Genomic DNA, 56,622 nt, shown 5'->3' on the forward strand with positions numbered 1-56,622 from the left:
CCGATCGCTCGCGCGGCCTCGGCCTGGCCGACCGGCACCGTGTTGATGCCCGCCCGCAGCACCTCCGCCACGTAGGTCGCGGTGTAGATGCCGATGGCGAGGATCCCGAGCAGCAGCGTGCTCAGCTTGGGGAGCCCCAGTGCGGGGTATCCGAGCACGAAGAAGAAGAACACGAGGGTCAGCGGTGTGTTGCGGATGATGTTCACATAGGCCGTGCCCACGCCCCGCGCGATCGGCACGGGCGAGACCCGCATGGCCCCGACGATGATGCCGAGCACCAGAGCGATCGCACCGCCCCCGAGGAACACCAGCAGGGTGTTCTTGATGGCGGTTCCCCAGAGATCGAGGTTGCCGAAGATGACGTCCATGCGTCTTCCTCTCGTGTGCGAGAAACCCCGGGGCGGGCGGGTCCGGCGGGATCGCCGCCCGCCCCGGGCGACTCATCGGTTAGTAGGCATCCACCTCGGGCTGCTCGACCTTGATGCCGGAGCTGCCGAGGTTGTTGTCGAAGATCTCCTGCCACACGGTGCCGCCGTCGGTGAAGAGATCGTTGATGTGGGCGCGCAGCACGTCGTCGCCCTTGGGCAGGCCGACGCCGTAGAGCTCCTCGGTCATCAGCGGGCCGGTGGTGACCATCAGGTTGTCGGGATCCTGCGCGGCGTAGCCGATGAGGATCGCCTGATCGGTGGTGACCGCGTCCACCTGGCCGTTGATGAGACTCTCGACGCAGGCCGAGTAGAGGTCGAACTCCTCGGTCTTGATCTCGGGGTAGTTGTCCTTAATGTTCTGGATCGGCGTGGAGCCGGTCGCCGAGCACACCGTCTTGCCCGCGAGCTCATCGAGCGACTGGTAGTCCTCGCCGCCATTCTTCACGAGCAGGCCCTGGCCGGTCACGAAGTAGGGGCCGGCGAAGTCGATGTCCTGCTTGCGCTTGTCGTTGATGGAGTAGGTGCCGACGTAGTAGTCGATATCGCCGTTCACGATCGCCTGCTCGCGGTTGGCCGAGGCGATCGCCTTGTACTCGATGTCCTCCTCGTCGAAGCCGAGCGAGGCCGCGATCCAGCGCGCGATGTCGATGTCGAAGCCGCTGCGCTCGTTGGTCACGTTGTCGAGATAGCCGAGACCGGGCTGATCCTCCTTGACGCCGATGACGACCTTGCCGCGCTCCTCCATCTTGTCGAAGGTCGGGCTGCCCTCGAGGGTCACACCGTCGGCGACCTCCCACGGGGTCGTCTCGCTGGTCTCCGCGGGCGCGTCGTCGCCGCCCGCCGGCGCCGAGGGGCTGCCGCTGTTGCAGCCCGTCAGGGTCAGTGCCGCTGCGGCGAGGAAGCCGAGCGTCGCTAGGGACTTCTTGAAACGCATGAGCGTGTTCCTTTCGATCTTGCGGATGTTCGGTTTGTCGGATCGCCCGACGCCGACCGGGTGGACCGGTGCGGGCGGATCAGCTGGTGATGAGCTTGGAGAGGAAATCCTTGGCGCGCTCGCTCTTCGGGTTGGTGAAGAACTCGTCGGGGGTCGCCTGCTCCACGATCCGCCCGTCGGCCATGAACACGACACGATCGGCGGCCTTGCGCGCGAACCCCATCTCGTGAGTGACGACGATCATCGTCATCCCCTCCTTCGCGAGACCGACCATGACGTCGAGCACCTCGTTGATCATCTCGGGATCCAGCGCGCTGGTCGGCTCGTCGAAGAGCATGACCTTCGGGTGCATGGCGAGCGACCGAGCGATCGCGACCCGCTGCTGCTGCCCGCCCGACAGCTGCGCCGGCAGCTTCGACGCCTGCTGCTCCACCCCCACACGGGTGAGCAGTTCCATCGCCTCGCGCTCGGCATCGGCCTTGCTGAGGCCGCGCACCTTGATCGGGCCCAGCGTGACGTTCTCGAGAATCGTCAGGTGCGCGAAGAGGTTGAACGACTGGAACACCATGCCGACCTCGGCCCGCAGCTTCGCGAGCGCCTTCCCCTCGGCGGGCAGCTCCTTGCCGTCGACCCGGATCGACCCGCTGGTGATCGTCTCCAGCCTGTTGATCGAACGGCACAGCGTCGACTTGCCCGAGCCCGAAGGCCCGATGATGACGACCACCTCGCCCCTGTCGACCGTGAGATCGATATCGGTCAGGGCCTGGAACTCCCCGTAGTGCTTCTGCACGTTCTCCACGACGACAAGCGGTTCGCTCGCACTCATCATGTCTCCACCTCTGGTCGTGACCCGCGACGCGGGTCGCGCGACGCGGGCGTCTAGCCTGGCTCCGGCGGTTCAGCGTGCACCGCCGTCCTGCCGAAGCGGGAGGTGAGGGTCATCGTTGAACCGATCGGCCCAACGATAAGGTCACGCACGGCGTCCCGTCACCCGTCTTGAGGTTTTCTTGAGCGTCGCCTTGAGCGTTTCTTGAGGTTCGCGATCCTGCGCCTACCGCCGGGCCTCGATGTAGTATCGCGCGGCACCCGGGTGCAGCTCGACCGGGCTCGTGAAGATCGCCTGCCTGCGGTCGAGGATCTCCGCCGCTACGACCTTGCCCGCGATCGTGTTGCGCGAGTCGAAGAGCACGCGCACGGTGTCGTGGATCAGGCCGTCCGGAGCGTCCTCGGCGGTGACCAGGTAGTTCGGCACGGTCATGGTGACGGTCGGCGTCTCGATCCCGTATATCCCGATCGGGAACTCCGCGAGCCGGTAGACGCCCGCGTGACCCGAGTTCACACGCTCGACGGCCGCGGCCTCGATCGAGAGCAGGCGGATCGGCATCGCCTGCGCCAACCGCTCGATTCCGGGAGTCGGAAGGCCCCCGACCCAGAAGAAGGCGTCGATCTCGCCCCGCTGCAGCGCCTCGATCGACGCGTCGGGGCCGAGCGCGGGGTTCTCGATCGTCTCCGGGTCGACCCCTGTCGCCCCCAGCACCCGTGTCGCGATGACCTGTACACCCGAATTCGGCGCGCCGAGCGAGACGCGGCGCCCCGCGAGGTCGCCGATCCGATCCACTTCCGACTCGGCCGGCACGACGACGTGCACGTACTCGTCGTACACCCGGGCCACCGCCTCCACCGGCAGCGGTTCTTCGAAGGCGCCCGCCCCGTTCACGGCGTCCGCCGCGGTGTCGCCCTGCGCGAACCCGAGCAGAGCCTCACCCGATGCGACCCGCAGCAGGTTGTCGACCGAGCCGTGCGTCTCGGCGACCGAGATATCGACCCCGAGCTCCCGGTGCAGGGCATCGGCGAGCTGACCGCCGTAGGCGTAGTACACGCCGGTCGTGCCTCCGCCGGCAATCTGCAACGGCTCGTCGATGGCATACGTCTGCGGCGAGCAGCCACCAAGCGACGCTACGACGGTCAGGCCCAGGGCGACCGCCGCCACCGCCCGTCGGCGGAACAGTCCCCGCAACCCCCGAACGGATCCGCGCCGCATCACAGCTCACCCCCCGGCAGCCGAAGCGCGACGCAGAGCCCGCCGCCCTCGGGCATGGAGACCTCGACCGAGCCCCGCAGCCCCGAGAGCAGATCGGTGGCGATCGCGAGGCCGAGCCCCGATCCCGGCACGTTCTGATCGCGAGCGCTGCGCCAGAACCGGCTCGTCACCATCTCGAGCTCCTCGGGCTCGAGCCCGGGGCCCCGATCCCTCACCGAGATGGTGCTGCGCTCCGCGTCGCTCTCCACCGCCACGTCGACCCGCGAACCCGTCGGGGCGAACTTCAGCGCGTTGTCGATGACGGCGTCGAGGGCGCTCTCGACCGAGGTGCGATCCGTCACGCTCATCACGGGCGCCGGCGCGTCCACGACGAGGGAGAGCCCCCGCTCGGCTGCGACCTCGCGCCACGCGGCCACACGACCCCTGACCAGTTCCACGAGATCGACGACGGCGAACGACGAGTCCTGCTGCCCGGCCCGCGCCATGTTCAGCAGCGTGTCGAGGATCCGCGACATGCGCCGCCCCTCCTCCCGGGTCTTCTCGACGTCGGCCTCCCACCGCTCGTCGAGCCCCGTCGCCAGATACTCGACCCGCATCAGCAGCGCGCCCAGCGGGTTGCGCAGCTCGTGAGACGCGTTCATCGCGAACTCCCGCTGCCGCGACACCACCCGCTCGATCTCCTCCGCCATCTGATTGAAGAGCCGGATCATGCGGCGCATCTCGGGCGGCCCTGTATCGTCGGCGATCCGCGCGTCCATCTCGCCGTGCTCGATCGCGGCCATCGCGTGATCCACCCGCATCATCGGCTGCAGCACCCAACGGGCGAGCCTGAACACCGCGAACACGAGCAGACCGATGACGACCGCGCACACCGCGACCAGCAGCGCCCAGTGAGCGAGGATCTCCCCGCGGGGCGCATCCGAACTCTCCGCGATCATGACCGCGCCGATCACGTTGCCGTCGTCGAACACCGGCTCGACCATCACGGTCTCGCCGAGGGACCAGGGCAGCACCGCCAGCGACGGGTCGCTGCGGCGCCCGGAGAGCGCGAGGCCGATCCGCGTCGTCATCTCCTCGTTCACGGACTCCGGACGCATCCCGCCCGCCGCCCAGAGCGTCCCGGAACGGTCGAATACCGCCACCCGCGTTCCGTAGAGCTCGCTGTACCGCTCCAGCTCGCCCTCCACGACGGCGGGGTTCGCCGCCCGCAGCGACTGCCGCGCACCCGTGAGGAAGTAGCCGAGATCCGCCAGCTGCTGGTTCGAGACCTCCTGCTGAATGCTGCGCGCGACGCTCAGCGCGTAGGCGCCTCCCAGAGCCAGCAGGATCACCGTCATCGGCACCAGGAACACGATGATGAGTCGAGTGCGCAAGTCTCACACCCCGGTCAATCGATACCCCACGCCGCGCAGCGTCGCGATGAGCGAGGGCCGGTCGAGTTTGCGGCGGATCGAGCCGACGTGCACCTCGAGCGAGCGGTTGAAGCCGCTCCAGTCGGTGCCCCACACCTCGCGGATGATGCGATCCCGCGGCACCACGACCCCCGGGTAGCGCGCCAGCACGGCGATGATGTCGAACTCCTTGGGTGTGAGCTCGACGGGCGCTCCGTCGACGAGCACCAGCCGGCTCATGAAGTCGATGTGAACACCGTCGACCGTGATCCCCGCCGCCTCTCCCGACTCGACCTGCAGCGGACGGGTGCGTCGGGTCACCGCTTCGATGCGCGCCACCAGTTCGCGCACGTCGTACGGCTTCACCACGAAGTCGTCGGCGCCGGCGTGAAGACCCTTGATCCTCTCCTCGACGTGGCTGCGCGCCGTCGCGACGATGATCGGCACGCCCGAAAGACCGCGGATCCGGCGGCACACGTCGATGCCATCCATGTCTGGTAGCCCCAGGTCGAGCAGCACGACCTCCGTGTCGGCGCCGAGGGCCTCCAGCGCCGCAGCGCCCTCCGCCACGCAGACGGTCGTGTACCCCGCCTGGTGCAGGAACGCGCTGAGCGCGTCGGAGACGCGGTCGTCGTCTTCAACGATAAGGATCTTCATGTCGGCTTCTCCGCCCGGTCCGAGAGCGTGTCTTCAGACTAGCGGTTGGAGCAGAGCCCCACGCCGGACGGTGAGGGACGAGGGCGGGTCGCCCCCGTCCCTACTCGTACATCGAGATGTTGATCGGCCCCGTGAGGTCCGGCGCCGGGGCCCGGAACCCGCGCGTCTTCACGAGCAGGTAGACGAAGCCGAGCACCACCCAGCCCGCGCCGATCAGCATCGAGGTCGGGTCGAGGCTCGACCACAGCCACAGGTTGATCGCCACGCCCACCGCGGGCACGACGACGTAGCCGATCCACATCAGCGGCCCCCTGCGGCGCATGAACTTGAAGAAGGTGAAGATCACCGACAGGTTCACGAAGATGAACGCGATGAAGGCGCCGAAGTTGATCATCGAGGAGGCCTGATCCAGGTCGACGAACATGGCGGTGAGCGCGACCAGGCCGACGAGCAGCACGTTGCCCACCGGCACGCCGACGCGGTTGACCATGCTGAACAGGCGCTTCGGCAACGCGCCGTCGCGGCCCATCGCGTAGAGCAGGCGCGCGGCGCTCATCTGCTGGGTGATGCCGCACCCGAGCACGGCCATCATGTAGCCGCCGACGAAGATCGCCTGGAACGCGGCGCCGCCGACGTACTTGGCCATCTCGGGCGAGGCGCCGACGATGTCGCCGAGCTGGGAGACATCGGGGAAGAGCGTCTGCATGAGGTAGGTCACGGTCATGAAGAAGGCGCCGGCCACGAGCACGATCATGAAGATGGCGCGCGGGATGTCCTTCGTCGGCCGCTCCGCCTCCTCCGCGAGCGTCGAGACCGCGTCGAACCCGAGGAACGACAGCGCCAGCAGTGCCGCGCCGGCCGCGATCGACGCCGTGTGCATCCCCGGTTCGAGGAACGGCCGGATCGTGTACTCGGCGCCGTTCGCCCCGCTGTTGATGTTGATCACGGTGAAGATCACGAAGAGCACCGCGACGACCAGCTGGATGAGCACGAGGAGCACGTTCATGCTCGCGGCCAGCTTCACGCCGACCAGGTTGAGCACGGTGCAGATCCCGACCGTCAGCAGCACCCACACCCAGAACGGCACGTCCGGGAACACCGCTCCCATGTAGATGGCCGACAGGATCGCGTTGATCATCGGCAGCAGCAGGTAGTCGAGCGTCGCGGCCCACCCCACCATGAAGCCGAGGTGGGCGTTGATCGCCTCCTTGACGTAGGTGTACGCCGAGCCGGCGATCGGGAAGATCCGCACCATCCGGGAGTAGCTGAACGCGGTGAACAGCACCGCGATCATCACCACGAGGTAGGCGAGCGGCACGTGGCCGTCCGTCTCGTCGGAGACGATGCCGAACATGTCGAACACGGCCATCGGCGCCATGTAGGCGAGGCCGATGAAGACCAGGTGCCGCAGCTTCAGCGTGCGCTTGAGCTGACCAGGCTGGTGGGTGATCGCGTGCGCGATCTGGTCATCACCGCTGGCGACCCCGGTACGGGTGGGGAGAGTGGACATGGGTTCCTTCACTTCTTCGTGGGGTTATCCGTCATCCCACGCCGGTGCCACCGCGTCGGAATCGCAGGATCTCGACCGGTGCGGATCGTGCGATCCGCGGCCGCGGGATGGCGGGGTTGGATCAGTGGCTGTGGCAGTGGTGGCTGTCGTCGGGCTCGGTGCAGCTCTGCCCGGCCCCGGCCGGATCCTGCACGTTCGCCGCGGCCTCCGCACCGCCGAGCTCGCCCCGGACGTCGTGGATCGCGGCTCCGCCGACGACCGTGAGGTCGGCGCGCTGCTCGAGGATCTCGGCGGGCTCCATGCCGTAGAGGTCGCCCGACCACACCACCACGTCGGCCAGGTAGCCCTCGCGCAGCATGCCGAGCGCGTTCTCGTGGTGGAACGCCTCCGCGCCGCCCCTCGTGTACGCCTCGAGCGTGGCGTCGAGCCCGACGCGCTCGCCCTGCGTCCATGCCTGCGACCCGTCGAGGCCCGCGCGGGTCATCGCGCTGTAGACGCCCACGAGCGGATCCATCTCGCCGACCTGCCAGTCGCTCGAGAAGGTGACGCGCGCACCCGACTCGATCATGGAGCGGAAGCGCCAGGCGCGATCCCAGCGGGCCTCCCCCACGTTCTCCATCCAGGTCCCGGCGACGAGATCGGGGGACGCATGGCGCGGCTGCATCGCGGCGACGACGCCGAGAGCGCGGAAGCGCGGGAGATCCTCGGGGGCGAGGCACTCGACGTGCACGATGCCGTGGCGGGTGTCGACTCGTCCGTTGGCGCGCTGCGCGGCCTCGATCGAGTCGAGGGTGAGCTGGATCCCCCAGTCGCCGGTCGCGTGCGTGTGCACCTGGTAGCCGAGACGGTCGAGCTCGATGAAGAGCTTGGTGAACTCGGTCGGCTCGAGGCTCGTGTGGCCGCGGTGCCCGGGGCGGTTGGCGTAGTCCTGCAGCATGGCGGCGGTGTGGGGCTCGATCACGTCGTCGGCGTAGAGCTTGACGGGGCCGAGTTTGAAGCGCTCGTGCTGCGGCGTCTCGCGGATCGCCTCGGTGATGCGGGCGCGGAAGTCGCCGTCGGCGCCCACCGGATGGTAGATCGCCGCGATGGTGCGGCTCGTGAGGCGTCCCTCGCGCTCGGCGCGGGCGAAGAGGTCGAGCTCGGCGAGCGGCACCTGCGGCTCGACGACGGTCGTGATGCCGAAGCGCGCCGCCATGTCGAGGCTGTTCGCGATCTTCGCGTAGCGGCGATCGGGCGAGTACATGGGGATGTCTCGCTGCAGCTCCGCCAGGCCGTCGATCGTCATGGCGCTCGTGTAGAAGTCGGTGACCCAGCCGGTGGGCTCGCCCGTGGTCGCGTCGATCTCGGGGTTGCCCCAGGCGATGTCTCCGCCGTTCAGGATGCCGAGCTTCGCGAGCGCGGGCCGGTTGAGCCAGACGGAATGCTGATCGTACGTGGTGATGAAGACGGGCTTGTCGGTGACGCCCACGAGATCGTCGGCGTTGGGGCGGCGGCCCTCGACGACCGAGTAGAGCGCGTTCTCGGCGCAGATCCATTCGAGTTCGGGGTGGGTCTCGGCGAACTCGGCGATACGGGCGCGCACGACGTCGAGGCTCGTCACCTGGTCGAGGCTGACCGCGAGGTCGTCGAAGCCCAGCAGCAGGTGGTTGTGGGTGTCCGCGACGCCGGGCGTGAGCAGGCGACCCTCGAGCTGCACGGTGCGGCGGGCGGCGGGAGCGTCTGCGGCGGATCCCACGTAGCTGATCCGGTCCCCGGTGATCCCGAGGGCCTCGGCCCAGGGCTGCTCGGGGTCGAAGGTGCGGATCCTGCCACCGGTGAAGAGGGTGTCGACGGCCATGTCATCTCCTGCCTGTTCGGCTCGGCCGGTGTCGCCACGGCCTCACTGACGAGTTCTTTCACTCCAGAGTAAATTAATTTACTCAAATGTCAAGAAACCTGGTTTCAGGCCGGGCCCCGGGCCGGGGCACCTCGCCCGGGCCTGGCATACTGGCAGGCATGGCACGCCCCAGCACCCAGAAGCAGCGCCGACGCGAAGTGGTCGACGCCGCGCTCGCCGCGGCCGCCGAGCACGGCCTGCGCAACCTCTCGCTGACCGACGTCGCCAACCAGGCCGGGGTCACCCGCGGCGCACTGCTCTACTACTACGACGATCTCGAGGCGATCCTCGTCGAGGCCCACGCCGCGGGCATGGAGCGCGTCGGCTCGGAGCGCGCACAACTCGTGGCGCAGCAGGAGGGCGCCGCGGCGAAGCTCGCGACGGCCATCGAGGCCGGGTTGCCCGAGGGGCCGGACGATGCCCTCATGCGACTGCTCTACGAGTTCGACGTGCTCGCCGGCAAGTCGCCGCTGCACGACGAGCTCGTGCAGCAGCTCTACCGCGAGCAGCTCGACCTCTATCGTGGCATCCTCGCCGAGGGCGTCGCAGCCGGCGAGTTCACGCTCGCGGGTCCGCTGGAGGACATCGCGATGAACTTCGTCGCCCTCGAGGACGCGTACGGTCTGCACATCGTCGCCGGCGGCAGCATCACCCTCGACGACGCGCGGCGTGCGATACGCCTCTACGCGGCGCAGTCCTGCGCCGTCGACCTCCCGGTCGCGTAGCCCTCAGGAGGCAGCCACCCGCTCTCGCAGCTCGCGGCGCAGGATCTTGCCCGCGCTCGACTTCGGGATCGCGTCGACGAACTCGACGCGCCGCACCTTCTTATACGGTGCGACGCGGTCCGCCACGAACTCCATGACCTCCTCGGCGGTCAGCCCCGAGCCGGAGGCCGCCACGACGAACGCCTGGGGGATCTCCTGCCGATCCTCGTCGAGTACGCCGATGCACGCGGCGTCCATCACGGCGGGGTGCGACAGCAGCAGCGCCTCGAGCTCGGCCGGGGCGATCTGGTAGCCCTTGTACTTGATGAGCTCCTTCACCCGGTCGACGACGGAGAAATGGCCGGCCCCGTGGTGGACGGCGACGTCGCCCGTATGCAGGAAGCCGTCGGAGTCGAGGATCTCGGCCGTGGCATCGGGCCGGTTCAGATAGCCGGCCATGACGTTGGGGCCCCGCACCCAGAGTTCGCCGGGCCGGCTCTGCCCCGCTTCCGCGGCCGGGATCTCCTCGCCAGTCTCCACGTCGACGAGCTTCGCCTGCTGATTCGGCAGCAGCACCCCGATCGAGCTGACCGGGATGTCGTGCCGGTCGGGCGGGATCACGTGCGAGACCGGGCTCATCTCCGTCATGCCGTAGCCCTGGAGCATGCGGGCGTTGAGCCGTCGTGCCGCGGCCTCCCCGGTCTCGCCGTCGAGCGGCGCCGCCCCCGAGAGCAGCACGCGCACGCTCGAGATGTCGAACTGATCGACCATGGGGTGCTTCGCGAGCGCCACCGCGATGGGCGGCGCGATGAACACGTAGGTGCACCTGCGGTCCTGGACGACCCGGAGGAAGTCCGCCAGGTCGAACTTCGGCAAGGTGACGAGAGCCGCGCGCTGACGGAGCGCGAGGTTGAGCAGCACGGTCATGCCGTAGATGTGGAAGAACGGCAGCACGGCCAGCACGCGATCGCTGCTGCGGACGTCGATGAGTGCGCGGCACTGCGAGACGTTGGCCACGAGGTTGCGGTGCGTGAGCATGACCCCCTTCGGCGCCCCGGTGGTACCCGAGGAGTAGGGCAGCACGGCGACGTGCTGCGTCGGATCGAAGGCGACCTCGGGCGCCGATCGCGCTTCGGCGAGCAATTCCCGCAGGCCCGGGTGACCCTCCGCGCCGTCGATCACGATGAGGCGCTCCTCGGGGACCCCCGCGGCGGCGGCCGCGGCGCGGGCCTGCGGCAGCAGTGGCGAGACGGTGACGAGCCACGACGCGCCCGCGTCGAGCAGCTGCTTCTCGATCTCGCCCGCGGTGTAGAGGGAGTTGACGGTCGTGACCGTGGCGCCCAGCCTGAGCACTCCGTGGAACACGGTCGCGAAGGCCGGGATGTTGGGGCAGAGGAGCCCCACGACCGTTCCGACGCCGGCGCCGCGTGCGGCGAGCGCGCCGGCGAAGGCCTCGACCTGCGCGGCGAGCTCGCCGTAGCTGGTCTCGGCGCCGGTGGCGGGATCAATGAGGGCGACGAGAGCGCGCTCGTCGTCGCTCAGCGATCCGAGCAGGAGCTGATGGATGGGAACGTCGGGGATCTCGACGTCGGCGTACGAGCTGTCGAACACGGGTGGATCCTTCGGTTCAGGGGCGGACGGCGTCGTCCGCCGGGATGGAGTGGTCGAGGGAGTGGAGCGGGCCCGCCGGGGCGCCGGCCACGGCGTCAGGACGGTCGATCCCGGGACCGGGCGGCGGCCGGCGGAAGCCCCGGGTGAGCACCGCGAGGTACCCGATCCCGAGCAGCTGGTCCGATGCGGGCATGCCGGCCTCCCGCTCAGAGAGCGGGCCACCAATCCGCGCCGGACCACAGGGACAGCTCGGCCTCTGCCGCGGCGCCGATGCGGAACACCGCCCGGTCGTCGTAGGGCCGGCCCACGATCTGCACCCCCGTGGGCACGCCGTTGGGAGCCGTGCCCGAAGGCACGGCCAGCACCGGGACCCGGCCGACGGCGTTGAACGGCGTCGTCATGATCGCGTCGAGCATCGCGATGGTGTCCGTGCACGGGTCGTCGGCCGTGAAACCGGTGTTCGCCGTGGTGGGGCACACGAGCGCGTCGTAGCGCTCGAAGAGCTCGCCCAGCGGGCGGAAGAACTCGTTCTCGCCGACGATGCCCTCGACGTAGCCGAGACGGGGCCGGGAGGCGTGCCCGATGAAGGCCCGGGTGTAGGGCATGAGCTGCGCCTCGCGGGCCGGATCCCCCTGCAGCAGCCCCTCGATCGACGCGCCCATGATCGCGTGGAAGTGCGCCCACAGGAGGTCGTAGAGCCCCTCCCGCGTCCAGGGCAGCTCCACCTCGTCGACGGTCGCGCCCGCTGCGCGCAGCGCATCCCCGAAGCGGAGGGTGTTCGTCACGACGGCGGGATCGGGATCGAAGTCGCCGAGCGCGAGGCACAGCGCGACGCGCACGCCCTCCAGCCGGCCGGGCTTCGCGTCGAGCGCGGGGGCGTCGCCCAGCGCCGCCTGGTCGCCGCTCCAGCGGCCGGCGATCACATTCTGCAGCGCGGCGACGTCGGCGACGGAGCGCCCCATCGGCCCGTCGGCGCAGTAGGTGTCGGCGTTGAACGGCGCGATGGCCGGCACTCGCGCGTAGGGAGGTTTGAACCCGACGGTGCCGCAGTAGGCCGATGGGATGCGGATCGAGCCGGCGATGTCGGATCCCGTGGCGAGCACCGTGGTGCCGGCGGCGAGCGCGGCCCCCGAGCCCCCCGAGGAGCCGCCCGGCGACATCTCCCGGTTGAAGGGATTGCGCGTGACACCCCACAGCTCGGTGTGGGTGACCACGGCGGCGCAGAACTCCGGGGTCGTGGTGCGCGCGTGCACCACCGCGCCCGCCGCCCGGACGCGGTCGACGACCGGGTGGGTGAGCTCCGCGACGTGGCCGCGCCCGAGCAGGGAGCCGTCCTGCTGCAGCAGGCCGCGCACGGGCTGCTCGTCCTTGAGCGCGAGCGGGATGCCCTCGAGCGGGCGCTGGGTGCCTGCCGAGAAGCGTTGCTCGGATTCTCGAGCGGCTGCGTAGGCCTCGTCCCTGAGCTCCTCGGTGAAGGCGTTGATCTGCGGCTCGACGGCCTCGATCCGCGCCACGATGCCGTCGAGCAACTCGACGGGAGAGAGCTCGCGCGCGGTGAAGAGGCGTGTCGCCTCGGCTGCGGTCAGGTATTCCTGCATGACTCGGTGTCCCTTCCGACGGGCTCCATTGCCGCGTCGTACAGTGTACGAAACTACACTACGAGCATGACCTCATGTCAAGACCTCTCCCCCGCGGCGGCCCCGGAAGCGATCCCGGAGGCGACCGCGAAGCCCCGGCAGCTCACACGCGCCTCAATCACCGACACCGCGATCGACTTCATCGAGCGGGAGGGCATCGAGCGCCTCTCGATGCGCAACCTCGCCTCCGCCGTGGGCTGCGGCACCATGAGCCTCTACTCGTACGTCAACGGGCGCGAAGATCTCATCGAGGCCATCATCGAGTCGCTCATCGTCAAGAGCCGCCTCCCGGCTCTCGCGTCCCAGCGTTTCGACTCCTGGCAGCAGCTCGCCCGCGAGCTGTGCGCCACCTACCGCGACCTCGCGTTCCAGTACCCGCGCTCGCACGAGCTGCTCGGCCTCGCCCCCTACGAGATGGAGCCGGTCGCGGCGCACCTCGAATCCCTCCTCGCCGCGTTCCACGCCACAGGGCTCAGCGAGGAGCGGGCCGCAGAGGTGTTCGGCGCGCTCGACGCATACCTCACCGGCTATCTCGCGGTGAGCGTGCGCTCGGTCGTGCAGAACCATCGTCCGAGCTCGGAGCGGGCCCGCGCCCTGCAGCGCCTGCGGGCGCCCGAGAACTTCGAGCGCGGGCTCGAGGTGTTCATCCTCGGATTCGAGCAGGAGTTCGCGCGGCGCGACGCGGCCTGACCGACGCGCCTCAGCGCCACTACCGCAGCGGGCCGAGCCAGGTCGCGGGATCGGTGCTCGGATCCCCGGTCCGACCGCGCACCCCCGCCTCGCGCATGTCCGCGGCCACGGCCCTCGCCTCGCCGACCGGGCAGCGATCCAGGTGCGCCTCCACCGCGTCGACGTCCTCCCGCAGCTTGTCCTGGCTGAGCTTCCGGCCGCCCTCCAGCTCATCGATCCGGATGCGGAACGAGACCGCGCCCCGGGCGAGCGAGGCGAGATCCCGAACCGATATACTGCCGGTCGACCATCCCGATCCCATCTCGCCGCGCTCGTTGTGCTGCACCGTCCGTTCGAGCACCCCAGGGTTCGCCTCCGCGGGCAGCCGATGGTAGATGCCACGCACGTGCACCGCCGTGTAGTTCCAGGTCGGCACGTCGGGTTCCGCCCGGTAGACGCCGGGGGTGATGTAGGCGGACGGGCCGTGGAACACCGCGAGCACAGGCGCCCCGTCCTCGATCCCGGTGAGGAACGCGTTCCGGATCGCACCGTGCCCCTCAAGCACCTGCTCGCCGTCCTGTTCGATCACCTGGAACGGGAGGTGCGCCGCATCCAGGCGACCGTCGGCGCTTCCGAAGAGGATGCCGAAGGGGTGGCGGGCGATGAGCTCGAGCGCCCACTCCCGGTCGTCGGATCGGAACTCCAGGGGCTGATACATGTCTTCCTCGACTCTCTCGCAACCGTGTCGTACACTGTACCAAACGACGGGACGATGGCGAGCCGGACGGAGGAGCGCGTGCCGCAGGAAATACGGATCGCACTCCGCGGCTGGGATTGGCTGGTGCCCTGGGTGCTCGGCGAGGTCGACGACACGCCGCTCCGCGAGCAGGACTGCGAACTGCGGATCGATCGTCTCCCGGCCGTGCTCGATCTGCTCGCCCCGGGCGGCTACGCCGGCGGCGAGGTATCGCTGAGCCAGTACGCCAGGTGGATCGCCGCGGGCGAGCGCGGCTTCGTCGCACTCCCGCACCTGCTCATGCAGGGCTTCCGTCACCGCTGCACCATCGTCGCCGCGGACTCGAGCGCCACCGCTCCCGGGCAGCTGGTCGGCGGTCGGATCGGCGTTACGGGCTGGGCCGACTCGGGCAGCATCTGGACCCGCGCGGCGCGTGCCGACGGCGGGCTCGGGATCGAGGACGCCCGGTGGTACGCCGGTCGCCTCACCGGGAACCATCCCGAGACCGACCGGCTGGAGGGGCACGGGATCCCGGACCGGATCGAGGCGATCAGCGGCAAGCCGATGCTCGACCGGCTCGCCGACGGCGAGCTCGACGCGATCCTGACGCCCTTCATGCCGCCGGACTTCTACGGAGCCGCACCCCGCTTCCGGCCGCTCTTCCCCGACGCCCGCGCCGCGGAACGGACGTGGGCGGCCGCGCGCGGCTACGTTCCGGGCCACCACGTGCTCGCCTTCGAGGAGAGGGGCCGGCCCGAGATCCGCCTCGCGATCTCCCGCGCGCTGCGGGAGTCGCGGCGGCGGTGGATCGAGCGTCGGCGCAAGTACGCCGAGACCACGGCCTGGGCGGCCGTCGACTTCTGGGACGAGGCGCGCTTCCTCCCGGAGGACTGGCACCGGCCAGGCCTACGGCATCAGGGACCCATGCTCGAGGACTTCGTGGGAGAGGCAGTCCGTCAGCGCATCCTCGAAGACCCCGTCCCGATCGCCGAGCTCTTCCCGGTCGACGTCCCGGACGACCCGCCCATCGCCCGCGAACCGCTCCCGCCGTCCGAATCCTGCTCCCCACTCACAGAAAGCGTCCCCGCCGCATGAAGATCCTCATCCACCAGTTCGAGGTCGCCGTCGACCCCGCCGAGAACCTGCGCGTCGTCGAAGCGGCCGTCGCGGAGGCCGTCGCGGAGGGCGCTCGGCTGCTCCTCCTCCCCGAGGGGATCATCTCCCGCGACCCGCTCGATCCCGCGGCCACCGCCGCCGGTGCGCAGCGTCTCGACGGCCCCTTCGTGACCCGGTTGCGCGCGCTGTCCGAGCACGGCGTCGCCATCGCCGCGACCGTGCACATCCTGACCGAGGACGGGCGCGTCTCGAATCTCGGGATCGTCTGCGACGCCGGGCGGATCATCCACAGCTACGACAAGCTCCACCTCTACGACGCGTTTAGCGAGCGGGAGTCGGACACGGTCGCCCCCGGCGCCCGTGCGCCGGAGACCTTCGTGCTCGACGGCATCATCCTCGGTCTCCTCACGTGCTACGACGTCCGTTTTCCCGAGGCGGCCCGCGCGCTCGCGGTCGCGGGCGCCGACGCGATCCTCCTGCCGGCCGCGTGGGTGCGCGGCCCCTTGAAGGAGCACCACTGGCGCATCATGGTGACCGCGCGAGCGCTCGAGAACACCGTCTACATGCTCGCCGCGGGAGAGGCGGGGTCCGGCAACTGCGGGTCGAGCATGGCGGTCGACCCGCTCGGCATCGTGGAGGCGGCCGCGGCCGATCGCCGGCAGTCGATCGTCGCGCGAGTGGATCCCGAGCGGATCCGGCAGGCCCGGGCCGCGCTGCCGGTGCTGCTCAACCGGCGGTTCGCCGATCCCGTGCTCGCCGTCTGACGGCACGGACGGATCGCTTCACCTCCCGGACGGCTCCGCGAGCACCCGGAACCGGTCCACGTCCGGGGTCAGCGAGCCTCGCACGTACCCGATCGGGGAAGCCGCGACCGCGCGCAGGAACGCGATCGTCTCCGACGTGATCTCCTCTCCCGGCACGACGTTCGGGATGCCCGGCGGATAGGCCGCGAGGCTGTCGGCCGACACCCGCCCCGCAGCCCGCTCGTGCGGCACGATCTCCGTGCGCGCGAAGTAGGCGGTGCGGGGATCGGTGCGGCGGGCGCCCGGCGCCGGCAGGGGCGGCATGCCGTCGGCGGTGCCGGATCCGCGTCCGCTCCCCCCCCCCGCGCGCCACGAGTTCGAGCGCCCGCTCCAGCCTGCCGATCTCCAGCGGCTTGCCCGGCCCGAAGAACGCGACGACCGCGGTCGATGTCGCGATCTCGAGGAGGATCCGGTGCTCGGCCGCCAGGCGCGAGCGCACCTCGTATCCGGTTGCGCCGGTGCGGCTGACGTCGATCGAGACACGGAGCGGGTCCACATCGATGATGTCGGGCCAAGCCTCGAAGCCATCGCTCACCACGGCGAGCCCGTCCCGATCCCGCACCCACTCCCTGAGTGCACCCGCGAGCGCGATGCTCTCGCCGAGCAGACCCTGCCCGGTCACGAGGGCGCGACGGGCGACGTCGAGCGACCCGAGCAGCAGCGAGCTCGCGCTCGTCGTCTGCGTGAGCCGGTAGGCCCGGTCGATCGCGGGCTCGAGCGCAGCCGCGAAGGGTCCGTCGGCCAGGTGGATCATCGCGGACTGGCTGAGGCTGCCGCCCATCTTGTGCGTGCTCGTGACAACGATGTCGGCACCCCGCGTCGTGGGGAACTCCGGGAGGTCACGGTGGAAGCCGAAGTGCGCACCCCAGGCCGCATCGACGATCAGCGGAACGCCGTGCCGGTGCGCCACCGCGGAGAGACCGTCGATGTCGCTCACGGCGCCGAAGTAGCTGGGCGAGACCACGCACGCGGCGCAGGCAGGGATCTCCACCTGCTCCAGCGCGGTGAGCTCCCCGTCGAGCTCAGCCGGCGTGATCCCGTGGTGGATGCCTCGGGCCGGATCGATGCTCGGCTGGACGAACGACGGGCTGAGGCCGGCCGCGACCAGACCGTCGGTGAGACTCGAGTGCGCGCTCCGTTGCGCGACGATGCGAGAGCCCCGCCCCAGGCTCGCCGCGGCGACCACCGCCATGCGGTTGCCCTGGGATGAGCCTCCCGCGAGGAACCAGCTGCGCCGGGCTCCCCACGCGTCGGCGGCGAGCGCCTCGGCTCGGGCGAAGGGGCTGTGCGGACCGACATCGATGCCGTCCACCAGCTGCGGGATGTCCAGGGCGAGGGATCGCTCGCCGCAGAACGCCGCGAGATCAGCCGACAGCCCCTGCGGGGTCGCGGCGTGGCCGGGCACCATGAACATCAGCGGCGCGTCGGCGGCGAAGCGCTCGAGCGCCTCTGCGTAGGGAGCCGATCAATGCTCCTCATCGCTGAAGCGGCGGCGTGTCATGGGGCTCCTTCGGGGGTGGCGTCGATCGCGCGGGATCGGGTTCGATGTGCGGGGACGACCGGCGCGCGGCGAGCGTGCGGGCGAGTCGGCGAAGGGCGAGTGCCGATAGCCGGGGCACCGACCCCTCAACCGTAGCGGCGGCGGCCTCCGTTGCGGGAGTCGATCAGCCGCCGGGTCTCGTTGAGCAGGCGCGAGGACTCCGTGGCCCGCTCGCGGTCGCGCGCTCCGAGGCCGAGCAGCATGGCGTCGATGACCACGAGCGAGGAGAACAGCTCCCCCGTCAGTCCGCCCGGCGAGCTCGCGACATCGGCGATCACGTCCATCCGCTCACGCACCTCGGGTGGAAGGCCCGAGGTGACGAGCACCGTGCGCACGCCGAGCAGCTCCGAGCGGTCGAGGATCACCTCGATCTCGCGGAACAGCCGGCCGGGGCAGAAGATCACGACGCAGTCGCCCTCCCGGAGCTGCATAAGCTCGTCGGCGATGTCGAACCCCATTCCGGCGATGTGGCGCGTGTGGAGACCCAGTCGGGAGAACTTCTTGGCGGCGTACTCCGCGGCAGCGCTCGAGACGCCCGTGCCGAAGGTGAAGGTGCAGCCGGCGGTGAAGACGACGTCGACCGCGGCGTCGAGCGTGGCGGCATCCACGGATCCGAGGGTCTGCTCGATCCGCTCGACCGCGTCCCGGCTCACCTGCCGGAGCAGGTCGTGCTCGCTGTCCTGCTGCGCCGCCTGCAGCCGGGTGTCGAGCCGGGTCGCCGGGTGCGTGCGCCCGGAGACCTCCTTCCCGACGCGCTGCTTCAGCTCGCTCAGGCCCGAGTAACCGAGGGTCTTCGCGGTGCGCACGACGGTGGCATCGCTCGTCCTCGTCCGCTCCGCGATGCGCTGCGCGCTGAGGAAGATCATGTGCTCGGGGTTGTCGCGGAGAAACCGCGCTACGCGATGCTCGGTCGGGCTGAGGCTCCGCTCGAGGGCCTCGACCCGCTCCGAGAGCGATGTCGCGTCGTCGAAGCGGGCGGCATCCTCGGAATCAGGCATGGGATCCTTTCTGCTCGCGGCGGCGGCGGAGTGCACGAGCAAAGAAGTCGGTCACGGCCGGCACCATCTCATAGGCATTATGACCGACGCCGGGCACGATCGCCTGCTCGCTGGCGATGCCGTGCTCCGCGAAGTTGTCGATCAGCGCGCGCATCTTCTGCTGCCGGTTCGTCGTCTCGTCGTTGACCCCGGGGATATGGGCCGGCGACGCCAGCGGCACCGCGATCTCCCAGGTCTCGGTGTCGAGTCCGCCGATGAGCATCTGCACCATCACCTCGCGCATCGGCTCGAGGCGGATGCCTCGGCCGAGCGCATCCTCCATACCCCGGGTGCCCGCCGGCCAGGGCAGCTCGTCATCGAGCACGGTGACCACGCCCGGCGCCCCGATCGAGATGGCGTGCAGGCGCTCCGGGTGGCGGTAGTAGAAGCGGTGCGTGAAGTGGCCGCCTCCGGAGAAGCCCCCGAGCATGAAGCGCTCCGTGTCCACCCTGTAGAGCTCGCCGACCTCGTCCACCATGCTCAGCAGGATCTCGTCGAAGCGGATGCTGTGGAACTCGAGGAACTTGTAGTTGTTGAGCTCGCCCGGCTCGATGATCCCGACCGGGAAGAGCGGCGCCATGACGATGCAGCGGTGCTCGTTGGCGAACCGGGTGAAGAGGTCGCGGTACGCGACGGGATCCCGTTCGGTTCCGTGCACCAGCACGAGGAGGTCGACCTCGTCGCTCCCGTCCTCCTCGTACCCCTCCGGGATCGCCAGGCAGTAGGAGAACCGCTGATCCAGCTGCGAGGCGAAGAACGGCGTGCGCCCGAAGTGGTAGTAGCTCAGGGTCTGTCCGTGACCGGGGGTCTTGCGCATGGGGTTCCTTCTTTCTCGTGGTGTCTTCTCGTGGTCGCCGCCCGGCGTCACACGACGGTCTCGGGGAGCTCGGTGCCGTTGAAGCCGACGGGGGCGTAGGCGTGCTGCGAAGGCGGTCCCGCCGAGACCCAGAGCAGTCCCGCCTCGGGCTCCGCGATCACCCCGCACACCGTCATGTAGTCGCCGAACGCATCGCGGTCGCCCTGCTCCACCGAGATCGCGTTCAGCGGATCCCGCCGGTCGCGCATGATCTCGGCGACGCGCCGAACGGTGGTCTCCTCGGCCGGGGCTCCGGCCGCGAGCTCGGTGATGCGCTCGTAGCGGATGCGCGAGTTCGCGAGACGCTGCCCCTCGGACCGCTCCTCCTCCGCGAAATCCGGCAGGAGGTAGTGGTTCGAGTGGAACAGCCGGCCCTCATCCGAGGCGATCCGCAGGAGCTGATTGGGGGTGTTCTCGAGATCGACGGACACTCCCCCGCCGTACAGCAGGAGGTTGCGGGACGATGCCCGCTCGAGCGACTCAATCAGCTCGACGGCCGCGTCGAGACTCCGCTGCTGCAGCGCCAGACGGGTGAAGAGGTACCGCGGGTACCCGGTGCGCCACCCGTCGCAGGTGAGGAAGTTCGCGAAGGCCGCGAGGCCGGCGTCGTTGATGCCGATGTAGGAGATCTGGCCGGCGGGGATCACCATCAGGATCGAGGGACCGTCATCCGGACGGAACTCGGCCACGACGAGCAGGTCCCGGTACATCGCCGGCAGGTCGGCGTTCTGCCCCACGAGGCCGCCGCCCGCCGCGGTCGCGGCGGGCTCGAAGGCGAAGGTCGTGCATTCGTTCGAGGCCTCGAGATCCCCCATCAGATCGGCGTGGATCTCGGCGCGCAGCTGCAGGAGGTACGCCTCGCCGATGCTGATTCCCGCGCCGGCGGCGAGCCCCGCCAGTTCGAGGTCGAGATCGGGCGAGACGGCGCGCACGTGCTCCCGATACGCCAGCGAACGGGCGGCGGCGGCCTCGAAGGGGATGCCGAGCACCTCGAACCGCTCCCGCAGCAGGGCGAGGTGGCGCAGCACGAGCTCGCGGCACCGGAGGCCGTGCTGGCGCCCCATCTGCTCCGGAGTGCCGGAGAAGGTGAATCGAGGAAGGCGGTCGGTCATGAGGACTCCTGTACGGTCTCGAGGTGGTGGCAGGCGACAGCGACCGGCCCGCGCGCCAGGAGCGGGGGCTGCTCCGTCGCGCAGCGGTCGGTGGCGAAGCGGCAGCGGGTGCGGAATCTGCAGCCGCTGGGCGGGGTGACCGGGCTCGGGATCTCCCCGCCGAGGACGATCCGGTCGCGCACGGCGTCGACCGTCGGGTCGGGGACGGGGATCGCCGAGCGCAGCGCCCGCGTGTAGGGGTGCTGCGGATGCTGGATGACCTGCTCCGCAGGCCCCAGCTCGACGATCCTGCCGAGGTACATCACCGCGATGCGGTCGCTCACGTGACGGGCGACCGACAGGTCGTGCGTGATGAAGACGTAGCTCAGCCCGAGCTCCCGCTGGAGGTCGGTCAGCAGGTTGATGATCTGCGCCTGCACCGACACGTCAAGCGACGCGATCGACTCGTCGAGCACGAGGAACTCGGGATCGCAGGCCAGCGCGCGAGCGATCCCCACGCGCTGGCGCTGCCCGCCCGAGAGCTCGAACGGCAGCCGCTCCGCGAGCCCGGGCTGCAGCCGCACCAGCTCGAGCAGCTCGGACACGCGGGCGGGGATCGCCCTCGCGGGGAGGCTGCGATGCACGCGGAGCGGCTCGGCGATCGACTGGCCGATGCTGAGCCTCGGGTTGAGCGCGGTCTGGGGATTCTGGAACACGAGCTGCGCCCGGGCGCGCTCGGCCCGAGTCGGCGGTCTCGCGGGATCCGCGTCGCCGATGCGCACCTCGCCGCTCGTGGGCAGCTCGAGTCGCACGAGCATGCGGCCCAGCGTCGACTTGCCCGAGCCGCTCTCGCCCACGAGGCCGAGGGTCTCGCCGCGGAGCACTTCGAGCGACACACCTGACACGGCGTGCACCCGGGCGACGGTGCGGCGGAGTATCCCGCCGCGGATCGGGTACTCCTTCGCGGCGTCGTCGACGCGGACGAGCACGTCGGGGGCTGCGGCGGTCATGAGGCCTCCCTCGAAACGGTCTGGAGCGGGCGGGGATCGGGGGCGCGCAGCGGGTGCACGCAGGAGACGGTGTGTCCGGGCGCGATCCGCTCGACCGGCGGCAGCGCCTCGCGGCACCGGCTCGACGCCGCCGGGCAGCGCTCGGCGAAGCGGCAGAGCGGCTCCGACTCGGTCACCGCCGGCAGGCCTCCCGGGATCGGCCGGAGGCGGTGCGAGGGACGGTCGATGCGCGGCAGCGACGCGATGAGCCCGGCCGTGTAGTGGTGCGCCGGTCGCAGCAGCACCTCCGCTACCGGTCCCTCCTCCACGAGCCGCCCCGCGTACATGACGGCGATGCGGTCGACGAGGCGGGCGATGACGCTGAGGTCGTGGGTGATCCAGATCACGGCCATGCCCATCTCGTCCTTGAGCCCCATCACGAGATCCACGATCTGGGCCTGCACGGTGACGTCGAGCGCCGTCGTGGGCTCGTCGGCGATGAGCAGCTCCGGTTCGCAGATGAGCGCGAGCGCGATCATGATCCGCTGCAGCTGCCCGCCGGAGAACTGATGTGGGTAGGAGCCCAACCGCTCGCGCGGGTTCGAGATGCCGACGCGCTCCAGCATCGCGACGGTGCGGTCGATCACGGCGCCGCGGCGGCGCTCGCCGTGGGCGCGCAGCACGAGCGCGAACTGCCGCCCGATCGTGAGCGTCGGGTTGAGCGCCGTCATCGCGTCCTGGTAGATCATCGAGATCCGGTCTCCGCGGGTCGATCGCCTCCCGCGCTCCGCGGAATCAAGCAGGTCCGCGCCGTCGAAGCGGGCCGACCCCGTGACCGAGACCCCCGCCGTCGGCAGCAGGTCCATGAGGGCGAGGGAGGAGACGGACTTGCCCGACCCGCTCTCGCCCACGATCGCCATCGCCTCGCCGCGGCCGAGCTCGAAGCTCACCGCGTCGACGGCGACCAGCGAGCGACCCTCGGATCGGAATTCGACCCCCAGATCCCGCACGCTGAGCAGTGGCTCGCCCATCAGTTCCGCCTCCTTCTCGGATCGAGCGCGTCTCCGAGCCCATCTCCGATGTAGTTCACCGCGAGCGCGACGAGAAAGATCATGAGGCCGGGGAACAGGCCCCGCCACCAGTGCCCCTGCGTGATGACCGACTTCACCGACTGGTGCAGCAGCGCGCCCCACGTCGACTCCGGCGGCTGGAAGCCCAGGCCGAGAAACGAGAGGGCCGACTCCGCGAGGATCGCCGAGGCGATGCCGAGCGTCGCGGTCACCACGATGGGCGTGACCGCCCCGGGCAGCACGTGCACGGCCGCCAGGCGCAGGTTGCCCGCGCCGATGCCGCGCGCCGCGGTCACGAACTCCTGCTTCTTCTCCGCGAGGCAGGCGGCGCGCACGAGTCGGGCGGTGTTCATCCAGCTGAACAGCGCGATCGCCACCACGATCGGTCCGAAGCTCGGGCCGACGAGGGTGACCAGCAGGATCACGACGAACAGCGACGGCAGGGAGTAGAAGACGTCCACGATCCGCATGAGCAGGTTGTCGATGATCCCGCCGCAGTAGCCGGCGATCGCGCCGACGGTCACCCCGATCGCGAGCGACGCGGCGACGGCGGCAGCCGCGACCGCGAGCGTGAGCCGACCGCCCGTCATGATCCGAGTGAGCTGGTCGCGGCCGAGCTCGTCCGTGCCCATCCAGTGCGCGAGCGATGGGGGCTGGTTCTTGGCGGCGAGGTCGATGGCCTCGGGCGAGAAAGGACTGAGGGCGGGGCCGATCAGCACGCTCAGCACCACGACCAGCAGGGTCAGCGCGCCCGCTACCGCGAGACGGTGCCGGGAGAAGCGGCGGATGAAGCCCGTGAACTGCCCGGTGCGGGGCCGGACGGCTCCGAGTGCGGCGCCCACGGCGCCGGTGGTGGGACTAGGCATAGGTGATCCTCGGGTCGAGCCGCGCGTAGACGACGTCGGCGATGAGATTGGCGACGACGACGAGCAGCGCGGCGATCATCAGCAGCCCGAGGAGGACCGGATAGTCTCGCTCGTTCGCCGACTCGATGAAGAGCCGCCCCATGCCGGGGAGGCCGAAGATGGTCTCGGTGATGACGGCGCCCAGGAAGATCTCGGGCACCGACAGCAGCACGACCGTGACCACCGGGATCGACGCGTTCTTGAGCGCGTGGGCCACGATCACGGTGCGCTCGGCGAGCCCGCTGCCGCGCGCGGTGCGGATGTAGTCCTGGGCCAGCACGTCGAGCATGGACGAGCGCACGTAGCGCGTGAGGCTCGCGACGGAGACCATGCTGAGCACGGTCACCGGAAGGATCAGGTGGCGCGCCCGGTCCGCCAGACCGGCGAGGCCGGAATTGCTCGCGCGCAGATCCTCGAGGCCCGATGCCGGCAGCAGCCCGAGCTGGAAGGAGAACACGTAGATGAGCATCAGGCCGAACCAGAAGCTCGGGGTCGCGAGGCCGACGAAGGAGAGCCCGGTCGTGGTGTAGTCGAAGAGCGACTGGCGGTTGATCGCCGCGACGACACCGATCACGAGCGCGAGCACCGTCGACAGGAGGAAGGCGAGACCCGAGACCGTCAACGTCACCGACACGCGCTCCCCGATCACCTGCAGCACCGGCTGGCCGGTCTTGAAGGAGTCGCCCCAGTCGCCGGTGATCACGCCGCCGGCCCAGCGCAGGTACTGGACCGGCAGCGGATCGTTCAGCCCGTACTGCTCGCGCAGTTTGGCCACCTGCGCCGCAGTGGATGGGTTGGTGCCGCCCTCCCCAACTGACAGCGGTCCGCCGGGGGTCATCTGCAGCAGCGCGAAGACGATGATGCTGATGACGATGAGGAGCGGCACCGCCTGGAGCAGGCGTCTGACGACGTAGCTAGTCATCGCTTCCCGCTCCGGCGACCTCCCAGTTCGCGATTCCGCCGGTGGTCCAGCCGCCGTACCAGGAGGAGGTATCCACCCCGGTGAGGCGGGAGTTCCAGGCCATCCCGTTGATGCCCGCGTAGAGCGGGATCGCCACCCGGTCTCCGGTGAAGACCGCATCGAGCTCGGCGATCAGCTCGACTCGTTTCTGCGGGTCCATCTCGCTCGCCGCGCGCGCGGCGAGCTCGTCGAACTCAGCGCTGCTCCAGAACGCTGTCGAGACCACCGCCGGGTTGTCGTCGCTCGGGATAGAGGCCGTCGTGAACTGCGAGATCCACTCCGAGGGGTCGGGGGCGTATCCGGCGCGGGACATCGCCACGTCGAACTCGCCGGTCGCCAGGAGCCCGCCCTGGTCGCGGCTGTCGAAGAGCCGATTCGAGGGGACGTTCTCGATGACGAGCTCGATGCCGATGTCGGCCATGTTCTGCTGGATGATCTGCTGGTAGAGCTCTCGCACGTGGTCTCCCGCAATCGTCTGGAACGTGAGACTGGCGCGCACGCCGCCCTTCTCGCGGATCCCGTCGGAGCCGGCCACCCAGCCGGCCGCATCGAGCACCTTGCGCGCTTGCTCCGGGTCGTAGGCGGCGGGTTCACTTTCCACCGCGCCGACGCCGGAGTAGTTGAAGCTGCCGGTCAGCGAGCCGAAACCGCCGAGAACGTCGTCGATGATGCTCTGACGGTCGATGCCGCGGTCGATGGCCTCGCGGATGGCGGGATCCCCCAGCACGGGGTGGGGTGTGTTGACGTCGCCGCCATTGCTGTGGTTGAGCCACAGCCACTCGACGAACCACGGCTCGTCGCTGATGCTCGTGACGATGGGGGCGCCGTTCCCCTCCTGCTCGGTGAGGTTTTCGAAGTCGGCCCCGGTGAAGAAGAACACTGAGTCGAACTCGCCGGCGACGAAGGCGTTCATCGTGGCCTCGCGATCCGGGGAGATCTTGATGGTGACCCCGTCGAGCTTCGGCAGCTCGGGATCAAGCCAATAGTCCTCGTTGCGGTCGAGCGTGATGCTGTCGCCCGACTTCCACTCGTCGAACACAAACGGACCCGTACCGAGTGGGAGGCGCACCTGGGGATCGTCCTGCGCAATCGCCGGCGACTCGAAGGCGTGCTTCGGGAGGACGATCCGGAACAGGTTGAGGAACGACGGGGTCGGCTCCGCGAAGACGACCTCGAGCTGCCCGTCGTCGATGACGGTCGCCGACTCGACGACGTCGTACTCCGGGTCGGCGAAGGTCGCCGACTCCGGGTTCTGGATCGCCTCGATCGTGAAGGCGAGGTCCTCGGCGGTGAAGGCCTCGCCGTCCGACCAGGTCACGCCGTCCTTGATCGTGAAGGTGACGGTCTTGCCGTCCTCCGAGATGAGCCCGTTCTCCTGCGAGGGAATGTCCTTCGCGAGCCACGGCTCGTACTCGCCGGTCTCCGAGATCGTGAACATGGGTTCCTGCACGAGCGCCTGGGAGAGCTCCGCGCCACTCTGCGTCGCGAAGAGGCCGTTCATCACTCCTGGCTCCTGCACGAGTGCGATCAGTGCCCGGCCGCCCGCCGATCCACCGCCGCTCCCCTGTGCGGGCGAGCAGGCGGCGATGCCGACGGCGAGCGCGGCAGCGGCGGCGACCGCGATTGCCCGGGCGGACCTGCGGAGCAGAGAGGTACGCGAATGTCGTCTGGGGTTCATCATTGAATCCTTGCGTCGAAATGAGGTTCGTACACGGTACGCAGTATTGCGTGTAGTACATGCTACATAACGACCATTCGACACACAAGCACTACATCTACGAGAGGCTCGCGCCTCCGTTCCGCCATTTCGGCACGCGGACAGGCTCGGCGCGATCAGGCTGGATGAGCGCGACAGAGGCGCAGACGGCACCGCACCCCGCGCTATCCATCAAGCATGCTGCGGTCTCCGCCGTTACGTGCGGGAGGACTCCCCGCGGCTCCGTCTAGTACCGCTCGCCGACCCGCACGACGTAGCCGGCGTCACGCAGCGCCTGCGCGACCGCGTCGCCGTGCTCGTGCCCCCGCGTCTCGATGTGCAGCTCCAGCTCCACCTCGCTGACGGGCAGCTCCGTCGCGTGCCTGGTGTGGATCACCTCGACCACGTTCGCGTTCTGCGCGGCGACGATCGACGCCGTGCGCACCAGCTGGCCCGGCACGTCGGGGAGCAGGATGCGCAGCTTGAGGTAGCGGGCGGAGGCCGCGAGCCCGTGGCCGATGACGCGCTGCAGCAGCAGCGGGTCGATGTTGCCGCCCGACAGGATCGACGCGGTCACACCCGTCGCGCGCGCCTTGCCCGCGAGGATGGCCGCGACACCCGCGGCGCCCGCCGGCTCGACCACCAGCTTCGCCCGCTCGAGCAGCATGACGATCGCGCGCGCGATGTCGTCGTCGCTGACGGTCACGATCTCGTCGACGTAATCGCGCACCAGCTCGAAGGTGAGGTCGCCCGGCCGCGCGACCGCGATGCCGTCGGCGATGGTCGGCCGGGTCTGCACGGTGACGGGGTGCCCGGCCTCGATGGAGGGCTTGAACGGCGCCGCGTTCTCCGATTGCACGCCGATGACCCGTATCTGCCGCCCCTCGCGCTCCGCCCACTGCTTGGCCGCGACGGCCACACCCGAGATGAGGCCGCCGCCGCCGATGGGCACGATGATGGTCTCGATGTCGGGCCGCAGCTGCAGCATCTCGAGCGCGACGGTGCCCTGCCCCTCGATCACGGCGGGGTGGTCGAACGGCGGGATGAACATCGCCCCGCTCTCAGCGACGAACTCCCGAGCGGCGCGATTGGTCTCGTCGAAGGTCTCGCCCTCGAGCACCACCTCGGCACCGTAGTGCCGCGTCGCCTGGAGCTTCGGCAGCGCGACGCCGAGCGGCATGAAGATCGTCGCCTTGATGCCCAGCTCGCGGGCCGCGAAGGCGACCCCCTGGGCGTGGTTGCCGGCTGATGCGGCGACCACGCCGCGCGCGCGCTCCTCCTCCGTGAGCTGCGTCAGCCGGTTGTACGCTCCGCGCAGCTTGTAGGCCCCCGTCCGCTGCAAGTTCTCGCACTTCAGGTAGACGTGCGGCACATCGAGGATCTCGGCGAGGTAGCGCGACGATTCGAAGGGCGTGCGCTGGGTGACCCGGTGCACGTTCTCGAGTGCGCGCTCGAAGTCTTCGAGTGCGGGAGCGGTGAGAGCGGCCTCGCTCATGAGTGTCCTTCCTTGCGCTGCAAGCGCGCGACGTTGCGAGCGCGGTGACGCGCCCGCTGAGAGGTTTTCTCACGCCGGTGATAGTCGGCGACGGGATCTGCATCCGTATGCCACTGCCTATGCACCAACGTGTTGACGATCGAGTTGGCCGAGGCCGCGATGGGTACCGCGAACAGGGCGCCTGGAATGCCCGCGAGCAGTGCGCCGGTCGACACCGCGAGCACGACGCCCAGCGGATGCACCTTGACGGCGCTGCCCATGACGAGCGGCTGCAGCACGTGTCCCTCGATCTGGTTGACGAGGATCACGATGCCGAGCATGATGAGCGCGTTGACCGGTCCGTTGTAGACGAGCGCGATGAACGCGGCGAGTGCGCCCGTGGTGATGGCGCCGAGGAACGGGATGAAGGATCCGAGGAACACGAGCACCGCGATCGGGATCGCCAGCGGAACCCCGAGCAGCGCGGCGCCGGCGCCGATGCCGACCGCGTCCACGAACGCCACGAAGATCTGCACGCGCACGTACTGCCCCACCGAGACCCAGCCCGCACGCCCTGCCGCATCGACCGGGGCGTGCGCCCTCGCCGGCAGAAAGCCGAGCACCCAGAACCAGATGCGTCGGCCGTCGATGAGCATGAAGATGAGCGAGAAGACGGTGAGCAGCGTGCCGGTGACCAGCTGCCCGGCAGTCGTGGCGACGCCGAGGGCCCCGTTCCAGATCTCGGACTGGTGCTCCTCGACCGTCTTCATGAGCTGGGCGGTGAACCCCTTGATCTCGGCCGCCGAGAACCCGAAGGTCGCCTCGCCCCAGTTCAGCAGCTCCCACCACACCTCTTCGGAGCGCCTCCCAACGTCACCAAAGCCGCTGCGCAGCTGAGTGGCGATGAGGGTGACGAGGATCCAGACCGCGGCGACGAACATCGCGAGAGCGAATATGACCCCCAGCCAGCGGGGGGCGCCCCGTCGTTCGAACCACTGCACCACCGGAGCGAGCAGGGCGGTGAGCAGGATCGCCACGAGCAGCGGGATCACGATGATGCGCACCTGCACGATGAGCCACAGCACCCCGGCGCACGCGAGGCCGATGAGGATCAGGCGCCAGGACCAGGCTGCCGCGACCCGCACGCCGAGCGGGAGCTCGTGCGCGGCGTCGTCTGACACGGCCTCGCCGTCTCGGCTTCTGGGCTCTTCCACAGCGCTCATCCTATCGATCCGAGGGTGCGCCGATTGATATGAGCGCTCACAGCAGCCTCCGCAGCCAGCGCCGCACGAGCGCCTCCTTCTGCGGCGTGAACGGCGGCATGATCGTGGCTCCCAGCGTGTCCGGAGCCAGTGGTTTCGAGAGCACGGCCTTCTCGTGGCTGAACACCCTGAACGATCGCTCGCCGTGATACGCGCCCGTCCCGCTCTCCCCGACACCGCCGAACGGCAGCTCGGGCGCGACGAGGTGCAGCACCGGCACCCCGAACCCGAGAGCCCCCGAGCTGGTCTCCCGCTCCCACCGATCACGCACCTCGGCCGAATCGCTGAAGACGTAGGCCGCGAGCGGCTTGTCGCGGGCGGCGACGAAGGCGAGCGCATCGTCGAGGTCGGAGACCTCGACCAGGGGCAGGATCGGGCCGAATATCTCGTCGCGCATCACGGCGGCGTCCCGTGCCACGCCGAGCAGCACCGTCGGTTCGATGAAACGGGCGGCGGCATCGTGACCACCGCCGACGAGCACCTCTCCGTCGCTCAGATAGCCGATGAGCCGCTCGAACTGCGCGTCGTTCACGATCCGCCCGTAGTCGGGATTGCGGTCGGGGGCGCTGCCGTAGAGGTGGTGGATCGCCTCGGCGAGCAACGGGCCGAGCGTGCGGAGCACCGGTGGGCTGCCCAGCACGTAGTCGGGGGCGACGCAGGTCTGACCCGCGTTCATGAACTTGCCCCAGGCGATCCGCATCGCGGCCTGCGGCAGATCCACCGAGTCGTCGACGTAGACGGGCGATTTGCCGCCCAGTTCGAGTGTGGTCGGGGTCAGATGCTCGGCCGCGGCGCGGGCGACGATGCGGCCCACGCGCCCGTTGCCCGTGTAGAAGATGTGGTCGAACCGCTGCTCGAGCAGCGCGGTGGTCTGGGGCACGCCGCCCTCGACCACGGCGACCGCGCGGCGATCGAGCGCGTCTGGAACCGTGCTCGCGATGAGGTGCGACGTCGCCGGCGCGAGCTCGCTCGGTTTGATCACTACCGCGTTGCCCGCCGCGATCGCGCCGACCACCGGGGACAGCGCGAGCATGAGCGGATAGTTCCAGGGCGCGATGACGAGCGCGACCCCGACGGGCTCCGGTACGACCCGGGCCGAAGCGGGTTGCACGGCGAGAGGCACGCCGACCCTTCGAGGACGCATCCATCCGCGCAGGCCGACGAGCGCGTGGTCTATCTCCGCGATCAGAAAGCCGATCTCGGTGAGCTGCGCCTCCGCACCCGATTTGCCGAGATCCTGACGGAGGGCCGCCTCGAACTCCGCACCGCGCTCCATCAGCAGCGCGCGCAGACGCCGCAGCATCTCACGCCGCCAAGCCTCGGGGCGCGTGACTCCTCGCGCGAAGCCGTGCCGCAAGCCGGCCACGATCCCGGCGATCCGATCCACCTCGATGTCGTTCATGCGCCAAGGCTACTCTCGGCCGCTGACATGCACGGTCAGGGCCGCCGCGGCCTCACCAGAAGTGCAGCGCGGGCACGATCAGGAAGATCCCGACCAGCACCGCAAGACCCGAGAGGGAGAAGCAGGCGTAGGCGGCCACCGTGGCCCAGCGCGGCCGGCCCAGATCGTCCACATCGTCGTCCTCGTCGTCCCGCGAGGGGCCGTCGGGTTCGAAGCTCCCGTCGGCGCGCCGCACCCGGGGCGGGGGCGTCGCGAGGAAGCGGATCCCGAAGGAGTAGAGCGCCACCACGAACACGGCCGAGAGCAGTGCCGAAGCGAAGACGATCAGAAAGGCCATCCAGTCGATGCTCATCGCTCATCCTTCCGGTCCGCACGGTCCCGATCCGAGGCTACTCCGGCGGCGTCGGCCTCTTTCTCGGCCGCAGCGGCCTCCTTCGCCGCCTTCAACGCTTCGCGGGCGGCGATGTCGTCGCGCACGGCGGACTGGGCGACCGGAGTGAGGGGCGGGATCGTGCCCGTCTTGGTCTTGACCTTCTTGATCTTGCCCTTCTTCACTCGGACGGCATAACCGGCCTCGGCGACGTCGGGCACGGGGATCGCGTTGGAGTGATCCACCTTGTTGCGGCGCGAGCGCCAGAAGATGAAGAGGATGAAGCCGAAGCCGAGCACGGCGTCGATGACGATGCCGGCCGGGCCGATGTGCGCGATGAGCGCGGCGATCGCGGCGACCACGCCCGATGCGGGCAGTGTGAAGAGCCAGCCGAGGCTGATGCGCCCGACCGCGCGCCAGCGCACGCTCGAACCGCGGCGTCCGAGACCGGAGCCGATCACGGAGCCGGAGGCGACCTGCGTGGTCGAAAGGGCGAAGCCCAGGTGGCTCGAGGCCAGGATCGTGGCGGCGGTGCTCGTCTCGGCGGCGAAGCCCTGCGCGGGCTTGACCTGGGTCAGGCCCGCGCCGAGCGTGCGGATGATGCGCCAGCCGCCCGAGTAGGTGCCGAGCGCGATCGCGAACGCGCACGCCGTGATCACCCAGATGTGCGGGCCGGTGCCGGGATCCTGCAGGTTCGCGGCGACGAGCGTGAGCGTGATGACGCCCATGGTCTTCTGCGCGTCATTGGTGCCGTGCGCCAGGGCGATGAGCGACGACGAGGCGATCTGCGCGTAGCGGAAGCGGCCGCGGCCGTCCTTCTTGCCATCGTGACGGCGCGTGATGGCGTAGGCGACGCGGGTCGCGGTGAAGGCGACGATGCCGGCGGTCAAGGGCGCGGCCAGCATCGGGATCAAGATCTTCGACAGGAAGACGCCCCCGTTGACCGCGGAGATGCCCGCGCCGACGATCGCCGCGCCGATCAGTCCGCCGAAGAGCGCGTGCGACGAGCTCGACGGGAGCCCGTAGAGCCAGGTCAGCAGGTTCCAAACGATGGCGCCGATGAGCCCGGCGAAGATCATCTCGGGGGTGATGAGCACCCCGCCGTCGCCCTCGTTGATCAGCCCGCCCGAGATGGTCTTGGCGACCTCCGTAGAGAGGAAGGCGCCCACGAGGTTGAGGATCGCCGCCAGCAGCACAGCGGTCTTCGGTTTGAGAGCGCCGGTCGCGATGGGCGTGGCCATGGCGTTCGCGGTGTCGTGAAAGCCATTGGTGAAGTCGAAGAAGAGTGCCAGCACGATGACCAGCAGCACGATGAGAGTGAGTTCCACCGGCGTCTTTCGTTCGGGAGCTTGCGGTGCTTGGATCACCCGCGAAGACACACGATGTTCACAATTCGTTCGCGTCCACCAGCGCCCCGCGCGCGCCGTACATCATGGTTGCACCTCACCCCCCCACAGGTCAAGCCAGACGCCGAAGTTCACCGGCCGTTTACCTGACGTTCGAAAGAGGCGTCTCCGAGGCCGCACCGCCGCGCTCACGAGGCCAACGCCCAGTCAGCGCGGAGTCCCATCCTGCTGCTTCCCCATCGCGTGAAGCAGCAATACGGGACTCCGCATTACGGCGGGGAGCCAACGGAGGCGGGGCGAGTAGTGTGGGGCAGGATCGCATCCGTACGACCGAGGAGAGAGCATGAGCGCGGCACTGAGCGACTTCGTACCCGAGACCGGCACCATCACGATGTTCTCGACCGAGTGGTGCGGCTACTGCAGGAGCCTCAAGCTCATGCTCGACAAGAGCGGCATCGGCTACACCGAGGTCGACATCGAGCGCACCCCCGGCACCCCCGAGCTGGTCGAGCAGGTCAACGGCGGCAACCAGACCGTGCCCACGGTCGTCTACCCCGACGGCTCCACCGCAACGAACCCGTCGCTGAACGACGTCAAGGCCGCGCTCGGGCTGTAACCCGCCCGGGGCTCGGACGGTCACGCTGCGGCGGGCGGCTCCGCACCGGCCATGCCGGCGGAGACCAGAAGCTGCTTCGTGTACGGATCCCGGGGGCGCTCGAAGATGGTGGCCACGTCGGCCCACTCGACGATCCGCCCATCGCGCATCACGTAGACGATGTCGGCGAACTCGCGCACCACGGCGAGATCGTGGGTGATGAAGAGGTAGCTCAGGCCCTTCTCGTCCTGCAGCTCCCGCAGCAGGTCGAGCACCTGGCGTTGCACGACCACGTCGAGTGCTGAGACCGGCTCATCGCAGACCAGCAGCTCCGGATCCATCGACACCGCTCGGGCAATGGCGACGCGCTGCCGCTGACCGCCCGAGAGCTCCGATGGATGGCGCGAGGCGAGTTCGGGCTTCAAGCCGACCTGCTCGAGCAGCCGTTCGACGCGTCCGTCCCGCTCGTCGCGTGTGCCGATGCGGTAGTGGTCGAGGCCCTCCCGCACAATCGACCGCACGGTCATCATCGGGTTGAGCGACGCATACGGATCCTGGAACACGGGTTGCACGCGCTTGCGGAAGTCGGCGGTCTGCGCCCGGTCCATCTCCGCCAGGTCGACGCTGTCGAAGCGGAGGTTGCCGCTGCTCGGTTCCTCGAGCTTCAGCATGAGCCGCGAGACCGTCGTCTTGCCCGATCCGGATTCGCCGACGAGCGCGACGGTGCTGCCTCTCGGCACGGTGAGGCTGACATCGGTGTTCGCTTGCACGGGCTCATCGCGCCGACGTCGTTGATAGACCTTGCTCACCTCGTCGATCTCGACGATGCTGTCGCCGGAATCGAATCGTGGGGCTTTGAACCTCGACTCGCCCGTGCGCGCCCGCACGCCGGGGTCGGCGGCCACGAGTTGCTGCGAGTAGGGGTGCTCGGGCGAGGAGAGGATGCGGGCGGCCTCGCCCGTTTCGACCACACGACCGTGCTGCATGACGATGACCCGGTCGGCCCGCTCGGCGGCGAGGCCGAGGTCATGGGTGATGAGCAGCACCGCCATACCTGCAGCGCGCGAGATCTCGGCGATCTGATCGAGGATACGGGCCGAGACGGTCACGTCGAGCGCACTGGTCGGCTCGTCTGCGATGAGCAGCTGCGGATCGCAGGCGGTGCCGATCGCGATGAGCACGCGCTGACGCAGTCCGCCTGAGAGCTGGTGCGGGTACTGGTGGAGGCGCGTGCGGGGGTCTGAGACGCCCGCACGTTCGAGCAACCGGCAGCACTCCTGCTCGAGGTTCTGTCTGGTGGCCCGGCGGTGACGGAGCAGCACCTCGCCGAGCTGCTCGCCGATCCGCTTCATCGGGTTGAGGTTAGACATGGGGTCTTGGGGCACGAGTCCGATGCGACTGCCCCGCACCTCGCTCCACTGCTTGGCGCTGGCTCCCAGCATCTCCGTGCCGTCGAACTCGATCGACCCGCTCGTGACTGAGCCGTTGCCCGCGAGCAGCCCGAGCAGAGTCATGGCGAGGGTGGTCTTGCCCGAGCCGGACTCGCCGACGATCGCAACGACTTCTCCTCTGCGCACCTCGAGATCGGCGCCCAGCACGGCAGGTACGGACTGACCGTTGCGGGAGAAGCTGATGCCGAGGTTGCGCACGCTGAGCAACGGCGCGGCGGTCGGGGTGTTGGAGATCATGCGTTCACCTTCACTTTCGGGTTGAACACTGCGTACAGCACGTCGACGAGGAAGTTGATGAGCACGAAGATGACGGCGATGAAGAGGATGCCGCCCTGCAGCAGTGCCATGTCGCGGTTCGTGATCGCGGAGGCCATCGCGAAGCCGATGCCGGGCCACGAGAAGACCGTCTCGGTGAGCACCGCACCGCTGAGCTGGAAGCCGGCTTGCAGGCCGATGACGGTGATCACGGCGGGCAGCGCGTTCGGCAAGGCATGTCCGTAGACGACCTGCTGGGAACCGAGCCCGCGTGCGACGGCCGAGCGCACGTAGTCGCTCGACATCACCCCGAGCATCGAGGTTCGGGTCATGCGCGTGATCACGGCGAGGGACCACGCGGCGAGAGTGAGGGTCGGCAGGATCGCGTGCCTCAGCACATCGGCGAACCCTCCGCCGCCGATGAGCGACTGCATGCCGCTCACGGGCAACCACCCGAGGGTGAGGCTGAAGAGCATGATGAGCAGCATGCCGAGCCAGAACGAGGGCATGCTCGTCAGCAGGAGCACGCTCACGGTGACCGAGCGGTCGCGGAGACTGTTCGGCTTGCGCGAGGCCCAGACCCCGGCCACGACGCCCACGACCGAGGCGATGACCACGGCCGGCACCGCGATGATGGCCGTGTTGCCGAGCCGATCGATGAGCACGCCGAGCACGGGGGCGTTGTAGGTCGACGAATGCCCGAGGTCTCCTCGCACGAGCCCCCAGAGGTAGGTGAGGTACTGCATGAAGATGTTCTGATTCAGGCCGAGCTCCTCGCGCAGGGCGGCGCGATCCTCCTCGCTCGCCGTGCCGCCGAGCTGCACATCGACGGCGTCACCCGGAATGATCTGCCGCAGCATGAAGACCGCGAGCGTGACGCCGAGCAGCACCGGGATCAGCTGCGCCAGCCGTTTGAGGATGAAGCGTGTCATTTGAGACCTCCGAGCGTGCGCACCGCGCTGATGCGCGAACGTGGATCGAGTCTGTCGCGCAGGGCATCGCCCGCGAGGTTGAACCCGACTGCGAGGATCACGATCGCGATGCCCGAGAGCGTGGCGACGTGGGGCGCTGTCACCATCACGGCCTTCCCGCCGCTCAGCATCCCGCCCCAGTCGGCCGTGGGCGGCTTGGCCCCCAGCCCCAGGAAGCTGAGGCTCGCCGCGAGGATCACGTTGTTGCCCGTCTGCAGCGACGCCATCACGATCATGGGATTCAGCACATTGGGGGCGATGTGGCGCATCACGATGGTCCCCCGGCTGAGCCCGAGCGTGACCGCCGACTCGATGTAGGGCTCTTCGCGCACGGCGAGCACCGCGCCTCTCACCACGCGCCCCGTCTCGGGAATGGTAACGACCACCATGGCCACGATCATCGACCCCGTTCCCGCGCCGAGCGCCGCGCCGATGCCGAGGGCGAGCAGGATTCCCGGGAAGGAGAACATGACATCGAAGATGCGCATGACGAGCGCGTCGACCCACCCCCCGATGTAGCCCGACAGCAGGCCGATGGCGCCGCCGATGACCGCTGAGATCACCGTCGGCACCACGGCCACGAAGAGCGCGAAGCGGGCGCCGTAGATGAGTCGGCTGAGCAGGTCGCGTCCGAGTTCGTCGGTGCCGAGCAGGTGCCCGTCCGTCAACGGCGGCAGCAGCTTCTGCAACGGGTCGGCCGAGGCCGGGTTGTACGGTGCGATCCACTGCGCGCCGATCGCCAGAAGGGCGACGACGGCAAGGATGGCGAACCCCAGCCAGTTGCCCCACCCCACCCCCTTGCCGCGGGGCCGTTTGCCCCCGTCACGGCGGCGGGCGATGGCCCGGAACGGGCCGGTCGGCGGGGCCGCGGTGCCTGGTGCGCTCATAACGCGTCTCCCTCTGTACCTGAAACTTCGGACTAGGCCGCCGACCAGAGCGCCCCGAGGTCGGGCAGCTGGTCCGGCAGCCCGAGCGTGCGGAACGCGTTCCAGAGCGTGGCCTGGTTGCTCGTGATCACCGGCGCACCCGTGTCCATCTCGAGGTACTTCAGCATCCCGAAGGTGCGGTAGGTGCCGCACGAGATCAGCGTCGCGTCGGCGCCGGCCGACTTGCGGTGGGCGGCCCGGCCGAGGCGGTAGGCGCTGTCGATGTCGTGCAGGCTCGCCTGGTAGGGATCGGTCATCTCGAGGCCTTCGATCGCCGTCACCCGCATGCCGTGGTGCTCCAGGTTCTCGGCGAGCACCTGGTTGACGTCCTCGGTGTAGATCGTCGCAAGCGCGACAGTCTTCGCACCGACCGCCTGCAGCGCCTTGACCGTCGACGCGTGCATCGTGATCGCGGGGATCCCCACCTCGTCGAGGATCTGCTGAGTCACCCGCTCATCGGCGTCGGGCCCCTCCAGGAATGTGCCGGGAGCGCCGCACTGCACTATGAGGTCGACCTTCGAGGTCTCCAGCTGGCGCGAGGCCTCGAGCACCTGCGACATCATCACCTGCAGGCCGTCCTTGTCGACGCGGGGCACGATGGTGCGCGCGTCTGCGTAGGCGACACCCGGCACCTGCACCGAGCGCCACTCCTCGGCGCCCTCGATCGCGGTCGCGGGGCGGATCTGGCCGATCTTCGCTCGCCATCCAAGCATCATGGTCATCTTCTCCTTTGAATCGTGGTTTCGTGGTTGCGGTGAGCCGGTCGGCCCGCCACTACTCGGTCTTCTGCAGCTCCGAGTAGTCGAAGTACACGCTCGGCGCCTCGACCGGGCCCGACACGTTGGCCGCGAAGGCGCGCGGCAGGCGGTCCTGGTAGAGGAAGACCCAGGGCGCGTCGTCGTCGATGATCGCCGCGGCCTCGCGGTAGATCGAGTTGCGTGCGTCGTCGTCGAGTTCGGCGCGGCCCTGCGCGAACACTTCTCCGAGCTCGGGGTTCTGGTACCAGCCCCGGTTGGTACCGGTCGGCGGGATCAGGTCGGGGCTGAACATGTTCTCGAGCCAGTAGGCGAGGTCAGAGCCCGTGGTCCAACCGTTGAAGGAACCCGCGACGCCGTCGGCGTATCCGGGCGACTCCTCTGCCACCATGGCGGTGAACTCCATGAACTGCACGTCGAGCTCGACCCCCACGTCGGCGAAGTCCTCCTGCACCAGGGACATCACCTCTCGCGACTGCGAGAAGCCGGGGCCCTCGCTCGGAGCCATGAGGCTGATCTTGAGAGGCGTTTCCACGCCGGCATCGGCGAGCAGTTCCTTCGCCCGCTCGGGGTCGTAGCTGTACGTGCTGTTCACCGATTCGTCCCAGGCGCGGTTTCCCGCGGGCACCGACCCCGGCAGCGGCGACGCCTGGCCGTTCATGACGGCGGCGATGCCGTCGCGGTCGACCGCGTAGTTCAGGGCCTGGCGCACGAGCTTGTCGTCCGTTCCCGCTGCACGGGTGTTGAGGCGGATGAAGTAGGAGTTGGCAGGATCCGGGTACTGCACCGTGACCGAGTCGTCGCCCTTGAGCTGCGCGATCTGCGCCGATCCGGCGCTGAGGATGACGTCGATCTGCTTGGTCTGCAGTGCCGAGACCATGGTGTTCGCGTCCGAGATCGAGGTGAAGAGCAGGTGAGGGGTGGCGGGCTCGCCCCGCCAGTAGTCGGGGTTGCTATCGAGCTGGATGTCATCGCCCTGGGAGATGCCCTCGGTGGCGTAGGGCCCCGTGCCGATCGGCGTCGCCGCGATCTGGTCGTCGTCGGCGGTCTGCAGCAGTTCGGGGCTGATGATGCCCATGCGGCGGTCGTTGAGGAGGCCGAGGAATTCGGGGAACGACTTCGAGAGCGTGACGGTGAACTCGCCGGTGTCCTTCACCTCGGTGCTCGCGATCCACCTCGTGAGGAATTTCATGTTGGCGGCGGCCGTCTCGGAGTAGACGGGCGACTCGGGATCGAGGATGCGGTCGAAATTGAGCTTGACCGCATCGGCCGTGAGCTCGGTGCCGTCGTGGAACGTCACGCCCTCGCGGATGGTGAAGTCGTAGGTCAGCCCGTCTTCGGACACCTCCCACTTCTCGGCGAGCGCCGGTTCGAGCTCGGCAGCGCCCTCGGTGGCCTCGCTCAGGTTCTCGCGCACCAGCGTGTCGTAGATGGCGTCTGAGACGCGCAGGCCGATGGTGCCGGTGAGACGATGCGGGTCCAGCGGCGGCACCTCGCCCTGCGCCGCCAGCACAATCGTCTCAGCCGCGCTGCCGCCCGCCGAGCCACCGCCGCCGCTCGCGCAGCCGCTCAGCGCGAGCGGCACCGCGATCAGGCTTGCGGTCAGCGCTGTGATCCGGCTTCTCCTCGTAGTCATGGTCACTCCTTCGTGTGTGGTTCTGGTGTGGTCTGCGACGCATCGGGGCGTCGCGTGGATTCGCGGTGCACGATCCTGCGTTCGAGCACCGTGAGCTGGTCGCAGGGCTCACCGTCGAGCTGCGCCCAGAGCGCCCCGATCGCGACGCTGGCCGCGTCGGCGGCGGAGCCGTCGACCGATGAAAGGGTCGGCGTCACGTAGTCGAGGAACTCGGTGTTGCCGAAGCCCATCACCGCGACGTCCCCCGGGATGTCGAGGCCCGCCGTGAGCAGCGCCCGGGAGGCGCCGAGGGCGAGCTCGTCATTGATGGCGAAGATCGCCTTCGGCAGGTCGCCGGCTTCGATCCGGGCTCGCACCTCTGCGAGACCGGCCTGGTAGCCGCGATCGTCGATGGGCCAGATGAGCCGCTCATCGTAGGCGCCCGCTTCGCGCATCGCGCGGATGTACCCCGCCATGCGCTCCGAGGCGAGGTAGGAGCCGCCGAGTCTGCCGAGAAACGCCACGGCGCCCGACGATTCGAGCATCTCCTTCGTGGCCCGGTACGCCCACTCCTCGTCGGTGAAGCGCACCGTCGGCCAAGTCGCATCCTCGACGTGCTGACCGATCACGACCAGCGGGTGGGTCTCGTGCACCGATCGGATCGCATCGAATGTCGCACGGTCGGTCAGCAGGTCGCCGGTCGCGAGCACGAGGCCCGTCGAGAGCTGACGGCCGTTCACCTGCAGCATGCGCTGCAGCACCGCGGGATCGTGCTGCAGATCCACCTGCGTCATCGTGAACCCGCGTGCATCGATCTCGACTTCGAGGGCGCGCATGAGCTTGGTGTACCAGGGCTGGCTCAGACTGGCCGCGAGCACGGTGATCATGTTCCCGTGGCCGCGACGCAGCGCCGACGCCGCGGGGTTCACGGTGAACTGCAGCTGCTCCATCACGGCGAGCACGCGCGTGCGGGTGGCCGCGCTGACGACGTCGGGCTGGTTGATGACGCGCGACACCGTCGCGATCGACACCCCGGCAGCCTTCGCGACCTCGGTCACGCTCGTGTCGTGGCCGCGTCGGTTCTTCGGCCTCGGCTGGGTGGCTTCCTGCGTCATGATCGGCTCCTCTCAGGCGGTTCAGTAAAGGCTCATACTTTACTGGCGGGCGGGATCCACCGGGTGGTCTGCGAGCGGGATCACCTGCACCTGCATGTAGGGCCAGACCGGCAGCGAGGAGATGATGTCGTGCATCTCGGTCGGATCGCCCGCGCGCCAGAGCCCCCAGTTCTCGCGGCGCCCCGGCACCCGCCACATGCGCACGAGCGCACCCTGCTCGGTGAGCTCGGCGGCACGCTGCCGCTCGGCGACCGAGATGCGCTGGATCTCGTCGTCGCCCAGAGTCTCGGGCCACGTGATGTTGATGTTGATCAGGAATTCCATGGTCTTCTTTCGTCTAAGGGCGGGGGCCGAGATCGGCGAGCACTGCGTGAGCAGCGTTGCGTCCTGGCACACCGGTGACGTATCCGCCGGGCCAGCTGCCGGAGCCGCCCAGGTACAGGCCTTTGAGTGCGGCGCGAGAGTCTGCGGCGACAGGGTGGGGACGACGGTCGAAGAAGTGCTCGAGCGTCATCTCGCCGTGCGTGATGTTGCTCCCGGTGAGCGCGAACTCCTGCTCGATGTCGAACGGGGTGAGACCGCGCACCGCGACCACACGATCCGCCAGGCCGGGCAGCTGCTCGTCGAGCAGCGCGACGCACCGAGCCGCGAACGCGTCGCGATGGTCGCGCCAGTACTCCGCGCCGAGCGAGTGCGGCGCGTACCAGACGTTCACGCTCAAGAGATGCCGGCCTTCGGGGGCGAGCTGCGGCGAGACGATCGAGGGGACCATCCCCCACATGATCGGCTCCTCCGAGACGCGGCCTTCGAGCCCGTCGAGAATCGCGCGCTCGATGTATTCGGGGGACGGGCCGATGCGGATCTGCGATCCGAGCACCTGCTCGGCGTCGACCCCGTCGGGCAGGCCGGGCACACTGGGAAGCCCGTCAAGGGCGAGGGCCAGCTTGTAGGCGCTGCCCGTGGGCTCCGGCACGCGATGCTCGGGTACGAGGTCGTCCGGGTCGTCGAGCAGCGCTCCCTGCAGCAGGCTGGGCTCGACTGTCGAGACCACGGCGTCGGCCTCGATCACCCGCCCGTCGTCGAGCACGACACCGCGCACCCGCTCGCCGTCCTTCACGATCCGGCGCACGGCGCTGCCGGCCACGATCTCGGCGCCGGCGGCTCGGGCCGACCGCTCGAGCGCGTCGATGATCGCGGACATCGATCCGATGGGCGTGCCCACCGATCCCCGCAGCGGCGAGGTCGCCGCGGTGTCGTCCTCGCCGGGCAGCAAGGAGGCCATCGACCACGGCCGCAGCATGAGGCCGAGCGCGGATCCCGGATCCCGCGGCGACTGCAGCGTGCCGGGCAGCGCGAGCATCATGAGCAGCGACTTCGCCTGCGGCGAGCGCAGCCGTTCGTCGAGCAGATCCATCAGCGAGCCGTCGAAGACTCGCTCGAAGAGCGCGCGCTGCGGGGTGCTGCTCAGGCGGGCACGCAGAGCCTCGAGCGAGTCGGGCCGCTGCCACACCGAGAGCCCCATGGCGGCTCCGAGATCGTTGAGGTCGTCGATGAGGCCGCGGTACCGGGCGTACTCGCCGGTGTGGAACGCGTTGATCTGCTCGGCGATCCGATCACGGTCGCGAAAGCCGACGAAGGTGCGGTCTCCGAGGCGCTGGGCCACGGTGATCTGCGGCCGGTGGAAGCGCAGTCCGTGCCGCTCGAGTTCGAGCTGGGCCATGATGCGGCCTTCGAAGGAGCCCGGCGAATTCGTGAGCGCGGCCCGATAGCCCGGGAGGTATTCGAACGACCCCACGACCCCGCCGAGCGACGGGCGACGCTCCACCAGCGTGGTCCGCACCCCCGAGCGCGCGAGGTAGGCGGCGCACACGAGCCCGTTGTGACCGCCTCCGATCACGACTGCGCACTTGGGACCGGACATGCTCAGGAACCGTTCGCCGGCGAGAAGGTCTGCTCGAAGAGGCGGAGCCAGTTGCCGCCCAGGATCTGCCCGAGGTGCTCATCGCTCAGGCCCGAGTCGGAAAGCGCCGAGATGACCTGCGGAAATGCTTCGGGCGATTCGAACCACTGCGGCCACTCGACCACCGGGGCGTCGTAGTCGATCGGCACGGGGCTCTGCCGACCCCACCGTCCGGCGCGCCACCACTCGACCATCGAGACGTCGTAGCCGGTGTAGAAATCGGTGCCGAAGGCGACGTGATCGATGCCGATCGTGTCGATGGTCCAGAGCGTCATGTCGACGAAGCTTTGCAAGGTAGCCGACTTGCCTCCCTTGAGCATCCGCACGTAGGGGCTGAGGCCGACCACGCCGCCGGTCTCGGCCAGGCGCTTCAGCACCTCGGTGGACTTAGGACGGCGGTTGAGCTCCACATCGGCCCCCACGAACTCGATGGGGTTCGCGTGGGTAATCGCGACGGGACGCTCGCTGTACTCGATCGTGTCGAGGCAGGTGCGCTCAGAGCAGTGGGAAAGGTCGATGAGCACTCCCACCTCGTTCATCTCGCGCACGAAGCCGCGGCCCACGTGCGTACTCAGCCCCGAGTCCTCGTCCTCCCAGCAGCCGGCGGCGATGCTGTTCTGCGTGTTGTAGGTGAGCTGTATGATGCGCACCCCAAGATCGTGGAAGACCTGCACGAGGCGGATGTCATCTTCGAGCGCCGTGGTGTTCTGGAAGCCAAAGACGACGGCGGTGCGTCCCTCCGAGCTAATGCGCCTGATATCGTCGACGCTGCGGGCGAGACCGATGAGATCGGCGTTATCGGTGAAGAGGTCGTTCCACCTGCCGAGCACCGAGAGGGTCTCACGGGCCGTCTCCCAGACGGAGAGGGTCACATGCACGCAGCCGACGCGGCCGCGCTGCCACTCAAGGAATCGTTCACGGGTCGGGGCGCTGTACTCCAGGCAATCGACGACGAGGTGTTCTGACATCGCTTCGGGCTCCTTCTTGTTCTAGGGTCGGGGTCTCGGGGCGGCGCCCGCTCAGGCGATGCCGAACGGGTCTACGGCGGGGGCCACGTCTTGCACGACAGTCTTGAACTGTCGGAACTCGTGCAGCGCCTCGATGCCGTTCTCGCGTCCGATGCCGGACTGCTTGTAGCCCCCGAACGGCGTGCGCCAGTCCATGCCGCGGTACGTATTGATCCAGACGGTGCCGGCGGCGAGCCGCGCGGCTGCCTCGTGGGCTCGAGTCTGGGAGGCGGTCCAGATACCTGCGGCGAGGCCGAACTCGCTGTCGTTCGCCCGGGCGATGGCTTCTTCGAACGAATCGACGCGCTGCACAACGACCACGGGACCAAAAACCTCGGTGCGGCAGATCACGGCATCCTCCTCGACGTCGCCGAGGATCGTGGGGCCGACCCAGAACCCGTTCGCGTCTCCCGACGCGAGTCGGGGATCCCGACCGTCGAGCAACGGAGAGGCGCCCTCGGCGACCGCTCCATCGACGAGGTCGCGCACCCGGCGGTACTGCGATGCAGTGGCGATGGGTCCGAGGTGGGTGCCTGCGTTCATGGGGTCGCCGACTACGAGTTGTGAGGCGTGAGCGACGAAACGCGAGACGAACTCGTCGTAGACGTCGCGGTGCACGAGCAGCCGCGAGCCAGCCACGCAGGTCTGGCCGCTGCCGCTGAACACGCCCTGAGCTGCAGCGATCACCGCGCTGCCCAGGTCAGCGTCATCCATGACGATGTGAGCGGACTTGCCGCCGGCCTCGCAAACGAAACGGCCCATGCGTCCGGCGACGCGCGCTCCGATCGCCCGGCCGACGCTGGTGCTGCCGGTGAAGGTCACCACCCCGACGCGCGGATCATCGACCAACCGAGTGCCGACCTCGGCGTCGCCCAGCACTACGTTGAACAAGCCGGCAGGCAGGCCTGCCTGTTCCATGAGCTCAGCAAGCAGCAAGGTACTGGCACTCGATGCGAGCGGAGGCTTGACCACTACCGCGTTGCCCGCGGCCAGGGCGGGCGCGAACTTCCAGGCGCCGAGCGAGAACGCGCCATTGAAGGGCGTGATCGCGCCGACGACGCCGACAGGCTCCTGGCGGATCTGCGCGCCCTTGGTCGGGGTGAGCAAGAGCGAATGCTCGCGCTCGGTCTCGATCACGGATGCGTAATAGCGATACCACGCAGCAGCATAGGCGATCTCAGCACGCGTCGCGGTGATGGGCTTACCGGTGGCGAGCGTCTCGAACTCGGCAAGCGCCTCGACCTCGGCCTCGACCAGCGCCGCGATCGCACGAAGGGTTGCGGCGCGCTGCGCCGGCGAGGCGGCCCACTCGCCGGCCTGTGCCGCAGCAGCTGCCCCGACGGCCACGTCGACGTGTCCGGGATCGACGAGCAGATGAGCCCAGACCTCGTCACGGCTCGGGTCCACGACGGGCTGGGCCTCGCCGGACTCCTCGACGAACCGTCCGTCAATGTACGAGGTGAACCGGTTGCCGAACCTCTTCGTGAAGCCTGCCGCCGTCAAAACCATCTCGATGCCGCCCCGAATCCTCTTTGAATACGTTTACAGAATACGTTTACTGTATACGTTTTCAATCTGAGGCACAAGGGCCGTCCAGAACTTTCTCGGCACACCCGACGAACCCCGTCAGCAGCGTCCCGCGCCTCAGAGCTCACCGCCGTTTCGGATCACAGCACCGGATCCGCCCCGCGCCGAGAGCGGGACGCGCAAGTCTAGATCTCGGCGCTACCCGAAGTTGAGGCGCGCCTCCTCGTAGCGCTCCGCGGGCACCGTCTTGAGGCGGCCGACGGCCTCGGCGAGCGGCACCATCTCGATGCGGTCGCCGCGCAGCCCGGCCATGGTGCCCCACTGCCCCGCGAGCACGGCGTCAGCGGCGGCGATACCGGTGCGGGTGGCGAGCACGCGGTCGAACGCGGTGGGCGATCCGCCCCGCTGCACGTGCCCCAGAACCGTCGCACGCGCCTCGATGCCGGTGCGCTGCTCGATGAGCGGGGCGAGCACCTCGGCGATGCCGCCCAGCCGCGGCCGCCCGAAGCCGTCGAGCCCGTCACGGGTCACCGCCCCCGCGGAGCCCTCGAGCCGGAAGCCCTCCGCGACCACCACGAGCGACGAGCGTCCGCGATCCCGAACGCTCAGCACCCACTCGCCGATCTGCTCGATGGACTCGGGGAACTCGGGGATCAGCGAGACCTGCGCCCCCGCCGCCATGCCGGCGTGGAGCGCGATCCACCCCGCGTCCCTGCCCATCACCTCGAGCACCATGCACCGGCGATGCGACTCGCCCGTGGTGCGCAGCCGGTCGATCGCCTCCGAGGCGATCGACACCGCGGTGTCGAATCCGAAGGTGTAGTCGGTGCCGCCGAGATCGTTGTCGATCGTCTTCGGCAGACCGATCGCCGGGATCCCGCCGTCGTTGAGGAGGTTCGCGACGGTCTGCGTGCCGTTGCCACCGATCAGCAGCAGACCGTCGAGGCTGTACTGCGCGATGCGATCCCGAACCGCCTCGAGTCCGGCGTCAGTATCGCTGCCCTTCTCGAACGGGGGTACGCGACTCGTGCCGAGCATCACACCGCCGAGAGGAGAGAGGCCGCGCACCGCGGGCCGGTCGAGCGGCACGAAGTCGCCCTCGTGGAAGCCCCGCCAGCCGTCCATGAAACCGACCATCTCGAAGCCGTGAACGTCGACTCCGCGCAGCACCGCGCCACGAATCGCCGCGTTCATGCCGGGGCTGTCGCCGCCGGAGCAGAGCACACCGATGCGCATGTCGTTTCCTCCCGGGTCGGCCACCGGGCGGGCTCCCGACGCCCACCCGTTCAGACCTGACCTATGCTAGCGGTGGCGAGAATGCGCCTAACAGGTAGATTTCCGCCAACTTCGACACGGAATCTGCCACGGGTGCGGGTCCGAGCGCTCTTCAGGCAGGAGATCCGCGGCCCAGCGGGCGGAAACAGGGAGAAGCACCCGCACAGGGGCGGATCTCCTGCCTGGGCGCCGCCACGCCCGGACGCGGCTGCACCTGGGCGCGGCTGCGCCTGGATGCGGGAGGATCAGAAAGCCGCGCCCAGCGCCTTCTCCAGCACGCCGATGAGGGCGAGCAGCTGTACCGAGTCGGCGTCCTCCGCCGGCGCAGCGGCGCCATCGAGCGCCCGGGCCGCCAGCCCGGCCTTGCCGTCGATCAGCTCGGCGATCTTCGCGTCGATCGTCTGCGCGGCGACGATGCGCCACGCGGTCACGGGCTCCTCCTGGCCGATGCGGTGCACGCGATCGATGGCCTGGGTCTGCTCGGCGTCGGTCCACGAGAGCTCGGCGAGCACCACGTTCGACGAGGCCTGCAGGTTCACGCCCACGCCGGCCGCGGTGAGCGAGCAGACCGCGACGGCCACCTCGGGGTCCTTGTTGAACGCGTCGATCTGCTCCTGGCGGAACGCCGCCGTCTGATCGCCGCGGATCGAAACGGTCTTGAGCCCGGCCTCGGCGAGCTGCGTCTCGACCCGATCCATCACGTCGATGTGCTTGGCGAAGAACACGACCTTGCCCACCGAGCGGGCGAGCTGCGCGGTGTAGTCGGCGGCGAGCCCGGCCTTCGCCTGGCCGATCTGGCGCACCATCGTGAACACATTCGTGCCATCGGCGGAGGCGTTCGACTCCTCGAGCTCCTGCGCGCACACCATGCGGATGATCGCCGCATCGGAGAGCTTCTCGCCCAGCTTGCCGTTCTTGACGGCGTTGAAGCGATCGACCAGCTTGCGGGCGAGCTTCGCCTCGGCGTCACGGATGCCGCGGCCGAGCTCGTCGTCGAGTTCGACGGGCAGGTCGACCACGCGCTTCGCGGGCAGATCGGCGGCGACGTCGATCTTGCGGCGGCGCACGATGCCCATGTCGACCACGCTCTGCCGCGCCTCGGGGTAGAAGGCCGGGTCGGCGGGGGTCCAGCCGTTGTTCTCGAGCCTGGCCATGAGCTCGGGGCCGGGCTTCTCGGCGTCGATCCAGCCGAGGAACCGCCAGATGGCCCGGAAGTCGTCGATGTCGTTGATGAGCGGCGTGCCGGTGAGCGCGACGAGCAGCGGGGAGACTCCCGGGGTCCGCTCGCGGATGCTCTCTGCGATCGCGAGAACGTTGCGGGATCGCTGCGACTGCACGTTCTTGATCATGTGGGCCTCGTCGACGACCATGCCCTTGAACCCGAAGCGGGAGATCCAGCTCAGGTGGCGGTCGAGGATCTCGTAGTTCACCACGAACACGTCGGCGAAGGCGTCGATGTCCTGGCCGTCGCCGTGGATCACCGTGACGCGCCGCTGCGGCGTCCACCGCTCGACCTCGCGTGCCCAGTTCATCTTCACGACGTTGGGCACGACCACGAGCAGCGGGTAGGCGTCGGCGACTGATGCCGCGAGCACCGACTGCGCGGTCTTGCCGAGGCCGGGCTCATCGGCGAGGAGGAAGCTGCGGTGCCCCTCGCTCACGCTCGCGAGGAACCGCGCCTGGTGCGGCATGAGCTCGCGGCCGGGGGGCGCCAGCCGATCCGGTACGGGGGGCGCGGGCAGGTTCATGCACGCGGATCCTCCGCCGCCCTGCTCGAACGCCTTGAGCAGCGGCCCGAGCAGCTCCCAGTTGGCGAGGCGCACGACGGGGGTCGGCTTGCTCGGCGGCGTGAGGTCGGGCGCGAGGAACGGGTTGGCGAGCATGCGGGCCTCGATGCCGGCGGGCTCGACCTGACGCTCGGCGAGCTCCGGCGGCACGAACGCCTGCGCGGGTTCGGCCTTGCTCGGCTCGTCGTCGGGAAGCTCGATGCCGGCCTGGGTGAGCATCTTGCGCTTGAGCAGCCGGGTCGCCTCGGTGATGGGAGCGGCGGGCTCGAGCAGCGTGATGAGGCTCGTGTCGCGCGCGGCCGTCTTCGCGAGGATCGCCGCTACGCCGTCGAGCCGCTTGAGAGTCTCGGCGCGCTCGGCCTCGCTCACGTTCTCGTCGGTCTTGACTCGAGCGCGCTCCTCGCGCATGAGCAGCGCGATCACGTGGAACTTGGTGCGGCCCGCGGGCGAGGCCTTGCCGCGCTGCGCCGAAGCCTCGACCTCGCGCACGGCGCGGGCCAGCAGCGGGATGATGCCCTCGTTGTGGGTGTGCTGCTTGCGGCGAGAGCCGCCCCGCTGACCGTTCTTCTGGGCTCCCTGCGACTTCTGCGGGGCCTGGGCCTTCGGCGTGCGGGAAGACTTGGGCGCGGGCTCGACTGAACTGTTCGCAGCGGGCTGACGCTCGGCAGTGGTGAATGCCAATGGATCTCCTGATCGGCGTGGTGCGACCCCGGCCTGCATGCCGGGAGTCGGGTCGCACGCGGCTTCCGAGCCTGACCTCATGCGCGGCATGGGGCTCGAGAACGCTTCGCGAATCGCGACCGTGCCCCGATCCTACCACTCGAGGCTGGGAGATTCAGCGGACGAGGATCTCCCGGGCGCGAGCCACGTCGGCCTTCATCTGCACCAGCAGATCCTCGAGCGAGTCGAACCGCTCCGTGCCGCGAAGGCGGTGCGTGAAGCGCACCTCGATCCGCTGCCCGTACAGATCGCCCGAGAAGTCGAGCAGGAAGGCCTCGACACGCGACTGCCCCTCGGGGGTGAAGGTGGGGTTGTTGCCGACGGAGATCGCAGCGGGCCGCGGATCGGCGTCGCCGTCTCCGAGCACCACCCAGCCGGCGTAGACCCCGTCTCCGGGCACGAACCCCTCCATGGTTCCGCCGAGGTTCGCCGTGGGGAATCCGATCTCCCTGCCCCGGGCATCGCCGTGCACGACCTCGCCGCGCACCGCGGGAGAGCGCCCCAGCATTCGTTCGGCCGCCTCGACCTCGCCCGCGAGCAGCGCCTCGCGCACCCGCGACGAGGACACCTGGTGATCGCCCTCGGCCGCCACGAGCTGCAGCATCCGAGCGGTGAAGCCGTAGCGCTCGCCCAGTTCGCGCAGCAGTTCGACATCGCCGGCCCCTCGGTGGCCGAAACGGAAGTTGGCGCCCATGATGATGTGGCGCGCGTGCAACCGCTCGACCAGCACCTCGCGCACGAAGTCCACGGCCGGGATCGAGGCTACCGCCTCGTCGAACTCGATCATCACGCAGTCGTCGACTCCGGCGGCTGCGAACCCCTCGAGGCGCTGCTCCCGGCTCATGAGCGGCTTGGGGCAGAGCTCGGGGCGCAGCAGGCTGAGGGGGTTGTTGGAGAAGGTGAACACGACGGCTGGCCGGCCCCCCGCCTGCGAGTCGTCGACGAGGCTGCGCAGGATCGCCTGGTGCCCGAGATGGAGGCCGTCGAACTTGCCGATGGCGACACTGCTGCCGTCGGGGTAGTCGGAGGGGCGGATCGCGTCGAGCGTCTCGATGATGCGCATCAGGCGGATCCCTCGCTTCGAGCCGAGGCCCCGGCTGCCTCGCGCCCCGTGCTCCGCAGCCACAGCAAGCCGAGCACCGGCAGCACGAGCGGGATGAAGACGTAGCCGATGCCGTACTGCGACCAGACGGAGGGGTGTGCGAAGAGCTGGGGGGCGATGAGACTCAGCGTGCCGACGATCAGCACGCCGCAGAGCTCGAAGACGAGGGCCCACCGCGCGACGGCACGCCAGGCGCCGTGCCCGCGCTTGATCAGCGCGACCGTCGCCACGATGTAGACCAGACCGGCGACGGCGGAGAGCGAGTACGCGAGCGGGGCCTCGTCGAACTTGGTCAGGATCTGGTAGACCGAGCGGAACGTCGCCGCGATGGCGAGCACCAGGTAGACCGCGATGAGCACCTTGCCGAGCCCGCTCGACTGTTCCGCGGTTCGCGCCGCCGCAGCGGTCGCCGGCTGTTCGCTCTGGGGCACGGATTTCGACACGACCACAAGTTTACCCGGGCACGGCTCCGCGGCTTGTCAGCCGAGGGCGGCCGCCCCGCCTGCTCCGCCCACGGTCGCGAGGAAGACCTCGCCGTGCCCGGTGAGCCGCACCGGATCGCCCACCGAGACGTAGAGCGACTGCCCCCGCCTGGCCGACGCGACCTCCGCGAGCCCGTGCTCGCCCTCGGCCTTGCGCTCCACTCGCACCCGGCCGGAGGTCACCATGAGCACGAGCGGGTGCGGAGCCGGCACCTCCACGAGCGGGGAGCTGCCCTCGGGGGCCTCCGCCCTCATGCTCTGCTCGGGATCGCAGAGCCTCGCTCGCAGCAAGACGAAGTCGGGCACGTCGGGCCTCCACGCGACGAGCCCGCGCGCCACGCGCTCGCACGGGAAGCGCGGCTCGGCGAGCTCGCCCGTGTCGACGATGCGGCACAGCTCCGCGATATCGACGTGCTTCGGGGTGAGCCCGGCCCGCAGCACGTTGTCGGATGACGCCATCACCTCGACCGCGATGCCGCTCAGGTAGGCGTGCATCTGCCTGGCGCGCAGGTAGACGGCCTCACCGGGTTCGAGCCTCACGAGATGCAGCAGCAGGGAGACCAGCACTCCGGGGTCTCCCGGGTGGGAGGCCACGAGATCCCGCAGCACGCACGCACGGTCGGGATCGAGCGGGCTCTCGTCCCCTTGCACCGCCGCCGCGAGCGCCGCGAGGGCGCGCCCCACGACCTCGTCGCCGCTGAACGCCCACACCAGGAATTCGCGTCGCAGGATCTCGGGATCCGCCCCCCGCAGTCTCCCCTCGACCGCTTCGAGCGCCGCCGCGCCGTCGTGCTCACCGGCGCGGCGCGCGGCAGCCGCGAGCAGCCGCAGCTCGTCGCGGGCCGCAGTGAGCGGGCGGAATCCGCTGAGCGCTCTGACCTCGCTGAGCGCGACGAGCAGCTCGGGCTTGTGATTGGGATCGCCGTAATTGCGGTGCGGGGCCTCGCGGGGCACGCCGGCCTCCTCTTCGGCTGCGTACCCGGCCGCGGCCTGCGCGAGATCCGGGTGCACCTGCAGCGACAGCGGCGCCCCGATCGCCAGCACCTTGAGCAGGAAGGGCAGCGGGCCGCCGTCGACCCCGTAGAACTCGGGGTCGCTCTCGACCAGATCGATGAGCGTGCGGTCGCCCGCCGAGGCCTTCGCCACGTGCGCGGGACTGCCCGGGTGCGTGCCGAGCCAGAGCTCCGCCTGAGGCTCGCCCGTCGGCGCGAGACCGAGCAAATCGGGGAGCGCGTCTCGCGAGCCCCACGCATAGGTGCGCGGTGTGTTCTCGATGAAGATCAGCATGGCCCCTCCTCATGCCGCCTGCCATGGGCAATGCTCTACCATACCGACTATGGCGCAGAGCAGAACCCGACTCGGCGTGAGCGCGTACGCGATCTGCGTCTTCGTGCTCGCGCTCGGCAGCAACGGCGTGCGCAACGTGGTGGGCTGGTGGGGGTTCCTCGCCCTGGCCGCAGCGCTCACCGTGTGGGGCACCGTGCTCTTCGTGCGCGAGAAGCCGGCGCGGTTCCGCTGGTACCGCCTCCCCTCCCCGGTCTACTGGTTCCTGGTACTGGCGGCGCTCTCCATCGTCTGGTCCCAGTACCGCCTCGAGAGCGTGCTCGGCGTGATCGCGCAGCTCGCCACGACACTGCTCGCGGTGGTGCTGGCGTTCGTGCTCACCTGGCACGAGGTGCTGCGCACCCTCGGCACGGCGCTGCGGTACCTGATCGGGCTGTCGTTCGCGTTCGAGCTGTGGGTGTCGCTGTTCATCCGCGAACCGGTGTTCCAGAACTTCCTGGTGTTCGTCGACGTGCCCGAGGAGGGCAAGCCCTCGAAGCTGCTCTACTGGAGCCGCGATCTGCTGTTCTCGGGCGGCCCGATCCAGGGGGTCGTCGCGAGTTCGGTGCTGTTCGGCTTCATCGGCCTGCTGGGACTGATCGTGTTCGGGATCCAGCTGCGCGCCGGGCTCGTGCGGCCGTTCGCCGGCTGGTTCTGGGTTGCGGCGGCCGTGGCGACCCTGCTGCTCACCCGCGGCGCGACCGTGTGGGTGGCACTCGCCGCGGTCGTGGTGGCTCTGGGGCTCGCGCTGTGGGCCCGGCGCCTGCAGCCTGAGCACCGGGTTCCGCTCTACGCAACGGGGGGTGCGCTCGTCGTCGCGGCCGTCGCGGCGGTGCTGTTCGCCCGCGATTTCGTGTTCGGGCTGCTCGGCAAGAGCGGCGACATGACCGGGCGGCTCGAGACCTGGGAGGCGGTGATCCGGCTCGCCGAGCAGCGGCCGTGGTTCGGCTGGGGTTGGGTCAGCTACTGGGCTCCCTGGGCCGAGCCGTTCAAGTCGCTCGATGAGAAGGCGGGCCTGCCCGTGATGAGCGCGCACAACGCCTGGCTCGACGTGTGGCTGCAGCTCGGCATCGTCGGCGTGCTCGCTTTCGCGCCGCTCGTGGTGCTCACCGTGTGGCGGGTGTGGTTCCGGGCGGTCGATCCGCCCCGCCGCGGCTTCGGGCCGCCCCTGCCGTACGCCACGAGTGCGCTGTGGCCGTTCCTCGTGATGGTCGCGCTGATCGTGCAGTCGCTCACCGAGAGCCGGCTGCTGATCGAGGGCAACTGGGTGCTGCTCATACTGCTGGCGGTGAAGTCGCGCTTCGACTTCGAGCTGCCGTCGCAGGATGCGGAGCCGACGGCGCTCCCCTGGCGGCGCGTGCCGATCCCCCGCGCGACCGGCGCCATCGATATTCCGCGGCAGACGCGGGCACGGTGACGCCATGGACATGACCACGGAGCGCCTCGTACAGCTGCGGGCCGAGGCGCGCGTCGAGCGCGACACGATGATGGAGCACCGCGTGCGCGATGGCGAGGACCCGGCCACCGCCTACGCGGAGGTGCCCGAGATCGACGACCTCGTGGTGCTGGCGCTGCGCGACGAGATGCTCGAGGATCGCGGTCAGCTCGCCGAGTTCGGGCTGGCCAGGCTCGCCGCACGGTCGGGAGGGCCCGACGCCCAGGAGCACCGCCGCAACGCGGATCGCGTGGAGTTCGAGCTGCTGCGCGAGATCGCGGCCGCTGCGCCCCCGCTCACGGTGGCGGTGTGGCGGGCGAGCCACGACCTCCAGGTGGGTTAGGGGCACTCCCGTTCCCCGCGAAACGAGACGCGGCGCCTCAGCCGCGGCTCGCTAGGATTGCACTGCACCATCGTCAACGGCTGAGAGGTCCCACGCTCGATGTCCAACACACTTCAGAACGTCGTCTTCCCGCAGGGGAAGGATCCCGATGTGCTGCCCCTCTACGCCGATCCCGAGACCTGGTCGACCATCAACGGCTCAGCCGTTCGACTCAGCGCCGTGGCGAGCATCGACAACGTGCTCTCCCGGTCGAGCGCACGCGTGCGAGCGGGGCGCCGCGTCTCGTACGGCACCTACTTCAACGCGTTCCCCGCGGCCTACTGGCAGCGGTGGACCGTCGTGGACCGGGTCACGCTGACCCTGCGCACCCGCGGCGCCGGCACGGTGCTGGTCTACCGCTCCAACTCGAGCGGCGCGCAGCAGCGCATCGATTCCCGCCCGGTGACCGGCGAGAGCGTCTCCGAGTTCGAGCTGCCGCTCACGGCCTTCGGCGACGGCGGCTGGTACTGGTTCGATCTCATCGCGGGCGATGAGGATCTGGTGCTCGAGGGCGGCGAATGGACCACCGAGGCCGACCCGACCGTACCGGGCAAGCTGAGCCTCGGCATGACCACGTTCAACAAGCCCGACTACTGCGTGGCGACGCTCGAGAACATCGCCGGGAGCGCGCCGCTGACCGAGGCGATCGACCGGATCCTGCTGGTCGACCAGGGCGATCGCAGGGTGCGGGACGAGGCCGGCTTCGACGAGGTCTCCGCGCGACTGGGCGAGAAGCTGCGCGTCATCGAGCAGCCGAACCTGGGCGGATCGGGCGGCTTCGCACGATCGATGGCGGAGACGCTCGAGCTCGACGACACCGATTTCCTCATGCTGCTCGACGACGACGTCGAGTTCGAGACCGAGAGCGCCCTGCGCGCGCACCAGTTCGGCAGGTTCAGCCGCACCCCCGTGATCGTCGGCGGCCACATGTTCGACCTGCTCGACAAGCCGGTCATGCACGCGTGGGCCGAGGTGGTGCGCCCCGATCCTTTCATGTGGGGTCCGTCGTTCGAGGAGCAGCACCGCCACGACTTCCGCAAGCAGAACCTGCGCCAGACCGCGTGGATGCACGCCCGCCTCGATGCCGACTACAACGGCTGGTGGATGTGCATGATCCCGAAGCGGATCATCGAGCAGATCGGCCTGCCCCTCCCCGTCTTCATCAAGTGGGACGACGCGGAGTACGGCCTGCGCGCCCGCGACGCCGGCTTCCGCACCGTCTCGATGCCCGGCGTGGCACTGTGGCACGTGTCGTGGCTCGACAAGGACGACACCCAGGACTGGCAGGCGTTCTTCCACACGCGCAACCGGATCATCGCCGGACTGCTGCACTCGGATCGGCCGCGCGGCGGCCGGCTGCTGCAGAACAGCGGCAGGCAGGATCTGAAGAAGCTGCTCAACATGCAGTACTACGCGGTGCAGCTCGCGGTCGACGCGCTGCAGGCGGTGCTCGACGGCCCAGAGGGGCTGCACGACGACATCTCGACCGCCATGCCCCGAGCCCGCGCACTGTCCAAGGACTTCCCCGAGACCCGCGTCTACCGCCCGGGCGACCCCGAGATGCCGACCGCGCGCGGGGGCCGCGCCCTCCCGTTCCTCGGCGAGAGGCCCCAGTCGCCCAGGGGCGCCGGCCTCGCGCTGTTCACGCTGCGCATGGTGCCGCAGCACTGGCGGCGCGACGGCGACGAGACCCGCGCGCCCCAGCCAGAACTTGAGTACGCGAAGCGCGACGCGTTCTGGTGGCAGATCCCGCACCACCGGAGCGTGATCGTGGGCACCGCCGACGGGGCGGGCAAATCGTGGTACCGGCACGACCGCGCCAAGTTCCGCCGCCTGCTGCAGCAGAGCCGCAAGCTCACCCAGGAGATCGAGAAGAACTGGGATGCGCTCGCCGCGCAGTACCGTGCGGCCCTGCCCCGCATGACATCCGTCGAGGAGTGGAAGAAGACCTTCGAGGGCCGGTAGCCGCTCAGAGGATATCGGGCAGCTTGTTGTTGAACATCGACAGCGCCGAGCCGATGGCCATGTGCATGTCAAGGTACTGGTACGTGCCGAGGCGCCCGCCGAAGAGCACGCGATTCTCGCGGTCGGCGAGCTCGCGGTACCTGAGCAGGCGCTCACGGTCCTCGGGGGTGTTCACCGGGTAGTAGGGCTCGTCGTCGCGGGTCGCGAAGCGGGAGTACTCGCGCATGATGACGGTCTTGTCGGCCGGATACTCGCGCTCGGGATGGAAGTGGCGGAACTCGTGGATTCGGGTGTACGGCACGTCGGATCCCGCGTAGTTCATCACGCTGGTGCCCTGGAAGTCGCCCGTCGGCAGCACCTCCTGTTCGAAGTCGAGCGTGCGCCAGGCGAGCTCGCCCTCCGAGTAGTCGAAGTAGCGATCGACGGGCCCCGTGTAGACGATCGGCACCGTGCCGACCATCGCCCGCTTGTTGAGCGGCTGCGACTCGTCGAAGAAGTCGGTGTCGAGCCGCACCTCGATGTTCGGGTGGTCGGCCATCCGCTCGAGCCAGGCCGTGTATCCGTCGACCGGCAGACCCTCGTGGGTGTCGTTGAAGTAGCGGTTGTCGTAGGTGTAGCGCACGGGCAGGCGGGAGATCACCTCGGCGGGCAGTTCTGTGGTGGGCGTCTGCCACTGCTTCGCCGTGTAGTCGCGGATGAACGCCTCGTAGAGCGGGCGGCCGATCAGCGAGATGCCCTTCTCCTCGAGGTTCTTGGCCTGCTTGGTGTCGAACTCCTCGGCCTGCTGCGCGATGAGGGCGCGCGCCTCGTCGGGCCCGTAGGCCGCCCGGAAGAACTGGTTGATGGTGCCGAGGTTGATGGGCAGCGGGTAGACCTCGCCCTTGAAGTTCGAGTACACCTTGTGCTGGTAGCCGGTGAACTTCGTGAAGCGGTTCACGTACTCCCACACCGTCTCGTTGGAGGTGTGGAAGAGGTGCGCCCCGTAGCGGTGCACCTCGATGCCCGTCTCGGGCTCGGCCTCCGAGTAGGCGTTGCCGCCGATGTGGGAGCGGCGGTCGATCACGACCACCTTCTTGCCCTCGCTCGCAGCGCGCTCAGCAATGGTGAGACCGAAGAAACCGGAACCGACTACCAGAAGATCCATGTCCACCAGCATACGGGTCTAGACTTGATCCAATCCCCACGCATATGCCTATGACTTCGCCCCCCGCCCTCGCCAGCGCCGACGCCCTCGTGCTCACCGGGATCCCTCGGGGCACGGCCTCCGTCGATGTGCTCTTCGACGAGAAGCGGATCTGGTCGATCGATGTGCGCGAGCTCGAGAAGAGCCCGGCCGAACACGAGCTCCGTCTGCCGTGGCCCGAGCCGCTGCGTCCGTTCCTGACGGGTCGCACGCACGTCAGCGTCGTCGACTCCGCGTCGGGAGAGGTGCTGCTCGACGGGGGCGTCTCGTTCGACGGGCGCGAAGGCCGCGTGAGGGTGCAGAACGATGACGGCGTGCCGCTCATGCTGAACAAGTGGGGCCGGCTCGGCGTCGCGCTCGAGGCCATGGACGCCTCGACGAGGCGGCTCATCGTCGAGCGGTCCGCCCTGATCGTCGAGCAGCTGCGCGGACTCGGCTTCGAGCCGTTCGTGGTCGGCGGCACGCTGCTCGGCGCGGTGAGAACGGGGTCGCTGCTGCCGCACGACGACGACGCCGACATCGCGTACCTCTCACGATTCACGGCTCCCGCCGAGGTCGCCGCCGAGGCCTTCAGTCTGGGCCACCGCCTCGAGGAGCTCGGGTACGAGATCAGGCGCCACAGCGCCACGCACATGCAGCTCATCTTCCGCAGCGCGACGGGGTCGATCCAGCACTACAT

General features: G+C 69.3%; 51 protein-coding genes and 1 pseudogene (2 of these 52 running past the window's edge). 9 read left to right on the forward strand and 43 right to left on the reverse strand.

Annotation, left to right across the window (positions count from 1 at the left end; translation table 11 throughout):
- From AC0KXF_RS10320 to AC0KXF_RS10355, 8 genes are all read right to left on the reverse strand, one after another.
- On the reverse strand, positions 1–368 hold the 5' portion of the coding sequence (locus AC0KXF_RS10320) for an amino acid ABC transporter permease (RefSeq protein WP_223043063.1). Its footprint begins 289 nt before the window's first position; the window shows 368 of its 657 coding nt (coding positions 1–368); the start codon lies at positions 366–368; its stop codon lies beyond the left edge, outside the window.
- A gap of 79 nt (positions 369–447) precedes the next feature.
- Positions 448–1,362: a glutamate ABC transporter substrate-binding protein gene (locus AC0KXF_RS10325; protein ID WP_473109101.1), complete on the reverse strand. Its 915-nt coding sequence runs from the start codon at positions 1,360–1,362 to the stop codon at positions 448–450.
- A gap of 79 nt (positions 1,363–1,441) precedes the next feature.
- Positions 1,442–2,188, reverse strand: a complete 747-nt coding sequence (locus AC0KXF_RS10330) for an amino acid ABC transporter ATP-binding protein (protein WP_223045297.1) — start codon at positions 2,186–2,188, stop codon at positions 1,442–1,444.
- Positions 2,189–2,413: 225 nt separating this feature from the next.
- Entirely contained in the window at positions 2,414–3,403 is a 990-nt protein-coding gene (locus tag AC0KXF_RS10335; RefSeq protein WP_473109102.1) for a TAXI family TRAP transporter solute-binding subunit, read from the reverse strand.
- Positions 3,403–4,776 carry a sensor histidine kinase gene (locus AC0KXF_RS10340; RefSeq protein WP_473109103.1) on the reverse strand — a complete coding sequence of 458 codons (1,374 nt, stop codon included), beginning with the start codon at positions 4,774–4,776 and terminating at the stop codon, positions 3,403–3,405. Before AC0KXF_RS10340 ends, AC0KXF_RS10335 begins: the two co-directional genes overlap by 1 nt.
- A 3-nt stretch (positions 4,777–4,779) precedes the next feature.
- Positions 4,780–5,451, reverse strand: a complete 672-nt coding sequence (locus tag AC0KXF_RS10345) for a response regulator transcription factor (RefSeq protein WP_223043059.1) — start codon at positions 5,449–5,451, stop codon at positions 4,780–4,782.
- 100 nt (positions 5,452–5,551) lie between these two features.
- Complete coding sequence (locus AC0KXF_RS10350; protein ID WP_473109104.1) at positions 5,552–6,961, reverse strand: APC family permease; 1,410 nt, start codon at positions 6,959–6,961, stop codon at positions 5,552–5,554.
- A gap of 121 nt (positions 6,962–7,082) precedes the next feature.
- On the reverse strand, positions 7,083–8,798 hold the full coding sequence (locus tag AC0KXF_RS10355; RefSeq protein ID WP_473109105.1) for an amidohydrolase: 1,716 nt from the start codon (positions 8,796–8,798) through the stop codon (positions 7,083–7,085).
- A gap of 158 nt (positions 8,799–8,956) precedes the next feature.
- Between AC0KXF_RS10355 and AC0KXF_RS10360 the strand changes: the two genes are divergently transcribed.
- The gene (locus tag AC0KXF_RS10360) at positions 8,957–9,562 is read left to right on the forward strand and encodes a TetR/AcrR family transcriptional regulator (RefSeq protein WP_473109106.1); all 606 of its coding nucleotides are present in this window, start codon (positions 8,957–8,959) and stop codon (positions 9,560–9,562) included.
- 3 nt (positions 9,563–9,565) lie between these two features.
- Here AC0KXF_RS10360 and AC0KXF_RS10365 read toward each other — a convergent pair whose 3' ends face one another.
- From AC0KXF_RS10365 to AC0KXF_RS10375, 3 genes are read right to left on the reverse strand one after another with little or no spacing between them, the layout of a single operon-like run.
- A complete protein-coding gene (locus tag AC0KXF_RS10365; RefSeq protein ID WP_473109107.1) occupies positions 9,566–11,152 on the reverse strand; it encodes an AMP-binding protein in 1,587 nt (528 codons plus the stop codon).
- Positions 11,153–11,168: 16 nt separating this feature from the next.
- Positions 11,169–11,345 carry a hypothetical protein gene (locus AC0KXF_RS10370; RefSeq protein WP_473109108.1) on the reverse strand — a complete coding sequence of 59 codons (177 nt, stop codon included), beginning with the start codon at positions 11,343–11,345 and terminating at the stop codon, positions 11,169–11,171.
- A gap of 13 nt (positions 11,346–11,358) precedes the next feature.
- On the reverse strand, positions 11,359–12,750 hold the full coding sequence (locus AC0KXF_RS10375; protein WP_473109109.1) for an amidase: 1,392 nt from the start codon (positions 12,748–12,750) through the stop codon (positions 11,359–11,361).
- Positions 12,751–12,816: 66 nt separating this feature from the next.
- On the opposite strand from AC0KXF_RS10375, the gene AC0KXF_RS10380 reads away from it, so the two are divergent.
- On the forward strand, positions 12,817–13,479 hold the full coding sequence (locus AC0KXF_RS10380; RefSeq protein WP_473109110.1) for a TetR/AcrR family transcriptional regulator: 663 nt from the start codon (positions 12,817–12,819) through the stop codon (positions 13,477–13,479).
- Between the two features lie 19 nt (positions 13,480–13,498).
- Here AC0KXF_RS10380 and AC0KXF_RS10385 read toward each other — a convergent pair whose 3' ends face one another.
- Positions 13,499–14,176 carry an FMN-binding negative transcriptional regulator gene (locus AC0KXF_RS10385; RefSeq protein ID WP_473109111.1) on the reverse strand — a complete coding sequence of 226 codons (678 nt, stop codon included), beginning with the start codon at positions 14,174–14,176 and terminating at the stop codon, positions 13,499–13,501.
- Positions 14,177–14,230: 54 nt separating this feature from the next.
- Between AC0KXF_RS10385 and AC0KXF_RS10390 the strand changes: the two genes are divergently transcribed.
- A complete protein-coding gene (locus AC0KXF_RS10390; protein ID WP_473109112.1) occupies positions 14,231–15,289 on the forward strand; it encodes a hypothetical protein in 1,059 nt (352 codons plus the stop codon).
- Positions 15,286–16,074, forward strand: coding sequence for a nitrilase-related carbon-nitrogen hydrolase (locus tag AC0KXF_RS10395; protein WP_473109113.1), 789 nt, complete (start codon positions 15,286–15,288; stop codon positions 16,072–16,074). The genes AC0KXF_RS10390 and AC0KXF_RS10395 overlap by 4 nt, the downstream gene beginning before the upstream one ends.
- A gap of 18 nt (positions 16,075–16,092) precedes the next feature.
- Here AC0KXF_RS10395 and AC0KXF_RS10400 read toward each other — a convergent pair whose 3' ends face one another.
- The 15 genes and pseudogenes from AC0KXF_RS10400 to AC0KXF_RS10470 all read right to left on the reverse strand — a co-directional run bounded on the left by AC0KXF_RS10400 (position 16,093) and on the right by AC0KXF_RS10470 (position 32,094).
- On the reverse strand, positions 16,093–16,641 hold the full coding sequence (locus AC0KXF_RS10400) for an Orn/Lys/Arg family decarboxylase (protein ID WP_473110102.1): 549 nt from the start codon (positions 16,639–16,641) through the stop codon (positions 16,093–16,095).
- Between the two features lie 82 nt (positions 16,642–16,723).
- A pseudogene (locus AC0KXF_RS10405) lies at positions 16,724–17,527 on the reverse strand (DegT/DnrJ/EryC1/StrS family aminotransferase); the annotation flags it as partial.
- 212 nt (positions 17,528–17,739) lie between these two features.
- A complete protein-coding gene (locus AC0KXF_RS10410; protein WP_473109114.1) occupies positions 17,740–18,651 on the reverse strand; it encodes a MurR/RpiR family transcriptional regulator in 912 nt (303 codons plus the stop codon).
- The gene (locus AC0KXF_RS10415) at positions 18,644–19,507 is read right to left on the reverse strand and encodes an alpha/beta hydrolase family protein (protein WP_473109115.1); all 864 of its coding nucleotides are present in this window, start codon (positions 19,505–19,507) and stop codon (positions 18,644–18,646) included. Before AC0KXF_RS10415 ends, AC0KXF_RS10410 begins: the two co-directional genes overlap by 8 nt.
- Positions 19,508–19,554: 47 nt before the next feature.
- Positions 19,555–20,658 carry a C45 family autoproteolytic acyltransferase/hydolase gene (locus AC0KXF_RS10420; protein ID WP_473109116.1) on the reverse strand — a complete coding sequence of 368 codons (1,104 nt, stop codon included), beginning with the start codon at positions 20,656–20,658 and terminating at the stop codon, positions 19,555–19,557.
- Entirely contained in the window at positions 20,655–21,647 is a 993-nt protein-coding gene (locus tag AC0KXF_RS10425) for an ABC transporter ATP-binding protein (RefSeq protein ID WP_473109117.1), read from the reverse strand. The genes AC0KXF_RS10420 and AC0KXF_RS10425 overlap by 4 nt, the downstream gene beginning before the upstream one ends.
- A complete protein-coding gene (locus tag AC0KXF_RS10430; protein WP_473109118.1) occupies positions 21,644–22,657 on the reverse strand; it encodes an ABC transporter ATP-binding protein in 1,014 nt (337 codons plus the stop codon). The genes AC0KXF_RS10425 and AC0KXF_RS10430 overlap by 4 nt, the downstream gene beginning before the upstream one ends.
- Complete coding sequence (locus AC0KXF_RS10435; protein ID WP_473109119.1) at positions 22,657–23,562, reverse strand: ABC transporter permease; 906 nt, start codon at positions 23,560–23,562, stop codon at positions 22,657–22,659. Before AC0KXF_RS10435 ends, AC0KXF_RS10430 begins: the two co-directional genes overlap by 1 nt.
- Positions 23,555–24,523 (reverse strand): ABC transporter permease, encoded by a 969-nt coding sequence (locus tag AC0KXF_RS10440; RefSeq protein WP_473109120.1) that lies wholly within the window; start codon positions 24,521–24,523, stop codon positions 23,555–23,557. Before AC0KXF_RS10440 ends, AC0KXF_RS10435 begins: the two co-directional genes overlap by 8 nt.
- The gene (locus AC0KXF_RS10445) at positions 24,516–26,240 is read right to left on the reverse strand and encodes a peptide ABC transporter substrate-binding protein (protein WP_473109121.1); all 1,725 of its coding nucleotides are present in this window, start codon (positions 26,238–26,240) and stop codon (positions 24,516–24,518) included. The genes AC0KXF_RS10440 and AC0KXF_RS10445 overlap by 8 nt, the downstream gene beginning before the upstream one ends.
- A gap of 265 nt (positions 26,241–26,505) precedes the next feature.
- A complete protein-coding gene (gene ilvA, locus AC0KXF_RS10450; protein WP_473109122.1) occupies positions 26,506–27,753 on the reverse strand; it encodes a threonine ammonia-lyase in 1,248 nt (415 codons plus the stop codon).
- On the reverse strand, positions 27,750–28,946 hold the full coding sequence (locus AC0KXF_RS10455; protein ID WP_473109123.1) for an AI-2E family transporter: 1,197 nt from the start codon (positions 28,944–28,946) through the stop codon (positions 27,750–27,752). Before AC0KXF_RS10455 ends, ilvA begins: the two co-directional genes overlap by 4 nt.
- Positions 28,947–28,992: 46 nt before the next feature.
- Positions 28,993–30,396, reverse strand: coding sequence for an aldehyde dehydrogenase family protein (locus AC0KXF_RS10460; RefSeq protein WP_473109124.1), 1,404 nt, complete (start codon positions 30,394–30,396; stop codon positions 28,993–28,995).
- A gap of 52 nt (positions 30,397–30,448) precedes the next feature.
- Complete coding sequence (locus AC0KXF_RS10465) at positions 30,449–30,748, reverse strand: hypothetical protein (protein ID WP_223043052.1); 300 nt, start codon at positions 30,746–30,748, stop codon at positions 30,449–30,451.
- On the reverse strand, positions 30,745–32,094 hold the full coding sequence (locus AC0KXF_RS10470) for an anion permease (protein ID WP_473109125.1): 1,350 nt from the start codon (positions 32,092–32,094) through the stop codon (positions 30,745–30,747). Before AC0KXF_RS10470 ends, AC0KXF_RS10465 begins: the two co-directional genes overlap by 4 nt.
- A gap of 361 nt (positions 32,095–32,455) precedes the next feature.
- Here AC0KXF_RS10470 and AC0KXF_RS10475 point away from each other — a divergent pair, with 361 nt between their 5' ends.
- The gene (locus AC0KXF_RS10475; RefSeq protein WP_223043050.1) at positions 32,456–32,728 is read left to right on the forward strand and encodes a mycoredoxin; all 273 of its coding nucleotides are present in this window, start codon (positions 32,456–32,458) and stop codon (positions 32,726–32,728) included.
- 20 nt (positions 32,729–32,748) lie between these two features.
- Here the strand turns inward: AC0KXF_RS10475 and AC0KXF_RS10480 are convergent, their stop codons facing one another.
- The 15 genes from AC0KXF_RS10480 to manA all read right to left on the reverse strand — a co-directional run bounded on the left by AC0KXF_RS10480 (position 32,749) and on the right by manA (position 50,942).
- Positions 32,749–34,395 carry a dipeptide ABC transporter ATP-binding protein gene (locus AC0KXF_RS10480; RefSeq protein ID WP_473109126.1) on the reverse strand — a complete coding sequence of 549 codons (1,647 nt, stop codon included), beginning with the start codon at positions 34,393–34,395 and terminating at the stop codon, positions 32,749–32,751.
- Positions 34,392–35,345: an ABC transporter permease gene (locus tag AC0KXF_RS10485; protein WP_473109127.1), complete on the reverse strand. Its 954-nt coding sequence runs from the start codon at positions 35,343–35,345 to the stop codon at positions 34,392–34,394. Before AC0KXF_RS10485 ends, AC0KXF_RS10480 begins: the two co-directional genes overlap by 4 nt.
- Positions 35,342–36,271 (reverse strand): ABC transporter permease, encoded by a 930-nt coding sequence (locus AC0KXF_RS10490; RefSeq protein ID WP_473109128.1) that lies wholly within the window; start codon positions 36,269–36,271, stop codon positions 35,342–35,344. Before AC0KXF_RS10490 ends, AC0KXF_RS10485 begins: the two co-directional genes overlap by 4 nt.
- 32 nt (positions 36,272–36,303) lie before the next feature.
- The gene (locus AC0KXF_RS10495) at positions 36,304–37,032 is read right to left on the reverse strand and encodes a maleate cis-trans isomerase family protein (protein ID WP_473109129.1); all 729 of its coding nucleotides are present in this window, start codon (positions 37,030–37,032) and stop codon (positions 36,304–36,306) included.
- Between the two features lie 52 nt (positions 37,033–37,084).
- The gene (locus AC0KXF_RS10500) at positions 37,085–38,701 is read right to left on the reverse strand and encodes an ABC transporter substrate-binding protein (RefSeq protein WP_473109130.1); all 1,617 of its coding nucleotides are present in this window, start codon (positions 38,699–38,701) and stop codon (positions 37,085–37,087) included.
- A 2-nt stretch (positions 38,702–38,703) separates the two neighbouring features.
- Positions 38,704–39,795 carry a LacI family DNA-binding transcriptional regulator gene (locus AC0KXF_RS10505; RefSeq protein WP_473109131.1) on the reverse strand — a complete coding sequence of 364 codons (1,092 nt, stop codon included), beginning with the start codon at positions 39,793–39,795 and terminating at the stop codon, positions 38,704–38,706.
- A gap of 39 nt (positions 39,796–39,834) precedes the next feature.
- Positions 39,835–40,119, reverse strand: a complete 285-nt coding sequence (locus AC0KXF_RS10510; protein ID WP_473109132.1) for a muconolactone Delta-isomerase — start codon at positions 40,117–40,119, stop codon at positions 39,835–39,837.
- Between the two features lie 13 nt (positions 40,120–40,132).
- Positions 40,133–41,716, reverse strand: a complete 1,584-nt coding sequence (locus AC0KXF_RS10515) for a phytoene desaturase family protein (RefSeq protein ID WP_473109133.1) — start codon at positions 41,714–41,716, stop codon at positions 40,133–40,135.
- Positions 41,717–41,718: 2 nt separating this feature from the next.
- Positions 41,719–42,723, reverse strand: coding sequence for a membrane dipeptidase (locus AC0KXF_RS10520; RefSeq protein WP_473109134.1), 1,005 nt, complete (start codon positions 42,721–42,723; stop codon positions 41,719–41,721).
- Between the two features lie 51 nt (positions 42,724–42,774).
- Positions 42,775–44,271: an aldehyde dehydrogenase family protein gene (locus tag AC0KXF_RS10525; protein ID WP_473109135.1), complete on the reverse strand. Its 1,497-nt coding sequence runs from the start codon at positions 44,269–44,271 to the stop codon at positions 42,775–42,777.
- Positions 44,272–44,487: 216 nt separating this feature from the next.
- A complete protein-coding gene (locus tag AC0KXF_RS10530) occupies positions 44,488–45,525 on the reverse strand; it encodes a 6-phosphofructokinase (RefSeq protein WP_473109136.1) in 1,038 nt (345 codons plus the stop codon).
- 284 nt (positions 45,526–45,809) lie between these two features.
- Positions 45,810–48,032 (reverse strand): DEAD/DEAH box helicase, encoded by a 2,223-nt coding sequence (locus AC0KXF_RS10535; protein ID WP_473109137.1) that lies wholly within the window; start codon positions 48,030–48,032, stop codon positions 45,810–45,812.
- A gap of 154 nt (positions 48,033–48,186) precedes the next feature.
- Complete coding sequence (locus tag AC0KXF_RS10540; protein ID WP_473109139.1) at positions 48,187–49,134, reverse strand: bifunctional riboflavin kinase/FAD synthetase; 948 nt, start codon at positions 49,132–49,134, stop codon at positions 48,187–48,189.
- Positions 49,134–49,604, reverse strand: coding sequence for a hypothetical protein (locus AC0KXF_RS10545; protein ID WP_473109214.1), 471 nt, complete (start codon positions 49,602–49,604; stop codon positions 49,134–49,136). Before AC0KXF_RS10545 ends, AC0KXF_RS10540 begins: the two co-directional genes overlap by 1 nt.
- A 48-nt stretch (positions 49,605–49,652) precedes the next feature.
- Positions 49,653–50,942, reverse strand: coding sequence for a mannose-6-phosphate isomerase, class I (manA, locus tag AC0KXF_RS10550; RefSeq protein ID WP_473109140.1), 1,290 nt, complete (start codon positions 50,940–50,942; stop codon positions 49,653–49,655).
- A 49-nt stretch (positions 50,943–50,991) separates the two neighbouring features.
- On the opposite strand from manA, the gene AC0KXF_RS10555 reads away from it, so the two are divergent.
- The 3 genes from AC0KXF_RS10555 (at position 50,992) to AC0KXF_RS10565 (ending at position 54,760) form a co-directional block, all read left to right on the forward strand.
- Entirely contained in the window at positions 50,992–52,395 is a 1,404-nt protein-coding gene (locus tag AC0KXF_RS10555) for an O-antigen ligase family protein (RefSeq protein WP_473109141.1), read from the forward strand.
- Positions 52,396–52,399: 4 nt separating this feature from the next.
- Entirely contained in the window at positions 52,400–52,756 is a 357-nt protein-coding gene (locus tag AC0KXF_RS10560) for a hypothetical protein (RefSeq protein ID WP_473109142.1), read from the forward strand.
- 99 nt (positions 52,757–52,855) lie between these two features.
- On the forward strand, positions 52,856–54,760 hold the full coding sequence (locus AC0KXF_RS10565; RefSeq protein ID WP_473109143.1) for a glycosyltransferase: 1,905 nt from the start codon (positions 52,856–52,858) through the stop codon (positions 54,758–54,760).
- Positions 54,761–54,764: 4 nt separating this feature from the next.
- On the opposite strand, the gene glf is transcribed toward AC0KXF_RS10565, so the two are convergent.
- On the reverse strand, positions 54,765–55,904 hold the full coding sequence (glf, locus tag AC0KXF_RS10570) for a UDP-galactopyranose mutase (protein ID WP_473109144.1): 1,140 nt from the start codon (positions 55,902–55,904) through the stop codon (positions 54,765–54,767).
- Between the two features lie 50 nt (positions 55,905–55,954).
- Here glf and AC0KXF_RS10575 point away from each other — a divergent pair, with 50 nt between their 5' ends.
- A protein-coding gene (locus AC0KXF_RS10575; RefSeq protein WP_473109145.1) for a DUF6752 domain-containing protein crosses the window boundary here: on the forward strand, positions 55,955–56,622 show its beginning. It continues 1,198 nt past the right edge of the window; 668 of the gene's 1,866 nt are visible here — the first part of the coding sequence; it begins with the start codon at positions 55,955–55,957; its stop codon lies off the right edge, out of view.

It is taken from the genome of Leucobacter holotrichiae (genome assembly GCF_055791005.1).

Excerpts from the sequence above, each read along its gene's own strand:
- AC0KXF_RS10530 (WP_473109136.1), bottom strand. The coding sequence starts at position 45,525 with ATGCGCATCGGTGTGCTCTGCTCCGGCGGCGACAGCCCCGGCATGAAC.
- AC0KXF_RS10400 (WP_473110102.1), bottom strand. The coding sequence starts at position 16,641 with ATGGCTTCGAGGCTTGGCCCGACATCATCGATGTGGACCCGCTCCGTG.
- ilvA (WP_473109122.1), bottom strand. The coding sequence starts at position 27,753 with ATGAGCGAGGCCGCTCTCACCGCTCCCGCACTCGAAGACTTCGAGCGC.
- glf (WP_473109144.1), bottom strand. The coding sequence starts at position 55,904 with ATGGATCTTCTGGTAGTCGGTTCCGGTTTCTTCGGTCTCACCATTGCT.
- AC0KXF_RS10395 (WP_473109113.1), top strand. The coding sequence starts at position 15,286 with ATGAAGATCCTCATCCACCAGTTCGAGGTCGCCGTCGACCCCGCCGAG.
- AC0KXF_RS10345 (WP_223043059.1), bottom strand. The coding sequence starts at position 5,451 with ATGAAGATCCTTATCGTTGAAGACGACGACCGCGTCTCCGACGCGCTC.
- AC0KXF_RS10440 (WP_473109120.1), bottom strand. The coding sequence starts at position 24,523 with ATGACTAGCTACGTCGTCAGACGCCTGCTCCAGGCGGTGCCGCTCCTC.
- AC0KXF_RS10525 (WP_473109135.1), bottom strand. The coding sequence starts at position 44,271 with ATGGTTTTGACGGCGGCAGGCTTCACGAAGAGGTTCGGCAACCGGTTC.
- AC0KXF_RS10495 (WP_473109129.1), bottom strand. The coding sequence starts at position 37,032 with ATGACCATGATGCTTGGATGGCGAGCGAAGATCGGCCAGATCCGCCCC.
- AC0KXF_RS10390 (WP_473109112.1), top strand. The coding sequence starts at position 14,231 with ATGGCGAGCCGGACGGAGGAGCGCGTGCCGCAGGAAATACGGATCGCA.
- AC0KXF_RS10560 (WP_473109142.1), top strand. The coding sequence starts at position 52,400 with ATGGACATGACCACGGAGCGCCTCGTACAGCTGCGGGCCGAGGCGCGC.
- AC0KXF_RS10325 (WP_473109101.1), bottom strand. The coding sequence starts at position 1,362 with ATGCGTTTCAAGAAGTCCCTAGCGACGCTCGGCTTCCTCGCCGCAGCG.
- AC0KXF_RS10565 (WP_473109143.1), top strand. The coding sequence starts at position 52,856 with ATGTCCAACACACTTCAGAACGTCGTCTTCCCGCAGGGGAAGGATCCC.
- AC0KXF_RS10465 (WP_223043052.1), bottom strand. The coding sequence starts at position 30,748 with ATGAGCATCGACTGGATGGCCTTTCTGATCGTCTTCGCTTCGGCACTG.
- AC0KXF_RS10480 (WP_473109126.1), bottom strand. The coding sequence starts at position 34,395 with ATGATCTCCAACACCCCGACCGCCGCGCCGTTGCTCAGCGTGCGCAAC.
- AC0KXF_RS10475 (WP_223043050.1), top strand. The coding sequence starts at position 32,456 with ATGAGCGCGGCACTGAGCGACTTCGTACCCGAGACCGGCACCATCACG.
- AC0KXF_RS10385 (WP_473109111.1), bottom strand. The coding sequence starts at position 14,176 with ATGTATCAGCCCCTGGAGTTCCGATCCGACGACCGGGAGTGGGCGCTC.
- AC0KXF_RS10375 (WP_473109109.1), bottom strand. The coding sequence starts at position 12,750 with ATGCAGGAATACCTGACCGCAGCCGAGGCGACACGCCTCTTCACCGCG.
- AC0KXF_RS10490 (WP_473109128.1), bottom strand. The coding sequence starts at position 36,271 with ATGAGCGCACCAGGCACCGCGGCCCCGCCGACCGGCCCGTTCCGGGCC.
- AC0KXF_RS10370 (WP_473109108.1), bottom strand. The coding sequence starts at position 11,345 with ATGCCCGCATCGGACCAGCTGCTCGGGATCGGGTACCTCGCGGTGCTC.
- AC0KXF_RS10445 (WP_473109121.1), bottom strand. The coding sequence starts at position 26,240 with ATGAACCCCAGACGACATTCGCGTACCTCTCTGCTCCGCAGGTCCGCC.
- AC0KXF_RS10380 (WP_473109110.1), top strand. The coding sequence starts at position 12,817 with ATGACCTCATGTCAAGACCTCTCCCCCGCGGCGGCCCCGGAAGCGATC.
- AC0KXF_RS10520 (WP_473109134.1), bottom strand. The coding sequence starts at position 42,723 with ATGTCAGAACACCTCGTCGTCGATTGCCTGGAGTACAGCGCCCCGACC.
- AC0KXF_RS10505 (WP_473109131.1), bottom strand. The coding sequence starts at position 39,795 with ATGACGCAGGAAGCCACCCAGCCGAGGCCGAAGAACCGACGCGGCCAC.
- AC0KXF_RS10515 (WP_473109133.1), bottom strand. The coding sequence starts at position 41,716 with ATGTCCGGTCCCAAGTGCGCAGTCGTGATCGGAGGCGGTCACAACGGG.
- AC0KXF_RS10410 (WP_473109114.1), bottom strand. The coding sequence starts at position 18,651 with ATGCCTGATTCCGAGGATGCCGCCCGCTTCGACGACGCGACATCGCTC.
- AC0KXF_RS10415 (WP_473109115.1), bottom strand. The coding sequence starts at position 19,507 with ATGCGCAAGACCCCCGGTCACGGACAGACCCTGAGCTACTACCACTTC.
- AC0KXF_RS10335 (WP_473109102.1), bottom strand. The coding sequence starts at position 3,403 with ATGCGGCGCGGATCCGTTCGGGGGTTGCGGGGACTGTTCCGCCGACGG.
- AC0KXF_RS10485 (WP_473109127.1), bottom strand. The coding sequence starts at position 35,345 with ATGACACGCTTCATCCTCAAACGGCTGGCGCAGCTGATCCCGGTGCTG.
- AC0KXF_RS10350 (WP_473109104.1), bottom strand. The coding sequence starts at position 6,961 with ATGTCCACTCTCCCCACCCGTACCGGGGTCGCCAGCGGTGATGACCAG.
- AC0KXF_RS10355 (WP_473109105.1), bottom strand. The coding sequence starts at position 8,798 with ATGGCCGTCGACACCCTCTTCACCGGTGGCAGGATCCGCACCTTCGAC.
- AC0KXF_RS10460 (WP_473109124.1), bottom strand. The coding sequence starts at position 30,396 with ATGAACGACATCGAGGTGGATCGGATCGCCGGGATCGTGGCCGGCTTG.
- AC0KXF_RS10555 (WP_473109141.1), top strand. The coding sequence starts at position 50,992 with ATGGCGCAGAGCAGAACCCGACTCGGCGTGAGCGCGTACGCGATCTGC.
- AC0KXF_RS10330 (WP_223045297.1), bottom strand. The coding sequence starts at position 2,188 with ATGAGTGCGAGCGAACCGCTTGTCGTCGTGGAGAACGTGCAGAAGCAC.
- AC0KXF_RS10430 (WP_473109118.1), bottom strand. The coding sequence starts at position 22,657 with ATGGGCGAGCCACTGCTCAGCGTGCGGGATCTGGGGGTCGAATTCCGA.
- AC0KXF_RS10360 (WP_473109106.1), top strand. The coding sequence starts at position 8,957 with ATGGCACGCCCCAGCACCCAGAAGCAGCGCCGACGCGAAGTGGTCGAC.
- manA (WP_473109140.1), bottom strand. The coding sequence starts at position 50,942 with ATGCTGATCTTCATCGAGAACACACCGCGCACCTATGCGTGGGGCTCG.
- AC0KXF_RS10500 (WP_473109130.1), bottom strand. The coding sequence starts at position 38,701 with ATGACTACGAGGAGAAGCCGGATCACAGCGCTGACCGCAAGCCTGATC.
- AC0KXF_RS10425 (WP_473109117.1), bottom strand. The coding sequence starts at position 21,647 with ATGACCGCCGCAGCCCCCGACGTGCTCGTCCGCGTCGACGACGCCGCG.
- AC0KXF_RS10510 (WP_473109132.1), bottom strand. The coding sequence starts at position 40,119 with ATGGAATTCCTGATCAACATCAACATCACGTGGCCCGAGACTCTGGGC.
- AC0KXF_RS10420 (WP_473109116.1), bottom strand. The coding sequence starts at position 20,658 with ATGACCGACCGCCTTCCTCGATTCACCTTCTCCGGCACTCCGGAGCAG.
- AC0KXF_RS10540 (WP_473109139.1), bottom strand. The coding sequence starts at position 49,134 with ATGCGCATCATCGAGACGCTCGACGCGATCCGCCCCTCCGACTACCCC.
- AC0KXF_RS10435 (WP_473109119.1), bottom strand. The coding sequence starts at position 23,562 with ATGCCTAGTCCCACCACCGGCGCCGTGGGCGCCGCACTCGGAGCCGTC.